Here is a 57,671-nt window from a genome sequence, read left to right as displayed (position 1 = left end):
GGCCGCGATCATCGCCTATGCTTGGGGCTGCTTCGAGGGGCTCAAGGCCCTCTTCGAGGCCATTCAGTCGTGCTGTGAAGGAGGGTTGGGAGTTATGCACTGCCCCTTCTGCAGGCACCCCGACAGCCGCGTCGTCGACAGTCGCACCACGGACGACGGCACGGCGATCCGCAGACGCCGCCAGTGCCCGGACTGCTCCCGTCGTTTCACGACCGTGGAGACCTGCTCGCTGATGGTGATCAAGCGCAGCGGGGTGACCGAACCTTTCAGCCGTACCAAGGTCATCAATGGCGTGCGCAAGGCGTGCCAGGGGCGACCGGTGACCGAGGACGCTCTCGCCCAGCTCGGCCAGCGGGTCGAGGAGGCGGTGCGCGCCACCGGCAGCGCCGAGCTGACCACCCACGACGTGGGCCTGGCCATACTCGGGCCGCTGCGTGAGCTCGACCTCGTCGCCTACCTGCGATTCGCGTCCGTGTACCGGGCGTTCGACTCGCTCGAGGACTTCGAGAGCGCCATCGCGGAACTCAGGGAGCAGCGTGGCTCCGCGAGCGGCGAGGACGACGGCCGAGAGGCCGAGAGCGGGACCGGGGGGACTGTCGAAGTCCCCGTGCCCGCCACCGCCGCCGACTGACGGCGGGCCGGTGCGGACCGCGTAGGGCCGTACCCCGCCGATCAGCGGCGACCGAGACCCGTCATGGGTGCCCTTCGTGGCGCCCACGACACCAGACACACACCGTGCCATGGGAAGAACGTGGCACTTCAGGGCGTTTTAGCCCGATACAGGGAGGCGGCATGACAGAGACGGCGAGCGGCCCGGCACGAGGTTCCCGTTCCAAGGGTTCCAAGAGCAAGGGTCTGCGCATCGAGCGCATCCACACCACCCCGGGCGTGCACCCGTACGACGAGGTGGAGTGGGAGCGTCGTGACGTCGTCATGACCAACTGGCGCGACGGCTCGGTCAACTTCGAGCAGCGTGGCGTCGAGTTCCCCGACTTCTGGTCGGTGAACGCGGTCAACATCGTCACCAGCAAGTACTTCCGCGGGGCGGTCGGCACTCCGCAGCGCGAGACCGGTCTGAAGCAGCTGATCGACCGGATCGTGAAGACGTACCGCAAGGCCGGCGAGGAGCACAGCTACTTCGCCTCCCCCGCGGACGCCGAGATCTTCGAGCACGAGCTGGCCTACGCCCTCCTGCACCAGATCTTCAGCTTCAACTCCCCGGTGTGGTTCAACGTCGGCACGCCGCAGCCGCAGCAGGTCTCCGCCTGCTTCATCCTCTCCGTCGACGACTCCATGGAGTCGATCCTGGAGTGGTACAAGGAAGAGGGAATGATCTTCAAGGGCGGCTCCGGCGCCGGCCTGAACCTCTCCCGTATCCGCTCCTCCAAGGAGCTGCTCTCCTCCGGCGGCAACGCCTCGGGCCCCGTCTCCTTCATGCGCGGCGCCGACGCCTCCGCAGGAACGATCAAGTCCGGTGGCGCCACGCGCCGCGCGGCCAAAATGGTCATCCTCGACGTCGACCACCCCGACATCGAGTCCTTCATCGAGACCAAGGTGAAGGAGGAGGAGAAGATCCGCGCCCTGCGCGACGCGGGCTTCGACATGGACCTGGGCGGCGACGACATCACGTCCGTCCAGTACCAGAACGCCAACAACTCGGTCCGCGTGAACGACGAGTTCATGAAGGCGGTGGAGGCCGGCGGCAACTTCGGCCTGCGCTCCCGCATGAGCGGCGACGTCATCGAAGAGGTCGAGGCCAAGTCCCTCTTCCGCAAGATGGCCGAGGCCGCCTGGGCCTGCGCCGACCCCGGCATCCAGTACGACGACACCATCAACGCCTGGCACACCTGCCCGGAGTCCGGCCGCATCAACGGCTCGAACCCGTGCAGTGAGTACATGCACCTGGACAACACCTCGTGCAACCTCGCCTCGCTGAACCTGATGAAGTTCCTCAAGGACGACGGCGAGGGCAACCAGTCCTTCGAGTCGGAGCGCTTCGCCAAGATCGTCGAGCTGGTCATCACCGCGATGGACATCTCCATCTGCTTCGCGGACTTCCCGACCCAGAAGATCGGCGAGAACACCCGCGCCTTCCGCCAGCTCGGCATCGGCTACGCCAACCTCGGCGCCCTGCTGATGGCGACCGGCCACGCCTACGACTCCGACGGCGGCCGTGCGCTCGCCGGCGCCATCACCTCCCTGATGACGGGCACGTCGTACAAGCGCTCCGCCGAACTCGCCGCCGTGGTCGGCCCGTACGACGGCTACGCGAAGAACGCGACGCCGCACAAGCGCGTCATGAAGCAGCACGCCGACGCCAACGCCAAGGCCGTCCGCATGGACGACCTGGACACCCCGGTCTGGGCCGCCGCCACGGAGGCCTGGCAGGACGTCGTCCGCCTCGGCGAGAAGAACGGTTTCCGTAACTCGCAGGCCTCGGTCATCGCCCCGACCGGCACCATCGGTCTCGCGATGTCCTGCGACACCACGGGACTTGAGCCCGACCTCGCCCTGGTCAAGTTCAAGAAGCTCGTCGGCGGCGGCTCCATGCAGATCGTCAACGGCACCGTGCCGCAGGCGCTGCGCCGCCTCGGCTACCAGCCGGAGCAGGTCGAGGCGATCGTCGCCCACATCGCCGAGCACGGCAACGTGATCGACGCCCCGGGCCTGAAGACCGAGCACTACGAGGTCTTCGACTGCGCCATGGGCGAGCGTTCCATCTCCGCGATGGGCCACGTCCGCATGATGGCCGCGATCCAGCCGTGGATCTCCGGCGCCCTCTCCAAGACGGTCAACCTCCCGGAGACCGCCACCGTCGAGGACGTCGAGGAGGTCTACTTCGAGGCGTGGAAGATGGGCGTCAAGGCGCTCGCCATCTACCGCGACAACTGCAAGGTCGGCCAGCCCCTCTCCGCGAAGAAGAAGGAGCAGGAGAAGGCCGAGGTGACCGAGAAGACCGAGGCGACGATCCGCGAGGCCGTCGAGAAGGTCGTCGAGTACCGCCCGGTGCGCAAGCGCCTCCCGAAGGGCCGTCCCGGCATCACCACCTCCTTCACGGTGGGCGGCGCCGAGGGCTACATGACCGCCAACTCCTACCCGGACGACGGTCTCGGCGAGGTCTTCCTGAAGATGTCCAAGCAGGGCTCCACCCTCGCGGGCATGATGGACGCCTTCTCCATCGCCGTCTCCGTCGGTCTGCAGTACGGCGTGCCGCTGGAGACGTACGTCTCGAAGTTCACCAACATGCGCTTCGAGCCGGCCGGTATGACGGACGACCCGGACGTGCGGATGGCGCAGTCGATCGTCGACTACATCTTCCGCCGCCTGGCGCTCGACTTCCTGCCCTTCGAGACCCGCTCCGCGCTCGGCATCCACTCCGCCGAGGAGCGCCAGCGCCACCTGGAGACCGGTTCGTACGAGCAGTCCGACGACGAGCTCGACGTCGAGTCCCTGGCCCAGTCCGCCCCGCGGGCCCAGGAGTTGCTGAAGTCGGTGACGGCGCAGCCCGAGGCGGTGGCCCCCAAGGAGGCGCACACCTCCGCGGAGCTGGTCGAGATGCAGCTGGGCATCCAGGCCGACGCCCCGCTCTGCTTCTCCTGCGGTACGAAGATGCAGCGGGCCGGCTCCTGCTACATCTGCGAGGGCTGCGGCTCGACCAGCGGCTGCAGCTGAGCGACTGACCGGCTGAGCGCCGACCGGCTGAGCGACGGACCAGCTCAGCAGCTGACGTCCCAGGGGGCGGTGGACCGGATTCCGGTTCGCCGCCCCTCGGCGTCGCGCCGCCACGAGTGGGATCAGGCGGATCAGGTCAGCGCGCTCAACTGGGCCGTGAACGACGTGGGATCGGCGTCGAAACCGCGGATCGTGCTGCGGAACTCCCAGGCGCCGGTCTCGTCCCGGGTGAACTCCGCCAGCGTGGAAGCCGTGCCGGCCGCGGCCTCGCCGAGGTCGCTCGTCGCCAACTCCGTGTACCCCTCGGCGATGCGCACGCCCGTGTTGGTGATGTCGCCGAAGGTCTTCCGGCCGTCGTTCTGCTGTATCACCACACCGACCACGACCCGGGTGTACGTCTCCGCCAGGCGGTCGAACTCCAGGGTCATGACCTCGTCGTAGCCGAAGCCCTGGCCCGTGCGGCTGTCGCGGTTGAGGGTGATCGTGCCGTCCGGGGAGCGGCTGCCGAAGTGCACCACGTACTCCGGATCGGCGTAGCCCGCGCCCGTCGTGTACGCCGCCGCGACGAGGTCCAGGTCGTGCTCCGGCTCTCCCATCGGGCTCGGGTCCCATCTCAGGGCCACCTCGACCTTGCCGAGGCCCTTCTTCACGCTGCTCACTGGACTCCCCCTCCTGGACGGCGAGTTGATGTTCCCTCACATGGTCACGTGCGATGAGACACGTTACGGCCTGCCACTGACAAGCGGGCGATCAGTTGTCCACAGGCAGTGACCGCCGGAACGCTCCGCGGCATAAGATGGCGCGGTGCTGGTCAAGTGGATTCGCTGCACCGTGGTGGACCGCCGGGGGTTCGAGCGGGGGCAGCGAAAGTGGGCGGGGCTTCTCGGAGAGCCGGGGTTTCGAGGACAGGGCGGTGGCTGGAGCCGTCGGCGGCCGGACACCGTGCACGTCATATCGTTCTGGGAGAGCCGCGCGTTCTACGACTCCTTCATGGCCCGCTCGCACAACCGGCTGCACGCCTCCCAGGCCGGTACGTACAAAGACCTCCAGGTCAAGCTCTTCGACCACCGCTTCGATGTGAAGACGGGCTTCGAACCGCACTTCACCGATGCCGACGTGGTGCGGCTCGCGCACTGCAAGGTGCGGGCGGACCGCGTCGACCACTTCGCGCTCGTACAGGAAAAGATCTGGAACCCGGCGATGGCCGGTTCTCCCGGCATGGTGCGGGGCCTCTTCGGTGAGGCGCCGGAGAACGAGTTCCTGGTGCTCTCCATGTGGCAGTCGACCGCCGAGTACGGCAAGTACCAGGTCGAGCGGGTGGAGCGGCTCACCCTGCGGGCGCAGACCGAGGCCGATGTGGCGGCGCTGAACGGGGACGTGGTGCAGCTCGAACCCTCGTGGATCGTCTAGACGACCTAGGGTTTCCGCATGGCACGTCCTCGGCGCATCGTCCTCGTCCGGCACGGAGAGTCGGAAGGCAATGCCGACGACACCGTTTACGAGCGCGAGCCCGACCACGCCCTGCGGCTCACCGACACTGGTCGGCGCCAGGCCGAGGCCACCGGCGCCCACCTGCGGGAACTCTTCGGCCAGGAGCGCGTCAGCGTGTACGTCTCGCCGTACCGCCGCACGCTGGAGACGCTGCGCGCCTTCGATCTCGACCCCGCCCTGATCCGCGTGCGGGAGGAGCCGCGGCTGCGTGAGCAGGACTGGGGCAACTGGCAGGACCGCGACGACGTACGCCGGCAGAAGGCCTACCGCGACGCCTACGGGCACTTCTTCTACCGCTTCGCGCAGGGCGAGTCCGGGGCCGATGTGTACGACCGGGTCGGCGCGTTCCTGGAGAGCCTGCACCGCAGCTTCGAGGCGCCGGACCACCCGCCGAACGTCCTCCTCGTCACCCACGGGCTGACCATGCGGCTGTTCTGCATGCGCTGGTTCCACTGGCCGGTCGCCGAGTTCGAGTGCCTGTCCAACCCCGGAAACGCCGAGGTCCGCTCGCTGATTCTGGGCGCGGACGGGCGCTACACCCTGGACCGGCCGTTCGTACGGTGGCGGGAGCCGGAGACGTACGACCAGATCCGGTAGCCGTCCGTTCCCCGCCGCGTCGGCGGGGGCTGGCTGGGGGGCCGGGGGGGTGTCACAGCTCGCGCGCAGCCGGTGTCTTGAGGTCGAACCCCCTGGGAACTGCGCCGGGGCCGGACCCCGGGAACGGAGGAGACGCCATGGCTCGGAACACCGGTACGGCGGCGACGACCGATGTGGTCGTGATCGGTGGCGGCTACGCGGGCGTGATGGCCGCCAACCGCCTCACCCAGCGCGGCGATGTGTCCGTGACGCTGATCAACCCGCGCCCGGACTTCGTCGACCGCATCCGCCTGCACCAGCTGGTCGGCGGAACCCACGACGCGGTCGTCAACTACCGCAGGATCCTGGCCGGGCGCGTACGCCTGGTCGTCGACACCGTCACGCGCATCGATGCGCCCGCGCGCGGCCTGACCCTGGCGAGCGGCGGCACCCTCGACTACGACCACCTGATCTACGCGGTGGGCAGCGGCAGCGCCGAGCCCGATGTGCCCGGCGCGGCTGCGTACGCGTACCCGATCGCCACGCTGGAGGAGGCGCAGCGGCTGCGCCCGGTCGTCAAGACCGCGTCGGCGGCGGCCCCGGTGACGGTGGTCGGCGCCGGCCCGACCGGCATCGAGACCGCCGCGGAGCTGGCCGAGGAGGGGCGGACGGTGGCGTTGGTCTGCGGCGGGGTGCTCGGGCCGTATCTGCATCCGCGGGGGCGGCGCTCGGTGGCCGGTCGCCTTGCCGCGCTCGGCGTGACGGTGGTCGACGGACCCGAGACGAACGTGACGGCCGTGACCGCCCATTCCGTCCGCCTCGCCGACGGCCGTGAACTGCCGAGCGAAGTGACCGTCTGGACCGCCGGGTTCGGCGTGCCGGAGCTGGCGCGCCGCAGCGGGCTGAGCACCGACGAACTGGGCCGCCTGCGCACGGACGAGACGCTGACCAGCGTGGATGACGTACGCATCGTCGCGACCGGGGACGCCGCGGCGCCCTCGGACCTGCCGTACCGGATGAGCTGCCAGGCCGCCGTCCAAATCGGCCCGCAGGCCGCCGAGACCGTGCTCCGCCGGATCGCGGGGGAGCGGCCGCGGGCGGTCGAGGTCGCGTTCGTCAGCCAGTGCGTGAGCCTGGGCCGGCGCGCCGGAATCTTCCAGACCGCGTCGAAGAACGACATCGCCAGGCCGTACTACTTCGCCGGCCGACCGGGCGCGAAGATCAAGGAGTTCATCTGCCGCGGCATCGTCTGGCAACTGCGCTTCGAGGCACGGCGTCCCGGCGCGGTCGACTGGTGGATGAAGGACCGCAATCGGGGAACGGCCGTGGCCGAAGCCGGCCGGCGGGGCGAGACCTCGGCCGTGCGGTGACGGGAGGGTACGGGAGGGAACGGGAGTGAACGGGAGGGAACGGGAGCGAACCGGAGGGGCGGATGAGGATGGGGACGCGTATGAGCACCTGGAGAGACATGCACGACGCCGTCGGCGACCGGACGGGCGAGCCCTTCGACGCGGCCACCGAGGCCTTCGGCGACGGTGCGGGCGCACCCTTCGGCGCGGCCACCGAGGCCTTCGTGGCGCACCGGAACCTGCTCTTCACCGTCGCCTACGAGATGCTCGGCTCGGCCGCCGACGCCGAGGACGTGCTCCAGGAGACCTGGCTGCGCTGGGTCAAGGTGGACCTGGGGCAGGTCCGCGACCAGCGCGCCTACCTGGTCCGTACGACCACCCGGCAGGCCCTCAACCGGCTGCGCACGCTCAAGCGCCGCAAGGAGTCGTACGTCGGACCCTGGCTGCCCGAGCCGATGCTCACCGCGCCCGACGTGGCCGAGGACGCGCTGCTTGCCGAGAGCGTGTCGATGGCCCTGATGCTCGTCCTCGAAACGCTCTCGCCGACCGAACGGGCCGTCTTCGTCCTGCGGGAGGCCTTCGCCCTCGGCTACGACGAGATCGCGGACGCCGTCGGCAAGAGCCCCGCCGCCGTACGACAGATCGCCCACCGGGCGCGCAAGCATGTGGACGCGCGCCGTCCGCGCCAGACGGTGTCGGCCGACGAGACGCGGGCTGCGCTGGCTTCCTTCCGGAGCGTGCTGGAGACCGGTGACCTGCACGGACTCATGGACGTGCTCGCGCCGGAAGTCGTCCTCGTCAGCGACGGGGGCGGCATCAGGCAGGCGGCGCCGCGGCCGATCAACGGCTCCGACAAGGTGGCCCGCTTCATGATCGGCGGACTCGGCAAGAACCAGCTCCCGATCACGCTGACCCCGACCGTGGTCAACGGAAACCCGACCCTCGTCGTCCGTCTCGACGGCGAGTTGGACGGCGTCATGGCGGTGGCTGTCGAAGGCGGGCGCATCAGCGGCCTGTACTACGTCCGCAACCCGGAGAAGCTGTCGCGAGTGGAGTCGGAGACGGTGCTCACGCGGGAGGGGCTGGGCGGCGGTCGTTGAGGGTCCGGTTCCGGTGGGCAGTGGCGCTGGTTGCCGCGGTGGGAATCCGGCGGCGTGGTGCTGGACCGGGGGTCGCCGCATTAGAGTGGCAGAGCCATGATCGCTGACTCCTCTTCCCAGCAGCGCCTGGAGCGCGCACTCGCCGCCCTGCGCGGACTCGCGGTGGGGGACGCCCTCGGCTCCCAGTTCTTCGTCCCCGCGAACTATCCGCTCCTCAAGCGTCGAGAAGTGCCGCAAGGAACCTGGCAGTGGACCGACGACACCGAGATGGCCTGCTCCGTACTCGCCGTCCTGGTGGCGCACGGGCGCATCGAGCAGGACGCGCTCGCCGAGTCCTTCGCCGAGCACCACGACTTCGACCGCGGCTACGGGCCCGCCGTGAACCGGCTGCTCCGCCTCATCCGCGAAGGCGGCGACTGGCGCGAGCTCGCGTCGGCACTGTTCAAGGGCCAGGGCTCGTGGGGCAACGGCGCGGCCATGCGGATCGCGCCCCTCGGTGCCTGGTACGCCGACGATCCCGAACAGGCCACGCACCAGGCGGAGATCTCCGCCTACCCGACGCACCAGCACCGGGAAGCCGTCGTCGGCGCGATGGCGGTCGCCGCGGCCGCGGCACTCGCCGCCGACCCCGCCGGGCCGCCCTCGCCCGCGGCCCTGCTCGACGGCGTCGTCGCGCTCGTCCCGCGCAGTGCGGTGGGCGCGGGCCTGCGGCGGGCCCGGGACATGCTCGACTACAGCGACGCCACCACCGTGGCCGCCGTCCTCGGCTGCGGCCGTCGCACCACCGCGCATGACACCGTGCCCTTCGCGCTCTGGTCGGCGGCCCGTGCCCTCGGCGACTTCGAGCGGGCCTTCTGGACCACGGCGCAGGTCGGCGGCGACATGGACACGACCTGCGCGATCGTCGGCGGGGTCGTGTCGTCCGGCGCCAAGACTGCCCCTCCGGAGTCTTGGCTTGAGCAAACTGAGGCGCTTCCTTCCTGGGTTCCTGTCTCTGGGTGAGGTTGGTTTCGGGGTGTGGGCGGTTTGTGGTCCGTGTGTGGCCTCGTCGCCTCGTCGCTCCGTTTTCTGGGGTATTTGCCCGCCGCGGAGGCGGTCTCGGTTGCCGGTGTGATCCGTCCCTTGTTGACTCCTCGGTGCCCGATGACGCCTCGCGGCATAGCATTTCTAATGCAATGTCTGGCGTCGGTTGGAGCCCCAAATTCCTCCGCCTCGAACGCTCGATCTCCTACTCGTACGAAATCGATCTCCCCGTTCCGGGAACCGGGGTGTCGCACCGCCCACCAGGCGGCGTAACCTGTCTGGCGCCATGCCGTACGAAGCACCCACCCACACCGTCGAGCGTTCCCTTCGGGCAACCACCGGAGCGAGGCTCGTCGCCGGGGTCGACGAAGTGGGACGGGGTGCTTGGGCCGGGCCCGTCACCGTTTGCGCGGCGGTCACCGGACTGCGGCGGCCGCCCGCCGGACTCACCGACTCCAAGCTCCTCACCGTCAAACGACGTGACGCGCTGGCAGAGGTGCTGCGGGACTGGGTCACCGCCTACGCGCTCGGCCACTCCTCTCCGGAGGAGATCGACGAGCTCGGTATGACCGCAGCGCTCCGCCTCGCCGCGGTGCGCGCCCTCGAGACTCTGCCGGTCCGCCCGGACGCGGTGATCCTCGACGGCAAGCACGACTACCTCGGCTCCCCCTGGAAGGTCCGTACGGTCATCAAGGGGGACCAGTCCTGCGTCGCCGTCGCCGCGGCCTCGGTCATCGCCAAGGTCAGCCGCGACGCCATGATGGCCGAACTGGACGCCGAACACGCAGACTTCGCCTTCGGCGCCAACGCGGGTTACCCCTCGCCGGTGCACAAGGCGGCGCTTGAGGTGCGGGGGCCGACCCCGTACCACCGGCTCTCGTGGTCCTATCTCGACGCGCTGCCCCAGTGGCGGCACCTCAAGAAGAACCGCGTGCCGGTACTCAGCGGCGGCACTCCGGAAATCGAGGGGCAACTCGGCTTCGATTTCTGACACCATGCCGGTCGCACTCATGTGCCACCCGCCGGTGCGGTGCGCACCGGCGTTTGATAGACAACCACTCATGCCTCTCATTCCCGAGGAGCCTCAGATTCACGAGAGCGCCCAGGGTCCCCGCGCAAGCTCGGCCAACGGCCGTATCGCGCCGACCCCCCGTCCTGTACCCGGCCCCCGCCCCGCGGCACCGCCGCGACCGGGACGCCCGGGTCCCCCCAGGCCCACGCCTCCCGCGCAGCGCACCCCGGCCAAGCCCGGCCCGGCTGCTTCGACTGCCACCCCCGCCGCCAAGCCCGCTCCAGCTGCGCCCGCTCCAGCTGCGCCCGCTCCCGCTTCGCCTGCTCCGGCTTCGGCCGCGGCGCGTGCTGCCGCGAGCGAGCCGGTCGGTACTCCGCAGGTCCAGCTGATCCCGGCCTCCGCCGAGGGTGCGCTGGACGCCGCGGAGGAAGCGGTCGACCTGCTGCTCGACACCGGTCGCGCGCCCGGCGAGATCCTGGTGATCACCACCGGCGACCCGCATCCGTGGGCGGCTCACGAGCTGTCCTTCGGCGCGGACGCCTACTGGGCCCAGCACGATGCCGGTGACGACGTGTTCTACGCCGCCGCCGCGGACATCTCCCGAGCGGGCAGCCGCCCCGTGGTCGTGGTCGCCGTGAACGGTGCCTCCGACAACGAAGCGGCCACCGCTCTGCCGCTCGCGCTCAGCCGTGCCGGTGCGCTGCTGATCGTCTGCGGCGACCCGCAGCGCATCAACTCGGCCCTGGGCGCCGGGGTCTGACACCCCGGCACCCGGATCTGTCGCCTCGGTCCGGGGCGGGGCGGGGCGCTGGCGGCCACCGGCCGTTCGGCACCCCGGCCCTGTCGGCCCTCCAGGCCGCCGGGGCTTGCCGGTCTCTTCGGGTACGTGAACGCCGGAACCTGACGGTCCGCGCCCACCGCGCGGCCTCAGGTCCGTTCGCGGTGCTGGTGCTGGTGCTGGTGCTGGTGCTGGTGCTGGTGCTGGTGCTGGTGCTGGTGCGCAGGCGTGGGTGGGCAGTTGGGGTCGAGGGTGGCTTGGCCGGTGGTGCGTGTTGCGCGTGGGGTGCGTGCGGTCGGTACGGTCGGGCTTCTTGAGGTCCGTCCCGACGTTCCCTCCCGGTCTACTCAGCGGGCCGCACCTCGTCGCTCGCTCGCCGGCCCTCCGCCTCCGGAGCTCACCCGTGGCTGTGGGCGGGGGTGTGGCTGTGGCTGTGGCATGGCTGGCGTGCCGTTGGCTCGCAGTCTCTCTTCCCTCGACGGCGGTCGCTCCTTCATCCGCCGCGGCTGTTCCTGCTCCTCCTTCCTCGCGGTATGTCCTTCGCCGCCGCCCCTCTTGGCGGCCTTCTCGTCGGCTTCCTCGGCGACCTTCTCGTCGGTCTCGTCGCCGGTCTCCTCAAGCTTCAAGCCGCCCTCCAAGTGCTCCGGCGAAGAGCCGATGTTCGGCCGTCTCCCGCTGCGCCCTTCGCCGAACACCTGCCAGCCGGCCCGCGTCAGCGTGATGTACGCCCCGCACCTCAGGCCGTGCAATGTGCAGGCGTCCCGCAGCCCCCACATCCACGCGCCGTCCTCCTGAGTCCACTGCGCGTCCCCTTCACGGCAGTACAGCAACACCGCTGTGCGGACCGGAGTGCGGCGCCGCAGGTCGTGCGGGATGACCCGGCGCAGCTGTGCCAGCAGGGCGTTGCGGTTCACCCAGCCGTCCGCGCCTGTCGCGCGCCGGGAGAACGAGGCGCTCGCCCGCAGGCGCTCCTCCTGGTCGAGCACCGCCACCACCGCGGTCTCCGGCGTGGGCAGATGCCGTAGGTGCAGGCCACTGACGACCTCACGCGGATCACGCAGCAGCGGAATTCCCGCCGCTGCCCATTCGGCCGGTTCCAGTACGCGGGCCAGTTCGTTGCTGGTGGAGTCGGACATCTCAGTGGGCTGTGATGCACCCGGCTTCGATGCACCCGGCTTCGATGCCGTTGCGGACGGAGCGAATCCGAAGGTCACGGTCCTCCCTTCGGCTACGCGCCCACACCTGCGGGCGGGGTCGGACGGTCGGGAGCGCACCGCGGCACAGCACTGCCGGACCACGGGCGAGCCGTGCGGGAGCGGGTTCCAATTCTCGCCCGCCCACCGGCGCCAGGCAACGAGCAGTTGGAGCCGTTGCCCGTAATCGGCGGGTGCGCCGTCTATATGCCTTCCCCCGTAGCACCGTTCGACGCGTGGCTCACGCCTGGATGGCCAGTACCAGCGGCAACACCCCCTCCGCCGAGGCCTGTCGGAGCATCCGGGCGGCCACCGCGAGCGTCCAGCCGGTCTCGGTGAAGTCGTCGACCAACAGCACCGGTCCGCCGCCGGCCTGCCTGAGCTGCTCGGCCAACTCCTCGGGAACGGTCAACGTGCCGTCCAGAGCGCGCAGTCGCTGCGCGCTGTTGCTGCGCGGCGGGCTCGACTGGTCGGCCCCCGGGACATAGGCGAGCGAACCGAGCAGCGGCATCCGGCCGACCGCGGCGATGTGGCCGGCCAGGGAGTGGATCAGCTGCGGCCGAATCCGGGACGGCATCGCCACGACCCCGACCGGTCTGCGCAGCGCGTCGGGCTCGCCGGACGCCCAACCGCCTGGCCCCTTCGCCCAGTCGGCCAGAACGTCGATCACCGCGCGCGCCACATCGTCCGGAATCGGGCCGTCCGGGGACTGTGGGGTGAGCATGGGGCGCAGCCGGTTGCCCCAGCCGATGTCGGAGAGTCTTCCCAGCGCGCGCCCGGTGGCGGCGAGTTGGCCGGCAGGGATCCGCCCCTTGAGGTCCATCCCCACCGCCGCGAGTCCGGTCGGCCACATCTTGCGTGGCTCCACCTCGACGCCCGCCCTGCCGAGTTCGCCCTTGGCCGCATCGAGCGCTGCGGCGGACACCTTGTTGTCGAATCGAGGGCCCGCGCAGTTGTCGCAGCGCCCGCACGGCGCCGCCTCCTCGTCGTCCAACTGGCGTCGCAGGAACTCCATACGGCACTCCGACGTCGAGGCGTAGTTCCGCATCGCCTGCTGCTCGGCCTCGCGTTGGTGGGCGACCCAGGCGTATCGCTCCGCGTCGTACACCCATGGTTGTCCCGTGGAGATCCATCCCCCCTTGACCCGGCGTACGGCCCCGTCCACGTCCAGGACTTTGAGCATTGTGTCGAGCCGGGTCCTGCGGAGTTCGACGAGCGGTTCGAGGGCGGGCAGGGATAGGGGCCTGTCCGCGTTCGCCAAGGTGTCCAGAGTGAGGCGCACTTGTGACTCAGGCGGGAAAGCCACCGAGGCGAAGTACCGCCAGATCGCCTCGTCCTCCTTGCCGGGCAGCAGCAGCACTTCCGCGTGCTCGACCCCACGACCGGCGCGGCCCACCTGCTGGTAGTAGGCGATGGGGGAGGAGGGGGATCCGAGGTGGACCACGAATCCGAGGTCCGGCTTGTCGAATCCCATGCCGAGCGCGGACGTGGCCACCAGAGCCTTCACACGGTTGGCGAGCAGATCCTCCTCGGCCTGCTGACGGTCCGCGTTCTCGGTCTTTCCCGTGTACGAGGAGACGGTGTGCCCGCACTGCCGGAGGAACGCGGTGACTTCCTCGGCTGCCGCCACCGTCAGGGTGTAGATGATCCCGGAGCCGGGCAGCTCGCTCAGGTGCTCGCCGAGCCAGGCCAACCGGCTGGGCGCATCGGGGAGTTCGAGCACTCCGAGGCTCAGACTCTCGCGGTCCAGCGGGCCGCGGAGCACCAGGGCGTCGGAACCTGACCCTCCGCCCGTTCCGAGCTGCTCGGCGACATCCGCGGTGACGCGTGAGTTGGCCGTGGCGGTGGTGGCGAGGACGGGCACTCCGGACGGCAGGTCCGCCAGCATGGTGCGGAGTCGGCGGTAGTCGGGCCGGAAGTCATGGCCCCAGTCGGAGATGCAGTGCGCCTCGTCGACCACGAGCAGGCCGGTGGCCGCGGCCAGGCGGGGGAGCACCTCGTCACGGAAGTCGGGGTTGTTGAGGCGCTCGGGGCTCACCAGGAGGACATCGACCTGGCCGGCCGCCACTTCGGCCTGGACCGTTTCCCATTCCTCGGTGTTGGAGGAGTTGATCGTGCGCGCGTGGATGCCCGCACGCGCGGCCGCCTCCACCTGGTTCCGCATCAGCGCGAGCAGCGGCGAGACGATCACGGTGGGGCCGCCGCCTCGGGCGCGCAGCAATGCGGTCGCGACGAAGTACACCGCGGACTTGCCCCAGCCCGTGCGCTGCACGACGAGAGCCCGGCGCTTGTCGGCGACGAGCGCCTCGATCGCCCGCCACTGGTCCTCGCGCAGCCGGGCACGGCCGGACTGATCGCCGACGAGACGGGCGAGTACGGCGTCGGCCTCCGTGCGGAGTTCTTCGTTGGTCATGCGTCCATGCAACCCGATGGCTCTGACATTCGGCGAATGCGTCCGCCGGCCTGTGGACAACTTCTGACGTGTCCACGGCCAGGGTTATCCACAGGAAAACCGGAATGCAGCAATCCGCGACATGGTCTCCGCATGACGAATCACTACGAAGCCGCAGACGGCTCGAACAAGCCGATGTCGACGATGTCCAGCCCGGCCGAACTCGCCGATGCCCTCCCCTACTTGATGGGCTTCCATCCCGACGACAGCGTGGTCCTGGTGGCGAAACACGGCATGGGAGTGGGCTTCGGAGGCCGGGTGCGCCTGGGCATCCCCGACGAGACGGAGGACTGGCCGCTCATCGCCGAACAGCTGGTCGCTTGCCTGGTGACCGGCAGCGAGCGGCACCTGGTCCGGCCGGCCGGCGTCGTGATCTACCTCTGCCAGGATCCGCGCGGGGACGAGGCGCCGCAGCAGGTCATGGAGCGACTGCGTCCGCTGGCCGAATCCCTCCTCGTAGCCTGCGGGAGCCAAGGAGTCACCGTCGAGGAAGCCCTCTGCCTCTCCGCGGGTCGCTACTGGTCGTACGTATGCGTCGACGACCGCTGCTGTCCGCCCGCAGGGACGCCCATGGCCTTGCCGGGCACGTCCGTCGTCGCCGCGGCCGCAACGTATGCCGGGCTTCACATGCACGGCAGCCTGCGTCAGATGGAGGCCCGCTTCGCGCCCCCGCGCGGGGCCGCCGCGGCGAGCTTGAAGGGCGCCCTGGACGCGGCGGCGTCGGCGCTCGTGCCGCGCATGGTGATGGACGACGAGGGCGATCAGGTCGCGGAAGAGACTCTGGCGGCCGCTGCCCGCGTCATGGAGAGGCTTCGTGAGGCGCCTCCCGCTGGCGGAGCGGTGGAGTCCGACCGACGGGACGACCAGCTGATCGGGGACCGTGAGGGCGCCGACCTCCTCCTCGGCCTGCAGGTGCGCGAGACCCGTGACAGGGCCGCCGAGTGGATGGAGGGCGAGGAGGCCGCCCTCGCGCTGCGGCTCTGGAGGGCATTGGCACGGCGTTGCGTCGCGCCGTACATGGAGTTCGCCACGGCGCCGCTGTCCCTCGCGGGGTGGGTCGCGTGGTCGCTGGACGACGAACCCGAGGCCAGGGTCGCCCTCGGCCTGGCACTGGACCTCGACCCCGTCTATACCTTCGCGCAGCTCCTGCACCGCGCGTGCAATCAAGGACTGGACGTCGAGGAGGTTCGCCGCTGCCTGCGCGACGAGTTGCACGGGGCCCACCGTCCGGCCGCGCACAAGGCCCGCTCGAAGGCCGCGGGCCAAGGTCCTGTATGTGGTCGGGGCACTCAACTCGCCCTTCCGCAGGATCAGTCGAGCCCTCGCGTGAGGAAGCAGGGCTGCGCACACCGGCGTTCGGCGCAGGAGTCCCCGGGAGCCGCGCCCGACTCGACGGGATCACCCGAAGACCCGACAGCTTCCGGCCAACCCCGGGACTTCTCGGCCGACCAGGCCTCGCCCAGGACCGAGAGCGCGGAGGCCGCCAATCCCTCCACCCGCAGGCCGCACCACCTGCCGCGCGTCGTGCCGGCACAGTCGCCGCGCCCTGCTGTCGGCTCGAGGGCCCGCCGCAGGGGGCGCTCCCGGACCGTGGACCGCATCAGCCCGCAGCTCCCCAGGCAGCTGCGCCGAAACCTCTGCATGCCGCCGACGGCTCAACCGGCGAAGGGCGCGGGTGGACCCCAGGGCCGCACCCGGCGCGACGGCGGGCGCCCGCAGCGCAGTCCGGTACGCGGATCGGACCGCTCCCGGGCCCCGAAGGGGCGAGGTCAGCAGAACAGGCGTCGGTGAGGCAAGCGAGCCAAGCTCGGCCGGATGATCTCTGTAGGGAGCGCGTGATCGTGAGCATGAGTTCCTGCAGAAGTGTTGGAATCCGCGTGTGATGAGCACTCTCGTGTCGGCTGATCACGGGCAGTGACCGCCGCTGGAATGCTGGTGGTGGTCACTGTGAGTGGCGGCGGTTCCGTTACGTACGTGAGTGCGACGACGTCGGCTCCGTGGCTGGGTGTTCGGTTTTGAGGAGTTCGGCCTGGATGTCAGGTCGGATGGGCCGCGTGCCAGGCGGTCCAGATGTCGGCGCGGAGGCGTCCTCGGTCTGGGACGGCGTGGCCGTTGTCGCGGGCCCAGGCGCGGACTTCGGCAACGGTCGGCTTCCCTGGATGAGGTTTCTGGATGGGCACGGGGCTGTCCTGCGGCGTCGAGCCCTGGGCGACGGAAGGTTCGGTGGAGGTGCGGGTGGTGAAGCCTCGGCGGGCCAGGACGCGGCGTCGATGGTGGTGCATGCTCTCCAGGCGGGAGACCTCCACGTCGACGTAGTCGTGGACCTCGACGTCCGTCTTGCCGGTTTCCAACTCGCGTATGACGCGTCCGACTTGTTGGATGCTTTTGCCTTTGAAGCGGAACGGACTGGTCAAGAAGAGGCAGTCGAGGCGGGCCGCATCGAAGCCTTCGCCTGCGACCTTGTCGATGGCCAGGAGCACGGTCGGGCTGGCGTCTTCCGAGTCGAGCGCGGCGCGGACCTCGGCGCGCTCGGCCGCGCTGAGCCGTCCGTGCAGGAGCATCGGACGGATGCCGTGTTGGTGGAGGGCCTCGGTGAGACGGTGGAGGTGTTCGATCCGGTTGCTGAGGGCGAGGCTATGGCGGCCCCGGCGGGCGGCGTTGGCGATGTCCGCGGCGATTTGGGCGTTGCGTTCCTCGTTGGCGGCGAGTTCTCCGTATAGGGCCTGGAAGGAGACGCCGTCGTCGCCGGTTTCCTCGGTGGTGAAAGCAGTGGGGTGGACGATCAGATGCTTGGTAAAGGTGGTCTGGTCGGCGATCTCGTGGCGGATGGGGCCGCACTGCATGGTGATGAGCGCGTCCATCTGGTCCGCGCGGTAGGGGGTGGCGGATAGGCCCGTCCAGCGGCGTACGGCGGCTTTGTTCACCGCTGCTACGGCGGCCGGTGCTCCGATGGCGTGGCACTCATCCACGATCACAAGGCCGTAGCCGTCCAGGAGTTGGTCGGGTGCGTCGCGGTGGGCAAGCGACTGAAGCATCACCAGGTCGACCACGCCGTTGCGGCGGTCCTTGCCGCCGCCCAGCGAGCCGACTTGACTCTCGCCCAGGTCGAGGAAGGTGGCCAGGCGCTCACGCCACTGAGAGAGGAGTTCGGCCTTGTTCACGAGGATCGCGGCCGGCTGCGCCGCCTTGGCGATGAGAGCACAGGCCATCACGGTCTTGCCGGTGCCTGGCGGGGCCACGAGCACGCCGGTGATGTGCTCGGCCATCGTGTCGACAGCCTTGGCCTGCACCGGGGTGAGTTCACCGGTGAAGCGTGCGGTGATCGCCTCGCGCTTGGGCAGGTCATGGTCGATGCGCAGGTCTCCGCCTGCCGAGGCGATGAGCTTGGCCGCTTGATCGGCCAGTCCCCTGGGGATGCGCAGCCAGTCGGTGTCGGTGGTGTCGAAGCACATCACGAACCGGGATGTCCCGAACGTGGAGTAGCGCATCTTCTGCTTCTTGTAGACATCCGGGTTGTGCAGGCTCGCCAGGTGCTTGAGCGCCGCCACGAGCGGGGCGGGAAGGCCCTGGGTGGCGATGGCCAGCATGGCCCCCAGCCGGGCCCGTACTACTTCGAGGGCCTTGCCGAGAGTGGTACGCCGCGGCTTCGGTGGCATCGCCTCGAGCGTGGCCGCCGGGCCGACCTCGACCGGCTGCAAGGTGTTGACCAGGGCCTCGAACTCGCCCCGGCTCAGCCGCTGGATCTGGGAGAGGTGGGCGAACTGGTCGGGGTAGGGCGTCCAGGTCGCCGGGTCGCAGAAGAGGGTGGTGCCTCGCTCGCGGCAGGCGCCGTTGAGCGGCAGAGCGATCAGGTTGCCGAAACTGCCGTTGCCGGATGTCTTGGTCGGCAGCAGGTCCTGGGCGGGGAAGAACCGGTCGAAGCTGGCCAGGGACATCCGCTCGCGTGTGGTCATGGCGTCGCGCAGCAGTGCGGCCCCCAGTTGCCGGGCGAGGCCAGCGGGGACGGGGTCGGTGAAGAACGTCCATACGTGGGCGCCCTCGCCGGACCGGGAGATCTCCGCATACGCCGGTACTCCGGCTACCCGGCACGCCTGATGGTAGGCGGCAGCATCGCCGCGCCAGTCCCGGTCGTCGAAATCGCAGACCAGCAGCCAGCAGGTGTCGTCGGTGAGCAGCGGATACAGCCCGACATGCAGGGCTTCCGAGCCAGGTTCGGGGCGGCTGAGGTGCTCGATGAGCACGCGGTCGGTGAGCGGCAGCAGTTCGCGTTCCTCCCCGGGGCGGCGCTCCCAGGGCCGTTTGGTCTCTGCCGGGCTCCATCCCGTCTTTCCGGACTTGGCGGCCCACCGGCGGGCGTACACGTCGCTGCGGCCCGCGAACAGCGCCTTGAACAGGGCGAGTTTCGCCTCCACCGTCGAGCGTGCATCGGCCCAGAGCAGGCCGGACGGGGGCACCGGCACCACAGCAGGATCCTGAACGGCCGACGGCACCTGCTGCGGGGGTGACGGCTCGTCCCAGCAGGGGACCGCCTGCGCGGCCGGTCCCAGCTGCAGGTCGCGTAGGCGCCGGTTCTCCTCGCGCAGCGCCGCGTTCTCCTCCACCGCCACGTCCAGCCGGATGCGCAGCTCGGCGGGGTCTTCCCAGACATCCACGTCCGCCATGATGTCCGATTCCCGCCCTGAGTATGCGTGTGCCGAGGCCAGCGCCAGTGTGCACGGCGACCGGCCCTTGCTCATGGACGTCGCGCCATGGGAAGTTGCGTCGTGGAACAGGCATGAACGTCGTTGGCACGCAGATCGTGCACTTCGTCGCAACCGTCAACTGGGCTCCGTCAGCGGCTGGATGACCGTAGCCGCCGTCCGTGTCCCGCTCAAGGGCGTACGGCTCAACGCAGCGGCACCGGGACACCGAGATCAGACTGGCCCGGCTGGTCACTGTCCTTGTCCTCGGTGAAGTCCGCCACCGGACCTTCAGCGGCCGGCTGGCGCCAGGCCCACGCGACGTATTCCGCCCCAGGGGGCTCTCCCGCAGCCGCGGTCATGTCCGCACCACCCTGCGAGCAATCGGGATGTCAAGGCCTTTCCGCCATCCGGGTGCGGGAACTTCCCGTAGCGCTAGGGTTTTCGGAACATCCGGAACGGCACGCCGCCGAGTAGAGGGACGAACGCTTCATGGGGCAAGGGGCACGGGAGCGACTGGCGGAGCTGTTGGACAGCTCGGAGCGGCGCGGGGACTTCAGCACCCGTATCGAGATGCCCGCCCGCGCGCTGCGCATCACGGTCGACGGCGTCGGTGACCTACCGCTCCCCGTACGCGCCCCAGTCACCAGGAAGCTGATCGCCCAGGCCCGGCAGGCCCGCTTCGGCCGCGGGGAGCAGACCCTGTCCGACACCGGCGTGCGCGACACCTGGGAGATCACTCCGGACCGGTTCACCCTGGGTGGCCCCGACTGGCAGCGCACGCTGAGCGGTGTCCTCGACGGGGTCCGCACCGCGCTGGGCCTTCCGCCCACCACCGTCCTGCGGGCCGAACCGCACGCGCTGCTCGTCTACGGCAAGGGCCAGTTCTTCCTGCCGCACCAGGACTCCGAGAAGGACGACTCCATGGTGGGCAGCCTCGTCGTCTCGGTGCCCTCGCACCACACCGGCGGCGAACTCGTCGTCGAACATGCCGGCCGCTCCGTCACGTACAAGGCGTCGAGGGAACGGCTGACCTTCACCGCCTTCTACGCGGACTGCCGCCACGAGGTCAAGCCCGTCACCTCCGGTTACCGCATCACCCTCACTATGAACCTGCTCGCCGAGCCCGTTCGTCCGGTCGGCGAACCTGGCGGCAGCCCGGTGGCGGACCTGGCCCAGTGCGTGACCGAGCATTTCACCCAGCCCACCGAGGACCGCTACGGCTACGGCCGCACCAAGCCCGAGCCGCCGGGCCGGCTCGTCTACCTCCTCGACCACGAGTACACCCAGCGAGGCCTGGACTGGGACCGTCTCAAGGGCGTCGACGCCACCCGCGCCGACCTGCTCCGCCAGGCCGCCGGACAGGCCGACTGCGAAGCGGTCCTCGCCCTCGCGGAGGTGAAGGAGACCTGGGACGCCCAACCGCCCTACGACCGTTACGACTACTACGGCGAGGTCGAGCATTTCGATGACTGCGAGGACGATGAGTGTGAAGGCGAGTGCCTTCTCGATCCCGACGGCGAGCCCGGCGCCGAGCGCCGCCGCAGCGGCGACTTCTCCGACTACGAGCTCACCGACCTGATCGACGACGAGATCACTCTGGGCTGGTGGACCCGCCCCGAGCACGCCGGCGGTGAGCAGATCTCGCTGCCCGTTCCGTACGCCGAGGTGTGCGCCACCACCGCGAACAAGGACCTCACGCCCTACCAGTCCGAGTACGAGGGCTACATGGGCAACTACGGCAACACCCTGGACCGCTGGTACCGGCGGGCCGCGGTGGTGCTCTGGCCCCGGCAGCGCTCGTTCGCGGCACGTGCCGAAGCAGGCTCCGCGCAAGCCGTGCGGGAACTCCAGGGCCGCCTGGACGCCGGGGAGCTGGAGTTGGCGCGTACGCTCGCCCGGTCGCTCGCGCCGATCTGGAACCACCACGGTTCGGGCCCGGCGGCAGCCCCGCTCTTCGCCGCGGCTCTGGGCGTCGCGGTGAGAGTGGAGGAAGCGGACACCGCCGCGATGCTCCTCGCGCCTTTCGGGGTGGAGACCCTGGACGAGCGGCACGCCCCCGATCTCGCGAAAGCGGCCGCACGGTACGGACGGACGTGGGCACGCGGAGTCGTCGACAGCTGGTTCGGCTCGGTCGGTGCCTACACCGGGGCCGACCGAGACGCCTGGCTCGAAACCCTGCCTGGCCTCGGCGCCGCGCTGCGGAGTGTGGACGGTGACGGAGACGGGGTGGCCACACCACTGGCCGAGGGGGTCTGGCGCGCGTTCGAGCAGCAGCTCACCGGCTGGCTCGGCATCGGCCGGGAGAAGGAGCGCCAGGCGGCCCTGGAGCGGCTCGGCACCCCGCTCGCCCACATCCTGCGGGCGGCCGGTCCCGAGACCGCCGAAATGATCACCACCGCTCTACGCAGCCGACCGGACACCGTACTGGAATGCCTGCTCCCGTCCCTGCGTACCGCGGCCCGCCGACAGGCCGGCGTCCGCGACGGCACCCCGCCGGCCCGCGCTTTCCAGTCCCTCGCCGACCACTGCGAGACCCGGCTGACCGCAGCCCTGGCCCGCCCCGTCCGGGCGGCGGACGACTGGTCCCTCACCCCGGACCGCGGCTGCCCCTCCGACTGCGACCTCTGCCCCGGCCTGGACAACTTCCTCACCTCCCGCACCCGCCGGACCATGGAGTGGCCGCTCGCCAAGGACAAGCGCCGCCACATCCACAGCCGCATCGACCTCGCCAGCCTGCCCGTCTCCCACACCACCCGGCGCCAGGGACGCCCCTACACCCTGGTCCTAGCCAAGACGGACGCGGTGTTCACCCGCGAGCGGGCGGCCCGCTCCCGCGCCGAGACCGACCTGACCTGGCTCCAGGAGAAGTGGCCCAGGCCACGCGGCTGAGGGCTGACCGGCGCCCGTGGGGCGAACCCGATCTCCTCACCGAGCCGATAAGGCACGGCGGAGGTGCATTTCGCTTCTGGGCGCGGTCTCGTTCTGGCCGCCCAGGCAAGCCCATATGGTGGTGGTGTCGAAGAGCCCGGTGGCGTCCGGTGCGGTGTCGTTGTGCCTGTCGCCCTCGCTCACCGCGGCGCGGGTGAGTTGTCCGAGAAGGCTCCGTTGCGCGTCGCCGCGTCGAGCATGGCCAGCAGCTGTCGGGTCTCATCGAGGAGGATTTGGCCGCGCTGGGTCGCGGTGACCGGACGCTCGCGGTGATCGAACAGAGCGAAGCCGGCGGCATCCTCCAGCATCCGGAGGTGCCCGGTGAGTGAGGTTCGGGGGAGGCCCAGGGCGAGGGCCGCCGCGCGAAGTGAGGGGTGTCCCGCCACCAACAGGGCCCTGCGGAGCGCCTGAAGGGAGTTCCGGCGGGTGCTGATGTGCTGCATAGCGGGTGAGAGCGGGATCGTGAGGCCGGCGAACGGGCTGGGAAAGACGCGAGGCGGAGGGACACGGCCTTCTGGAGAGCGGGGGATGTTCCACTTGTTGAGGAGCTTGCTGATGCTGGTGGCGTCAGTATGGAGTTCGCTGGCGATGGCAGTGACCCGCCGTCCTTTGTCCACGTATTCCGCCTGTAGCCATGCCCGTGAGATGGAGCGTTCGAGTTCGCCGGCGGCACGCCGGGGGCGGAATGGGATCCCCGCTTCGACCAAAGCGCCGTGTACGACCCCGGCGGTGCAGTCGACCATCTCGGCGATCTGCTTCTGGTGGAGACCGTGGCGCTGATAGAGGGCCCGCAACTGATCGAGTGCGAGGGGACCTTGCCGGGGATACAAGTATTCACCCGTGGGTTTTGGCGGTCGCTGAAGTTCCGGGACGCTCAGCGCGCGGCTTTCCATCAGGAGACGTAGCTGATGGATCGTCACGTTCAGTGTCTTCGAGGTCTTGGTCAGGGTGGGACCCTGCTGCAGGAGTGAGCGGAGCTGCTCCGTGGGGACGTCCAGTGGGGGGATGGGCAGGCCGAGGCCGTCGAGCCAGTGGGCGGGTGGTTCGAAGACGACCGGTTCGTCGATGCCGTGGCCGTCCAGGATGCGGGCCGCTTGGCCGAGTAGGAAGGCGTTGGTGCCCAGGGGCATCCGGTAGGCGGAGCGGTGGCTCCAGGTGGGTGCGTGGTTGCCGCTGCCGGGGTCGGCGCCCAGCAGCAGGCGTCCCAGATGCCAGCGGGCGCGCTCAAGATGGACGGCCTGGTACGTGCGGCTTCCGTGACGGCGGCACAGGTGACGGAAGGCGTCCTCGTCGAGCGGCAGTTCGCGAGTGTCGATCGTGAAAACGGCCCGGCGGCGGGCGTAGTCGATTGGCACGGCGTGTTGGTCCAGCACTTGGGCCAGGTGGGCAAGGTCACGGGCACTCAAGCGGTAGGCGTACGCCTCTAGCCAGCTGTCCAGGGCTTCGCCCGGCACCGGCGGCACCCAGATGGGGATGCGCTCATCGGTCCAGACCATCATGCCGACTTCCTGCGCTGCTGGGGGCGGGTGGTCTTGAGCCCCGCCTTGATCTCGGCCTCGAGCTCCTTACGGGCCGCCTCGGCCGCGGCGTCGTTCTTCACCCGGTTCATCAGCTCCTCGTCCAGTCGCTCGTGCCCGCTGCGGATCGCCCGCAGGCAGCCGCGGTTGATCAGTGCCATGAGCGAGGCGAAGTGGCCGGTGGAGCGGGCGAAGAGATAGTCCGACAGGTCCTCGGCGAGCATCCCCGGGTGCTTCTCCGCCAGGATCAGCTTCTTCTCGATCGTCTTGAGCAGTGTGCGCCACTGGAGGCGGCCCTCATCGTCGTCCACCTGGAAGGGCGGCAGGGTCAACGGGGTGGTGCGGCGTCCGAACTGGGCGAGTTCCGTCTCCTTGCCGGCGAACCCCTCGCGCAGGACACCGCGGTGCTGGACACCGACGCCGACGAAGATCAGGTGACCGGGAAGACGTTCGACAGGTACTTCAACTGATTCGCCATGCGGACCGAGTTGGACTTCGCCCCGGCGAGGAAGTGGATGTCATCGATGATGATGGCGACGGTCTTCATTGACAGCACGGCGTCCACGGCCCGCTCGGCCAGAGTGTCGGCGTCCCCGGAAACGGGCAGTCCGTAGAACCGGCAGATCGACGCGTTCAGGCCGCGGATCTGTGTGTTGCCGCTCAGCGCGATGTAGATGATCGGCACGCGCCGGGCGGCGTGGTCTCCCCGCGCACGTCGACCTGCCGTTTGAACAGATCGCAGCCGTACGCGCGCACCGCCGTGCTCTTGCCGAGCCCCGGGTAGGCGTCCACGAGTGCGGCCGGCTTGGTCTTGTTCCCGTCGTGCCGGTTTGACTCCACGATCTCGCCCAAGTCGGCTTGGAGCGCCAGTAGTTGTGGGGTGTCGATCGGGCCGATGTTGGCGTGCCACACCTCCCGGTGATCGTTGTGGACGAGCAGGGCCTGTCGCGAGAGTTTGGCCAGCTGGGCTCGGCTCAGCTGCTCGGGCTGGACGCGGTCCGGGCCGTAGACCTCCTGCAGCCATCCGGAAAGCCGGGTCGGGCTGTACTGGCGGTCGTCCCCCTCGAAGGGCTCTGGGTCCTCGACGGCGGTCGTTGCGCTCAACGGGTCTCCCAGACGTCGGCGTAGTAGTCGTCCTCGTCGATCACGGCAGGGTCCTCTTCGCCGGGGAACGCGGCTTCCAGCTCGTCGTCCTCGTCATCGTCCCCGCCCGGGACCGGCTCTCCGCCGTCGACGACGTGCAGGTCCGCAGGCTCAGGATCGTCCGTGCCCGGTCCGGGCCACCGGCGGCCGCCACGCGGCGCAGCGAGGGGAGCGAGGCCACCACGTCCGCCTCGTCGGGCACCTCGTCGTCCCCCACGATGCGCAGCCGCTCCTGCGACAGCCGCACCGTCATCCGCCGCTCGGTGCGGTCCCGGGTCAGCCCCGCACCCCAGCGCTCAAGGAGCTCGACCAGCGCGCGCTTGGTGTCCAGGAACCGGTGCGTCTGTTTGGCGAGCCGACGGGCGTACGCCACCGCCTCCCGGCTCACCGGGCCTCCCAGACCGGCCGCGTGCTCCCAGTCCAGGACGTGCCACTTCAGCGTTTTCGGGTCCTGGAAGTACGCCTTGGTGATGTCGCCGGAGTCCACCGCGATCGGCCACTTCCCGGCGTCCACGCCCCGATACGGGCTGGGCTGGTTGCGGTGACCGTTGAGCCCGTCCCCGTTGTAGCGCAGGCCGCCGACCTCCACGCCGTAGTGGTGGATGGGGACGCGGAACTCCTCCAGGAAGTCCAGGGCGAGTTGGGGCCGCAGTGGAATCCTGAGCGGGCCGGCGCGGGTGACGCCGTGCTCGAACATCTCCAGCGGGCTGAGCTTCAGTCCCGGCACCTCCGGCACGCACAGCCCGCGGCGATGGCGCCGGTGATACACGGTGGTGATCCAGTCCCGGATGACCGCTTCGAGTTCGTCGAGGAAGAAGAAGGCCTCGTCCTCGACCTTTTCGCCCCGGCTGTGCACGTCGGAGCCCTTGTACCCGGGCAGCGCGGCGAGCACACCCTTGTTCAGGGTGCCGAACCAGCGCTCCACCGGCTTGTCCGTCGGGGTCTTGGGCCGGGCCGGCTGCAGCGAGATCCGCAGCTTCGCGCAGACGCTACGGATGTGGTTCGACAGGTAGACCTTGCCGTGGTCGAAGATGACCGTCTCGGTGGTGACCGTCGGCAGCAGCGGCTGCCCGTCCCGGTCGACGAGCTTCTCCGCGTCGACCACCACGGCCGACGGCACCCCGCAGTACGGCAACGGCTCCCCGCCGTCCGTGCGTACTTCGCGCGGACGCACCGCCTCGTAAATACGCCCGCGACATCGACCGACTGCGTCGACACCGGGGTCAGCCGCAGCCCCACGATGCATCTGCTGTACAGATCCATCGCGACGGTGAGCTCGCACTGCACCCACCGGCAGGTCACCGGCTCCATCGCGAACACGTCCAGACGATTGGTGTCCAGGACCACGTACTCGCCCGGCCGGGTGGCACGCAACCTGCCGTACGTGCCCTGCGGAGCATCCGCGATCGATCGCTTCCCCTTCGTGCTGCCCTCGAACGCGTTGGTTCCCCTGGACAGCTGGCGCAGCAACTCGTAGCCCGTCGTACGCGCCGACAGCGGAACCGTGCCCTCCCCGTGCTCCTTGACCAGCCGCTCCTCGATCTCGGTCAGGGTTAGCCCCCGCACCGGGCGGCTCGCCGCCCTGACGTGTGCTTTCAGTACCGACTCGGCCATGTCCACCCAGCGGGGATCCGCCCGCTCCACCGCCGTGCGCACGGGCCGGTCCACGACGAGACCGGCCGGGCCCGACTTCTTCAGCGCCGCCGCCCACCTGCGGAGCGTGCTGACCCCGACGCCGATCTCGGCGGCCTTCACGGCGTAGCGGTGCCCCAGCGGCGTACCGGCGCGAAATCCGCACGCGGCTCTCCCTCCAGCGCCAGCGCGGCGTCACCGAGCTGATAGCCGGTGAGCACCTCCTGGAGGTGCCGCACCTTTCACCGTCAGCTCATCGTCCTCCTCGTCGGCCAGGCCGCTCAGCACGGCGGCTGCCGCCGTCTCCTCCCCCGGGACCGGCGCCAGGATCTCCGTGGTGGGATGCGCGAGCAACACCGAGATTTCCACCTGCCGAAGCCTGGGTGGTCCGGCCACCGCGGCTTGCCGCAGCAGAATCCGCCGCCCCTCGATCTCCGCCACCGTGAACTGCTCGCGTCAAACCGCACGGGCAGCCCCTGCCGCAGCGTCGCAGTCCACTCGGTCATCCACGCCTCCGCAGAACGCATTCGCCCGACAACGACCGGGCCGCCAAGTCCGTGGTCAGCCGCCCGGCCCACAACAGCGCCATCAGCGGCGGCCGGGCTTCTTCAGGCTTGCGGTCGCCGGCCAGACGACGCTCGGCGATGGCCATCTCCTCGCCGTCGATGACCTCCCGCCAGGCCCGCTCGACCTCGTCTTCAGGTACGACTCCGGAATGCCGGTACCCGGCTAGGAACCGGATGTTCTCCAGGAGCGTCCGCTCCGCCCCGGACCAGATCTCGTACTCCCAGCCGTGCCGCTCGATCAGCTGCCCCGGCCAGGCCAGCGCCTGCACGACCTTGGGGTCATCCAGCCGCGAGGCCGGTTTGACGTTGACGACTCGCACCGTTCCCGAACGCATCTCCAGGAGGAAGTCCGGGACGTGACTGCGCACCCTGCCGTCGACCCGCGCCACCATGCGGCAGGGTTGGGCATAGATCCCGCACACCGTCGGATCGGAGTCGGCGAGCCGCAGACGGGCCAGCTCCAGACGGCTCTCGTAGAGACCTGACCGCCCGTCGTCGCACAGGCGTAGTCGCCCGAGTAGTGCGCCATGCCATGGACCGAACGCACCCGACGCCACGGCTCGGACTCGGTGAAATGCTTCAGCCGGAGTTGAGAGACGGGGACCTCACGTGTCGTTCCGTCCACGTACCGGATTGATGCCATCGGGATCGCGTGCTTGCTGCGGGCCCTGCCCGGGCGTTTCGTCGCCATACTTGAACGGTGCGAAGCGCTCACTCCACGCAAACAGCAAGATCGTAAGTGATCGACACCGAGAACTACTGAACGTAATCAGCGCTCATGATCACGAGGAAATGCTCGGACGGTGCTCATGATCACGCGGAATTGCTCACGAAACCGTGGATCCTGGAATCTCTGCGGTAGTGGCGAAGGGAGTGTTTATCGTCAGGCAGACGACTATGATCGCGTCATGTCGCCCTACGACCCGTCGGCCTTCCCGCCCTTTGCTGTCACCGTGGACCTGGTGGTGCTGACCGTGCGTCGGCATTCCCTCTGTGCGTTGGCGGTCCGGCGAGGTGAAGCGCCGTTCCAGGGACGCTGGGCACTGCCCGGAGGATTCGTGCGGGACGACGAGGACCTGGCGACGGCTGCCGCTCGGGAGCTGGAGGAGGAGACCGGCCTGTGCGCGCACGACCCCGGAACGCCTGCTGCTGCTCCGGGCAACGGCGCGCACCTCGAACAGCTCGCCACGTACGGAGACCCGAAGCGTGACCCTCGCATGAGGGTCGTGAGCGTCGCGCATCTCGCCCTCGCGCCCGACCTGCCCGCCCCCAAGGCGGGCGGGGACGCGCACAGTGCGCGGTGGGCGCCGGTCGAGACGTTCCTCGAGCCGGAGGACGAGGAGACCGGGGCGCTCGCCTTCGACCACGCGCAGATCCTCGCGGACGGCGTGGAACGGGCCCGGTCGAAGATCGAGTACTCGTCGCTGGCCACGGCGTTCTGCCCGACCGAGTTCACCGTGGGTGAGCTGCGCAGGGTGTACGAGGCGGTGTGGGGCGTGGCTCTCGATCCGCGGAACTTCCACCGCAAGGTGACCGGTACGCCTGGCTTCCTGGTGCCCACGGGTGGGACCACCACGCGGCAGGGCGGTCGCCCCGCCCAGCTGTTCAGGGCGGGCGGAGCAACGCTCCTCAACCCGCCGATGCTGCGACCCGAGGTCTGATGCCGCGTCCCGAGCTCTGACCTTGGGCCCGAGCTCGTCGCGTACGGATCCAGCTCCCCCTCCATCCACCACTCCTGCGTTCTCAACTCCCCAGGATCAGCGGCTGGGGATGTCTTCATCGCGCCCGCCCGCGAGCCGCTGTGCCATGCGCTCATGAGATGTCGCGCCATGCGCCCGCGCGCTGTGCGAATTGAGCCGTACACATGGGCGAACTGCTGGGCGTGCAGCACCAGCTGAGGGTGGGTGATGGGCACACCCGGGACTTCGCATCTGACCGAAAAGCCGGAAATGGAGGGTTATCTTGCTGACGTACTCACGGGGTCTGTCCGTCCCCGAACAGGCGGACTGCCCACCGGCCGCCGAGCGGTCGCCACTTTCCGCGAGAGAAGCGATGATCCAGGCAACCGGACTGACCAGCAATCGCCGTCGAGGCCTGCCACCCGCCGTCGACGACGTGTCCTTCGAGGCGCGGGCCGGCCGAGTCACGGCCCTGCTCGGCCGCACAGACGCCGGCACGAGTGTGGTCGTACGACTGATGCTTGAACTGCAACCCGGCCGCGGTGTCACGTACTTCAGGGGGCGACCTCTGCACCGCATCGCGCATCCCGCACGCGAAGTCGGCGTGCTGCTCGGCGAGGTGCCGGGGCACCCCGGGCGCTCGGTGCGCGGTCAACTGCGCATGCTGTGCGCGGCCGCAGGCGTGCCCGTGTCCAGGGCGGACGAAGTGCTGGAGGTCGTCGGCCTCGTCAGCCTGCGCCATGAACGTCTCGGCAGGCTGTCGCGCGGGATGGACCGCCGACTCGGCCTGGCATGCGCGCTCCTCGCCGATCCGCACACTCTGGTGCTCGACTCGCCTGCCGATGCCGTCTCCGCTCGCGAAGGCGGCTGGATGCACGCCATGCTCCGAGCCCACGCCGAGCAGGGCGGCACCGTGTTGTTCACGACCGGCGACGCGAAGGAGGCCGCCCGAGTCGCCGACCACGTCGTCACGATCGAGCAGGGCAAGCTGGTGGCGGACCAGGAGACCGCGGACTTCGCCCGTACCCGGCTCCGCCCCCGCGTCGCCGTCCGTTCCCCGCACGCCGCGAGGCTCGGTGTGCTGCTCACCAAGGAGGCGAGGGCGGGCAAGCGTTCACTGGAAGTCGTTCGCGAGGACGGCAACAGGCTTTCGGTGTACGGGAGCAACTGCGCCGACGTGGGGGAGACGGCCTTCCGGCACGGTGTGCTGCTTCACCAACTCGCTGATGAAAGCGGCGACTCGGGCCCGCCGAAACCCTCCACTGGCAGGGCCCTGAGCTCGGGATTGAGCTCGGGATCGGGATCGGCCGAACTCGCGAGCCGCCCCGAGCCCTCCACTCGACCCAGCCCGGCCAGCCCACCCAGCCCACCCAGCCCGGCCAGCCCACCCAGCCCGGCCAGCCCGTCCGGCACGGCCAGTCCGCAGGAGACCCACCTCGAGCGAAGCGCGGACGTGTCACGCGGTGGCGACGCCGTCGAGGCCATCAACCAGCCGCCCACACCAGGCCCCACGTCGACATCCGCTCTCGGAAGAGTCAGAAGGCTCGTGGGAGTCACAACTCAAGCCCCCAGAAAGGAACTTCCGCTTCTCCCGCCGCCCATCACCGCCCGCCCTGCCCGCAGCCCTCTGCGGCCCCTGCGCTACGAGGTACGGAGGGCCGCCGGGATCCGTACGGGTTATGTGACGGCCCTCCTGGTGGTCGCCGTCTCGACCGTGATGGCCCTCTACCTCGCCCGCGCCGGCCACGCCCCGCTGCCTCGCCTGCTCGCGGCCTGGCCCTACGAACTCCCGCTGGCCCCGGCCGCAATGGGGGCAGGGCTGCTCGGTGCGCTGTCTTTCGGGGACGAGTTCCGGCACCCCGCCCTCGCCGCCGACCGCGGCTCGGTGCCGCGAAGACTCGGCCTGCTCGTCGCCAAGCTCGTGGTCTGCGCGGGCACCGCCGTGCTGCTCGCCGTGGCCACGGTCCTGATCGACGGTCTTGTGCTGCACGTCGTGTACGGCGAAGAAGTGACACGGCTGCCGGTGGACTGGCCTGATATGGCGGCGAGTTGGCTCGCTCTCAGCGTCGCCTGCTCCTGGGCCGGGCTGCTCGCGGCGGGCGTCTTCCGGTCCACTACGGCGGGGCTGGCGGCGCTGCTCGCCGTACCCGTCGTGCTCGTACCCGTCGTGGAGAAGCTGCTTGCGGAGCCTTCGGCGCGGTCGGCGGCCGGACTGCCGGGGCGGTTGCGTGACGTGACGCTCGTGCAATGGCCCGCGAAGGGTGATCGGTTCATCGCCGGGCTGGTGCACATGATCGCCCAACCCGTAGGCGGCGCACTGGTGTTGAGCCTGGCCGCACTGCTGTGCGCCTATCTGCTGACAGGGCTGCGAAGCAGAGCGAGATAGTGCCGTGCCGCGCCGTCCCTTGCAGGGCTTGAGCGCAACTGCCCGCAGGATTACGGGAGGAGAGTCGTTTCTGTCGGATAAGGCGTCAATTGCGGCGGGGTAGGCGATCACCCTTTCGTGTGCTTTTCACCAAAGACCTCAAGGGGGTTGAGCGCTGAGCCGACAAAAGATCCGTGAGTACCCTTGCGCACACCATGATGACCGCCGCCCGCTCCGCCGACACCGGCCTCGCAGGACCGGGCGAACTCGACCGCTACCCCTACGCGGAGGCCCCCTCGACCGGCCGCGTCGGCGTTCCCTCCTGGGAAAGTTCGGATCCCGATCTGAACCGCGCCGGCCGGCGCGCGGCGGGCAGCCGAGGCCGCGGACTGCACGGCCAACTCGTCCAGCAGCTCGGCCAGATGATCGTTTCCGGCGACCTGGGGGCGGACCGCCCGCTGGTTCCCGAGGAGATCGGTCAGCGATTCGAGGTCTCCCGCACCGTCGTCCGCGAATCGCTCCGCGTGCTAGAGGCCAAGGGGCTGGTCAGTGCCCGCCCCAACGTCGGCACGCGCGTGCGACCGGTCAGCGACTGGAACCTGCTCGACCCGGACATCATCGAGTGGCGCGCCTTCGGCCCGCAGCGGGACGACCAGCGTCGCGAACTGAGTGAGCTGCGCTGGACGATCGAGCCGCTGGCCGCCCGGCTCGCGGCCGGTCACGGTCGTGAGGACGTCCAGCAGCGCCTGGTCGACATGGTCGAGATCATGGGCCACGCCCTCGGGCAGGGAGACTCCGTCACGTTCTCCCGCGCCGACGCCGAGTTCCACTCGCTGCTCATCCAGGTCGCGGGCAACCGCATGCTGGAGCACCTCTCCGGGATCGTCTCGGCCGCGCTGCAGGTGTCCGGAGGCCCGGTGACCGGCTGCGACCGCCCCACCGAATCGGCCGTCGCGCACCACGCGCGCATCGTCGAGGCGCTCGGTGCCGCGGACGGCGCCGGCGCCGAGACCGCGATGCGCCAACTGCTCACCGTCCACCCGGACGTGGAGCGTGTGGTCCCGGCCCCCCGCGAGCACTGAGCTGCACGCGCTCCGCCCGCGCCAAGTGCGTACGGCGGACTGGAGGGCGACCGCGTACGCCTTCTTCGCTCACGGCCCGTGCGTCGTCGTGCGTGCCAGGTCAGGCGCCTGGGGCGAGGATCGCGCGGCCGCCAGGTGCGTCGGCCGCGCCGGCCGCGCCGGCGGACCGTTCGTGGCGGCGGTCGGTAGTGGCGGAGTCGCCGGGACCCGGCCGGGCCCGGCGACCCGCGTGCGTGAAGCCGTCCTCCACTCGGCTTCGGGGTGAAACAGGAGTGCGGCGCTCGGCTTTGGGCACACGTAACTGAGGGCGTATGTCCCATAGCCACCGTTATCGACGGTTACGGGGTGTGACTCGGGCCACGCAGATTGGGCGTAACGCTCCACCGGGTAGCGCGATGACCTAAGAGGTGACAGCCGAGGAGGGAATACAGCCGCCGCTTGCGGCGCTGTGCAGCTCTGACGCCCCGCCCGCGCCGTCGGCCAATTCCCAGCCGTCGGCAGTCGGCTCCGGTCCACAGTGGACGGGGCCGGAAGCCGTTTCCATCGTTCCGAGAGGTTGTTCGTGTCGGCCAGCACATCCCGTACGCTCCCGCCGGAGATCGCCGAGTCCGAGTCTGTGATGGCGCTCATCGAGCGGGGAAAGGCTGAGGGGCAGATCGCCGGCGATGACGTGCGTCGGGCCTTCGAAGCTGACCAGATTCCGGCCACTCAGTGGAAGAACGTTCTGCGCAGCCTCAACCAGATCCTCGAGGAAGAGGGTGTGACGCTGATGGTCAGTGCCGCGGAGTCGCCGAAGCGCCCCCGCAAGAGCGTCGCAGCGAAGAGTCCGGCCAAGCGCACCGCCACCAAGACCGTGGCGGCCAAGACGGCGACCGCGAAGAAGGCCACGGCCACCACCGCCGCGACCGTCTCCGCAGCCGTAGAGACGACGGCCGACGAGGCCGCCCCCGCGAAGAAGGCCGCCGCCAAGAAGACGGTGGCCAAGAAGACCGCGGCGAAGAAGACCACCGCCAAGAAGACGGCGGCGAAGAAGACCGCGGCGAAGAAGGACGACGACCTGCTCGTCGCCGACGAGCCGATCGAGGAGACCCCGGCCGCGGCCAAGCCCGGTGAGGAAGAGGAGGAGACCGGCGGCGAGGCCAAGGGCTTCGTCCTCTCCGACGACGACGAGGACGACGCTCCTGCCCAGCAGGTCGCCGTCGCCGGCGCCACCGCCGACCCGGTCAAGGACTACCTCAAGCAGATCGGTAAGGTCCCGCTGCTCAACGCCGAGCAGGAGGTGGAGCTCGCCAAGCGCATCGAGGCCGGTCTGTTCGCCGAGGACAAGCTGGCCAACGCCGACAAGCTCGCCCCCAAGCTCAAGCGCGAGCTGGAGATCATCGCCGAGGACGGCCGCCGCGCCAAGAACCACCTCCTGGAGGCCAACCTCCGTCTGGTGGTCTCCCTGGCGAAGCGCTACACCGGCCGCGGCATGCTCTTCCTGGACCTGATCCAGGAGGGCAACCTCGGTCTGATCCGCGCGGTCGAGAAGTTCGACTACACCAAGGGCTACAAGTTCTCCACGTACGCGACGTGGTGGATCCGTCAGGCCATCACCCGCGCCATGGCCGACCAGGCACGCACCATCCGTATCCCGGTGCACATGGTCGAGGTCATCAACAAGCTCGCGCGTGTGCAGCGCCAGATGCTCCAGGACCTGGGCCGCGAGCCCACCCCGGAGGAGCTGGCCAAGGAACTCGACATGACCCCCGAGAAGGTCATCGAGGTTCAGAAGTACGGCCGCGAGCCCATCTCCCTGCACACCCCGCTGGGCGAGGACGGCGACAGCGAGTTCGGTGACCTCATCGAGGACTCCGAGGCCGTCGTCCCGGCCGACGCGGTCAGCTTCACGCTCCTCCAGGAGCAGCTGCACTCCGTGCTCGACACCCTGTCCGAGCGCGAAGCGGGCGTCGTCTCCATGCGGTTCGGTCTCACCGACGGTCAGCCGAAGACCCTCGACGAGATCGGCAAGGTGTACGGCGTGACGCGTGAGCGCATCCGCCAGATCGAGTCCAAGACCATGTCGAAGCTCCGTCACCCGTCGCGCTCCCAGGTGCTGCGCGACTACCTCGACTAGGTCGCAAGCAGTTCGTACGAGGCAAGGGCCCGGATTCCAGGAGGAGTCCGGGCCCTTCTTCGTGCGCCTTCGCGCCGTATGTGCACCCGTGCGCGGGTGCGCCGCGCGCGTCGGTGGTCGACGCTGAGCGAGTAACGAGCAACTCAGCGTCAGGAGAGCGTATGCGCCGTGGTCCCTTCGTCAGAGCGCTGCCGGGTTTACTCGCCCCGCTGGCGGCGGCAGTTGTGCTGCCTCTGACGGTGCCCGCTCCGGCGGTTGCCGACTCGGTGGTCGTCGGCGGTCAGCCGGTCCAGGTGGCCGAGCATCCCTGGGTGGTGGCGATCGCCAGTCGTGACCGGTTCGGAGGTACGCGGTCGGGGCAGTTCTGCGGCGGTGCCGTCGTGGACCGGCGCACCGTGCTGACGGCCGCACACTGCATGAGCGAGGACGTGCTCGGGGTCCCGCCGAGCGAAGTGCCCGACCTGAAAGCCATCGCGGGCCGCGGCGATCTGCGGACGAACGAGGGCCGCGAAGTCACCGTGCGTCGCGTGTGGGTGAACAAGGAGTACGACAGCCTCACCAACTCCGGGGACGTCGCGGTGCTCACCCTCGCCAAGTCACTGCCCGAGTCGTCCGTGGTCCCGATGGCGCGCGAAGGGAACGCCGCGTACGAACCGGGCACGGCGGCCTCGGTGTACGGCTGGGGTGACACGACCGGTGCCGGTGACTACGCGCGCACGCTGCGTGCCGCCCGCGTACAGGTGTTGTCCGACAGCGTCTGTGAACGGGCCTACCCGGGCAGTGTCGACGGAAAGTACATGGCCAACTCCATGCTGTGCGCCGGGGAGCCGAAAGGCGGCCGGGATGCCTGTCAGGGCGACAGCGGTGGGCCCTTGGTGGCCCGAGGACGGCTGATCGGCCTGGTCTCGTGGGGTGACGGCTGTGGCGAGCCGGGCAATCCGGGTGTCTATACGCGGATCTCCGAGGTGCTGCCGTTGGTGTCGAAGGCGCAGCGCGCAGCAGAAGCTCGCGCCGCTGAATAGCCGTCAGAGGTGCTCCGGGGGCCTCAGGGGCTCTCGGGGTGCTCTGGGCGGTGCCGCAGTGCGGTAGTTGTGCGCGAAGCCGTGAGAGGCACGAGAGCGGGCGGTCACCCTGTCGGGGTGGCCGCCCGCTGTGCCGGCCCTGGGCCGGTGCTGGCTCGTCGTGATGCGAAGTGTCAGCGTTCCTCGTCAGTGACGTTTGCCGGGACGGCGGTCAGCCGTTCCGTCTCGTCCTGTATCTCAGCGGCGATCTTCTTGAGTTCCGGCTCGAACTTGCGACCGTGGTGGGCGCAGAAGAGCAGTTCACCGCCGCTCATCAGGACGACGCGCAGGTATGCCTGGGCGCCGCAGCGGTCGCAGCGATCAGCGGCCGTCAGGGGGCTCGCGGGGGTCAGAACAGTAGTCACGTCGCCTCTTCTCTAGCTCGACGAGCTGTCGTACCAGGGTCAACATCCAACCAGGCCGAAAACGTTCCCGCTCTTGGCTTTTCCTCGAAGTTTTTCTTCCGAGGCGGCTGTCTGCTGCCGGTTGGCGGCGAATGTGCCGTATTACGTCTTCTACGGTTTTCGCGTGGGTTTGCAGAGTCTTGCTTGCGGTCTTCGGTTGTGTCCAGCTCTGTCCTCCCCGGCCCACGGTGCGGCCGGTTGTTCATGAGGACGTGCCCGGAGCCTAAATGGTTCATGCCTGCTTGGGAACGTGATGTGAGCATCACCCCATCGAGGGATCGAACATCCTTACGACCCTGGACTAGGGTGGCGTCAGTCGAGGGTGGCGTTACATCGGCTCTACCAGGCCTCGGTACCCTCTGAGCGGCGACCGATGCCGACCCCCTCTCCAAGGGGTCCCAACAGAAATTCAGCGAGGAGCGAAACGCGTGACCGCCGAGACGTCCGTGTCGTCCACAGAGCTGCTTTCCGGGGCAGACCGGGACGGTTCCAACTACACCGCGCGGCACCTGCTCGTCCTCGAGGGGCTCGAAGCGGTTCGCAAGCGTCCGGGTATGTACATCGGCTCGACCGACAGCCGCGGTCTGATGCACTGCCTCTGGGAGATCATCGACAACTCCGTGGACGAGGCCCTGGGCGGGCACTGCGACCACATCGACGTGACCCTCCACGCGGACGGTTCGGTGGAGGTGCGGGACAACGGCCGCGGCATCCCCGTGGACGTCGAGCCCAAGACCGGCATCTCCGGTGTCGAGGTCGTCATGACCAAGCTGCACGCCGGCGGCAAGTTCGGCGGCGGTTCCTACGCGGCCTCCGGCGGTCTGCACGGTGTGGGTGCCTCCGTGGTGAACGCCCTGTCGGCCCGCCTGGACGTCGAGGTCGACCGCAGCACCGTGCACTCCATCAGCTTCCGCCGTGGTGTCCCCGGCTCCTTTAAGGGCGAGGGACCCGATGCCGAGTTCACCCCGGGCAGCGGCCTGACCAAGGGCAAGCGCGTCCCCAAGGGGCGCACCGGCACCCGCGTCCGCTACTGGTCGGACGCGCAGATCTTCCTCAAGGACGCCAAGCTCTCCCTGGAGAACCTGCACCAGCGCGCCCGTCAGACCGCGTTCCTCGTGCCGGGCCTGACCATCGTCGTCAGCGACGAGCGGGACCTGGACGGGATCGGCAAGAGCGAGGAGACCTTCCGCTTCGACGGCGGCATCAGCGAGTTCTGCGAGTTCCTCGCCACGGACAAGCCGATCTGCGACGTCGTGCGCCTCTCCGGTCAGGGCACCTTCAAGGAGACCGTGCCGGTCCTCGACGACCGCGGGCACATGACACCCACCGAAGTCACCCGGGAACTCGGCGTGGACATCGCGCTGCGCTGGGGCACGGGGTACGACACCACGATCAAGTCGTTCGTGAACATCATCGCGACGCCCAAGGGCGGCACTCACGTCACCGGCTTCGAACGCTCCGTGACCAAGACGGTCAACGAAGTCCTGCGTACGCAGAAGCTGCTGCGCGTCGCCGAGGACGACATCGTCAAGGACGACGCCCTGGAGGGCCTCACCGCGGTCGTCACCGTGCGCCTCGCCGAGCCGCAGTTCGAGGGGCAGACCAAGGAGGTGCTCGGCACCTCGGCGGCCAACCGGATCGTGGCCAACGTCGTGGCCAAGGAGCTCAAGACCTTCCTGGCGTCCACCAAGCGGGACGCGAAGGCGCAGGCGCGGGCCGTCCTGGAGAAGACGGTCGCCGCCGCGCGTACACGGATCGCGGCCCGTCAGCACAAGGAGGCGCAGCGCCGGAAGACCGCTCTCGAGTCCTCCACGCTGCCCGCGAAGCTCGCGGACTGCCGCAGCGACGACGTGGACCGCAGCGAGCTGTTCATCGTCGAGGGTGACTCCGCGCTCGGCACGGCCAAGCTCGCCCGCAACTCCGAGTTCCAGGCGCTGCTTCCGATCCGCGGCAAGATCCTCAACGTTCAGAAGGCGTCCGTGTCGGACATGCTGAAGAACGCCGAGTGCGGCGCGATCATCCAGGTCATAGGAGCCGGGTCCGGGCGGACCTTCGACATCGACGCCGCGCGCTACGGCAAGATCATCCTGCTGGTCGACGCCGATGTGGACGGCGCCCACATCCGCGTCCTGCTGCTCACGCTCCTCCAGCGGTACATGCGGCCGATGGTGGAGGCCGGCCGGGTCTTCGCCGCCGTGCCGCCGCTGCACCGCATCGAGCTGGTCCAGCCCAAGAAGGGCCAGGACAAGTACGTCTACACCTACTCGGACAACGAACTGCGGTCCACGCTCCTGGAGTTCGAGCGCAAGGGTGTGCGCTACAAGGACTCGATCCAGCGGTACAAGGGCCTCGGCGAGATGGACGCGGACCAGCTCGCGGAGACCACCATGGACCCGCGGTACCGCACGCTGCGCCGGATCAACATCAGCGACCTGGAGTCCTCGGAGAAGGTCTTCGACCTCCTCATGGGCAACGAGGTGGCGCCGCGCAAGGAGTTCATCACCAGCTCGGCCGCCACGCTTGACCGCTCGCGTATCGACGCCTGAGCGCGCGCCGCTTGGACCTACCTCGGGTCCGCCCCTGTTTGCCGGAGGGGCGGGCCCGACTGTCCCCTCGCCAGGGCTTCGCCTCACCCTTACGCAGCCTTCGCCAAGCCTTCGCCACACCCTTGCGCAGCCCTCGCCAATCCCTCGCCAAGCATTCGCCAAGCCCTCAGTCACCTGATGGGGTGAAGCGGTGGGATTGAAGTGCCGGGATCTTCACGTTCTGCCCATCCTTGGGCACGCGGCCGAAGTGCGCCGCGGACGAGGAGAGTTCGGTGGACAAGCACGAAGATCGCGACGCCGGGAAGGTCCGGCTCAGCGATCCCGGTGAGCTCGACGACCCCTGGCAGGACGCGCTCGCCTCGGGCTGGGGAGAGCTGGAGAGCGCCGGGGCGCCCGCCGCCCCCGTACCGCAGGCGCGGGGGGCGGCGCAGGACGGGCCGGGCACGCCCACCGAGAGCGCGGCCGACATCTACCTCGAAGTGCAGCGGAGCCCCGCGTTCCAGGAAGTCCGGCGAAGGTACCGGCGGTTCGTCGTGCCGGCCTGTGTCGCGTTCTTCGTCTGGTACGTGGCGTACGTGGTCGCGGCGACCGCCGCGCCCGAGCTGATGGCGCGGCCGGTGGCGGGCTCGGTGAACGTGGCCATGGTCGCGGGGCTCGGACAGTTCCTGTCCACGTTCCTGCTGACCTGGGCGTACGCCAGGCACGCGCGGCTGCGCCGGGACCGGCTCGCGCTCGAACTGCGCTGGGAAACCCAGGAGTTGACCAGGGGGGTCGAGCGGTGAGCGGAGACCACCAGACCCTGGCCCTCGTCCTGTTCAGCGTGTTCGTCGCCGTGACGCTGGCGATCACCACCTGGGCGAGCCGCAAACGGCACGGTACGGCCGAGGAGTTCTACGCGGGCGGACGGCTCTTCACGCCGATGGAGAACGGTTTCGCCATCGCCGGTGACTACATGTCGGCGGCCTCCTTCCTCGGCATCGCCGGACTGATCGCGCTCTACGGCTACGACGGGCTGCTGTACTCCGTGGGCTTCCTCGTCGCCTGGCTCGTCGTGCTGTTCCTGGTGGCCGAACTCGTACGCAACTGCGGCCGGTTCACGCTCGCCGATGTCGTGGCGGCGCGGATGAAAGAACGTCCCGTGCGGATCGCGGCGGGAACTTCTTCCGTGACCGTGTCCGTTCTCTATCTGGTGGCGCAGATGGTGGGGGCGGGCAGCCTGGTCGCGCTGCTGCTCGGCGGGACGAGCGGGGCGGCACAGAACTGGACGGTCGTCGGTGTCGGCGCGCTCATGGTCGTCTATGTGTCGTTGGGAGGGATGCGGGCCACCACGTGGATCCAGATCGTCAAGGCAGTGCTGCTGATGGGCGGGGCGATCGCGCTCACCGTGCTCGTCCTGCTGCGCTTCCACGGCGACTTCAACCAGCTGCTCAGTACGGCGGCGGAACGCAGCGGCCACGGGGAGCGGTTCCTCGGCCCCGGCCTGAAGTACGGCGGGAGTTGGACGGCCCGGCTCGACTTCATCAGCCTGGGTCTCGCGCTCGTGCTCGGCACGGCGGGACTGCCGCACATCCTGTCGCGGTTCTACACCGTGCCCACGGCGCGTGCCGCGCGGCGTTCGGTGGTCTGGTCGATCGGGCTGATCGGCGGCTTCTACCTGATGACGGTGGTGCTCGGGTTCGGGGCGGCCGCGATCGTCGGATCCGAGGAGGTGCGGCGCTCCAACCCGGCCGGAAACACGGCGGTTTCGCTGCTCTCGCTCGACCTCGGCGGGGGCGCGGACTCCACCGGAGGGACGATCCTGTTCGCGATCGTCGCCGCCGTCGCGTTCGCCACGATCCTGGCCGTGGTCGCGGGCATCACGCTCGCCTCGTCGGCGTCCGTCGCGCACGACCTGTACGCATCGCTGCGCAGCCGCCGAAAGCCCGTCAAACCGCGCAGCGAGGTCGCCGTGGCACGGGTCGCGGCCGTGGGCATCGGGGCGGTCGCGATCGCGCTCGGACTGCTCGCCCGCGATCTGAACGTCGCGTTCCTCGTCGGCCTCGCCTTCGCCGTCGCGGCCTCCGCCAACCTGCCGGTGCTGCTGTACTCGCTGTTCTGGCGCGGCTTCACGACGTGCGGCGCGGTCTGGTCGGTGTACGGCGGTCTGGTGCCCGCCCTGGCACTGGTCGTGCTGTCGCCGGTGGTCTCCGGCAGCCCCGAATCGATTTTCCCCGGCGTCGACTTCCAGCTGTTCCCGCTGCAGAACCCCGGCCTCGTCTCGATCCCGCTCGGCTTCCTCGCGGGCTGGATCGGCACCCTGACGTCGAAGGAATCGCCGGACGAGGCCAAGCACGCGGAGACCGAGGTGCGCTCCCTCACCGGAGCCGGGGCGGTGTGAGGCGCTCGCCGGGGCAGGGGCGGTGTGAGGCGCTCACCGGAGCCGGGGCGGTGTGAAGCGCTCACCGGGGCCGGGGCGGTGTGAAGCGCTCGCCGGGGCCGGGCGTGTGAGACGCGGAGGGGGTCAGTCCGCCGCGCCGCCCGACTTCGCCCACGCATACCGGTGTTCGGGCCGGCCCGTGTCCCCGTACCTGAGCGAGAGGCGGACCCGGCCGGAGCGTTCGAGGAGCTTGAGGTAGCGCTGGGCGGTCTGGCGGCTGAGGCCGGTGCGGTCCGCGAGTTCCTGGGCGGAGAGCGGGCCGTCGGCGGCCATCATCGCGCGCCGGACCAGTTCGGCGGTGCTCGGCGAGTGGCCCTTGGGGAGTGCGGGCTCGGGGGTGGCCGAGAGGGCGCCGAAGATCCGGTCCACCTCGGCCTGTTCGGCCTCGCCGCCGCTGTCGAGGGTGCGCCGCAGATTCGCGTACGCCTCCAGCTTCGCGCGCAGGCCGCCGAAGGTGAACGGCTTGACCAGGTACTGCAGCGCGCCGTGCCGCATCGCGGCCTGGACGGTGGCCACGTCGCGCGCCGCGGTCACCATGATCACGTCGGTCTGGTGGCCGCGCTCGCGCAGCAGCCGTACGACGTCGAGGCCGGTGCGGTCCGGCAGGTAGTGGTCGAGCAGCACCAGGTCGATCGCCGTGTCGCCGGACGCCGACTCCTCGACCAGGCGCAGCGCTTCGGCACCGGTGTGCGCCTGGCCCGCGACGTGGAAGCCGGGGACCTTCGCGACGTAGGCGGCGTTGACCCCGGCCACGCGCACGTCGTCGTCGACCACCAGCACATTGATCTCGCTCAAGAGTGCTCCTCCGCGTGCGCGAGGTCCGGTTCGGTGAGGGCCTCCGGCAGGACGACGGTGAACTCCGCGCCGCCGCCCGGGGCTTCGTCCACCTGGGCGCTGCCGCCCTGGCGCTCGGCGAGCCTGCGCACCAGGGCGAGGCCGATGCCGCGCTTGCCGTGGGCGGGCGGCTCCTTCGTCGACCAGCCCTCCGTGAAGATCAACTGCCGCTGTTCGGGGGCCACTCCGGACCCCGAGTCCCGTACCCGCAGCTCCACCGCGCGGCCCTCGGCGCGCAGCGAGACCTCCACCCGCGGGTCCGGGCTGCCGACCGCGGCGTCCAGGGCGTTGTCGACGAGGTTGCCCGCGATCGTCACCAGGCCCTGCGGGTCGATCAGCCGGTCCGGCAGCCGCGTGTCGTCCGAGAGCCCCAGCGAGACCCCGCGCTCCGCGGCGACCGCGACCTTGCCGACCATGAGCGCCGCGAGCAGCGGGTCGTGCACCTTCTCCGTGACCTGCTCGGCGGTGGCCCGGTGGGAGCCGACCGTCTCGCCCACGAACTCCACGGCGTCCTCGTACATCTCCAGTTCGAGCAGGCCGAGCAGCGTGTGCAGATGGTTGGCGTGCTCGTGGTCCTTGGCGCGCAGGGCGTCGATCAGGCCGCGCGTGGAGTCCAGCTCGCGGCCGAGGCGCTCCAGCTCGGTGCGGTCGCGGAGGGTGGCGACGGCGCCGCCGTCGTCGGTGGGCATGCGGTTGGCGACCAGGACGCGCTGGCCGCGCACCGTCAGCAGGTCGGTGCCGGTGGCACGGCCCGCGAGCACATCGGTCGTACGGCCATCGCCGAGCGCCTCGTCCAGGGGCTTGCCGATGGCCTCGGGGCCGAGCGTGAGCAGCCGTTGCGCCTCGTCGTTGAGCAGCCGGATGCGGCCGTTCCGGTCGAGTGCGACGACGCCCTCACGGATGCCGTGGAGCATCGCCTCGCGCTCCGCGAGCAGCGCCGAGATATCGGAGAAGGCCAGGTCACGGGTCTGCTTCTGGACCCGCCGAGAGATCAGATAGGCGGCAAGGGCGCCTACGGCCAGGGCCCCGCCCGCGTACGCGAAGAGCCCGGGGATGGAGTGGATCAGGCGGTCGCGGACGCTGTCGTACTCGATGCCGACCGAGACCGCGCCGACGATGTCCCCGTCCGCCTCGCGCAGCGGCACCTTGCCGCGGGCGGAGCGGCCGAGGGTGCCGTCGTCGATCTCCATGACGTCGCGGCCGGCGAGCGCCTCGCTGGGGTCGGTGGAGACCACCTTGCCGACCTCGGCCGGGTTGGAGTGCGACCAGCGCACTCCGCGCTCGTTCATGATCACGATGTACTCGGCGCCGGTCGCCTTCCGGATCCGCTCGGCCTCGGCCTGGACGGGGCCGTCCGGCCTTGGCCTGCTCCCGGTCAGGTCCTCGACGACCTGCGGCTGCGCCGCCGTGGTCTGCGCGATGGCGAGGGCGCGGCGCATCGCCTGGTCGTCGAGCTGATCGCTCAGCGGCGCCAGGAACAGGCCGGTGGCGAGCACCGCGACGCCCGCGGCGATCGCCAGCTGCATCATCAGCACCTGCGAGAAGACCCGCCGCGGCAGGCCGATGCGCATCCTGCGCCCACCGCTCACGGCGACGGCGCCTTCCGGCCGGGACCCCGGGGGAGTACTGCGTTCATGCAGAAACGGTACGGCGTCGAGCGGGTCAGCGGTCAAAGCCCGTCCAGGTCACGGACAGGGGTGCCGTGCGCTGAGCCTGCCGGGTCCCGGTCGAGGCGGCGGCCTGCGGGGCGGTGCCGCCGGTCAGCGAAGGGCCCGGTCCGGCCGGTACGGGATCCGGTCGCACGGCGATCACGTCCATGCGGCCTGGTGTACCGAGTGCGGCGCCGCAGCTCTCCGGGCGCGGGGGCAGCGAGGCGCCCTGGGCGACCGTGACCCGCCAGCGGCGCCCGTCCACATGTGCCACGACCACATCCCAGCGCGGCGCGGCCCCCGGCGTACGGGCGCCGCCACCGGCGTCCGTGGTACGTACCACAGACAGCACCCCCGCCCGGTCCTCGCCGCTCGCCCTGCGCACCGCGAGCTCCGCCGCCTGCCCCGGCCGCTCCCAGGCGGAGCCGCCCCGGCACCCGTCCACGACGACGCGTCCTTCACGGGCCGCCGCGAGCACCCGGCGCACCTCGTCGGTGCCGACCCGCCCGTACGCGTATCCGTACGGGAGCACCAGCAGCGTGGGGGAGAAACGGTGGCCGCCGAGGTGGGTGACCTCCCAGACGCCGGGCTCGCCGACGGCGGTCAGCTCGGCGGCGAGCGGGCGGCCGAGCAGGGCGCAGCAGCGGTCCCGCTTGCCGTTGGTGCAGACGAGGGCGAGGGGTGCGCCGGTGTGCGGAGCGGCGTCGAGGGCCCGGTCGAAGCTGCGGTGGTCGCCCTTGCCGAGGGCGGTGAAGTCCAGCCGGAGCAGCCGCGCCGGGTCGTCGATGACCGCGCTGTGCAGCCAGGTGCTCGCGGAACGGGGGTCGACGTGGGCCGCGAACACCTGCCGACGGGCCGCGGTGTGGCAGTCCGCGTGGCGGCCGGGGCGGCGGATCAGGGCGACGCGTACGCCGGTGCCCTCGGCGGCGGCTTCCAGGGCGCGGCCCAGGTCCGGGTCCAGGTGGCTGGAGGTGAGGGCCTTGGCGCCCCAGGGGCCGGACTGTTCGAGGAGGAGCCAGGTCCTCGCGGTGGCGGCGGTGCCGGCGACGGGTTCGTCCAGGTCCCGGGAGGCGGTGGCGCACGTACTCACACAGGTGAGCCTAGCCTGAGGTGGGGAGTGGGGAGTGGGGAGTGGGGAGTGGGGAGTGGGGAGTCGGAGTCTAAGGGCCTGAGTTCGCACAATCCTGCAAAATGAACGCAAGACTTTCGCTAATCTTGCGTTCATGACGCGACGACTTGCTCAGGTGGCCAAGAAGGTCGGGGTCAGCGAGGCCACGGTCAGCCGGGTGCTCAACAACAAGCCCGGCGTCTCCGAGGCCACCCGCGAGGCCGTGCTCTCCGCGCTGGACGTGCTGGGGTACGAGCGTCCGACGCAGTTGCGGGGGGAGCGCGCCCGGCTCGTCGGCCTGGTCCTTCCGGAGTTGCAGAACCCGATCTTCCCGGCGTTCGCCGAGGTCATCGGCGGTGCCCTCGCGCAGCAGGGCCTCACCCCGGTCCTGTGCACGCAGACCAAGGGGGGTGTGTCCGAGGCGGACTATGTGCAGCTGCTGCTCCAACAGCAGGTGTCCGGCGTGGTGTTCGCGGGCGGGCTCTACGCGCAGGCGGACGCTCCGCACGACCACTACCGCCTGCTCGCGGACCGCAAGATTCCGGTGGTCCTGGTCAACGCGGCCATCGAGCACCTCGGGTTTCCCGGCGTCTCCTGCGACGACGCGGTCGCGGTCGAGCAGTCCTGGCGGCATCTGTCCTCGCTCGGCCATGAGCGCATCGGCCTCGTCCTCGGCCCGGCCGACCATCAGCCGTCCCAGCGCAAGCTCGCGGCCGCGCGGGCGGCGGCCGATGCGGGCGGCGGGCGGCTGCCGGACGAGTACGTGGCGCGGGCGATGTTCTCCCTGGAGGGCGGACAGGCCGCGGCCGCAAGGCTGTTGGAGCGCGGCGTCACCGGGATCATCTGCGCCAGCGACCCGATCGCGCTCGGTGCCGTGCGCGCGGCGCGACGGCGCGGCCTCGACGTACCCGGCGAGGTGTCCGTGGTCGGCTTCGACGACTCGGCGTTCATGAACTGCACCGAGCCCCCGCTGACGACGGTCCGCCAGCCGATCGAGGCGATGGGCCGCGCGGCGGTCGAGCTGCTCGCCCTGCAGATCGGCGGCAGCTCGGTGCCGACCGAAGAGCTGCTCTTCGAGCCGGAGTTGGTGGTACGAGGGTCGACCGGCCAAGCGCCGCGCGGGTGAGCGGGCGGCGCCTCGGGGTGAGGAGTACGGAGTACCCGTAGGGCATGAGCCCGACCAGTTGTGTTCCTGACGCTTACTTGTCGAGAAATTGCACGATATGGGTGCCGGAGTGATGCGTTATGGGTGCCGGAGTGATGCGTTCCGGCAGCTCGCTTCCCGACCTCAGGCCTCGGGGATGTCCGCCTTCGCCCGCACCAGCGTCTCCCGGCTGATCACCACGATCCGCTCGTGGTCGGCGCGGGCGGCGTCGGCGGGAAGTTCGGCGTCGAGCGTCGCTGTGGCCTCCGTACCGATGACGGCGAAGTTCCCGTCGCTCAGCTCGAAAATGTCCGGACAGGTCTCGCCGGAGAGACTGCCGCGCTCACGAGGAGACGCGCCGATGCGACGCACGATCTTCAAGGGGACCCCGGTCCTTGGAGTTGAGGTAAGGGCGGGGCAAGGGTAGCCCCTCGGGGCATGTGCCATCGACGCGCTGTAGTCCATGTGGGGGGCGCGGGCCAGGGCCTCAACTCCCGCTATTCCACCGGCGGTTCCCCCACCACCCACCACTCGTCCGTCTCCGCCTCCTCCAGGTCGTGGATGAGGTCGTCCACCATGCGTCCCACCTTCGCCTCGTCCGACGAGGCCTTGAGGCTGGCGCGCTGCTCGCGGGTGGCCGCCCAGTAGTCCCGGAAGATGCTGTTCTGGCAGGTCACCCGCAGATGGCCGTGGAGCCCTTCGAGGCTGACGTTGCCGACGCGGTACGCGTGCAGGGCGTTCGTGTAGATCGCGTTGGCGAAGAGGTACTGGCGGCGGGTCGTCGGCGGCGCGTCGATCGTGCTGAGGACGGCGGCGAGATCCGGATCGCTCATGGCGGTGGTGAGCAGTTCGAGCTGGAGCCGGTGCTGGTTCGTGAGGTCGGTGTGGTGCTGGCGGAGCTCCGCCTGCTCCAGCCGTTCGAGCCGCTGCCGCAGTTCGGCGTACTGCCGCTCCGCGTACCGCAATTCGGCGTTGCGCAGCTCGGTGTGCCGCAGTTCGGCGGTGCGCAGCTCCGCGTACCGCAGTTCGGCGGTGCGCAGCTCCGTGTGCCGTCGTTTCGCGAGGCGCAGCTCTCTGACGGTGAGGACTACGAACGCGCCCACGGCGAGGGCGCGGGCGGCCGTGGAGCCGATACCGCGCGTTCCGGAGTTCTGTGTGGCCATGTCAACCCCCGAGTCGGGCGACCGTCCGCCGGGCGTCGGGTGTGCGGGTCGACGGGGAGCGGGACCGGCGAGCGGTGGGCGGCGCGCTTGCCGCCTCCCAGGATGCCGAGCGGCGTTGATCGGCTGGAGGCGGAGCAGAGAGGTGGTGGCGCACGGAGGCATGCGAATGTCTTTACAACCGGCGCCGTTCCCCATGTGTGCCCGCGTACGCCGCAAACAATCGTTCACATCGCGCCCCCGGGGGCCTACGGGCCGTGGCTTCGGTGCCACTCGGGAGCGCGTCGAGGGGCGCACTTATCCTGGCGAGGGCCTGACCGGTGCGCGGCCGGTGAGGTCAAGGGCAGTTCCGTACGAAAGGCGCAGTGTGAGCAAGCGGCAGATCCCCGTCGTCGTCCTCGCGGGGTTTCTGGGGTCCGGCAAGACGACCCTCCTCAACCAGCTCCTGAAGCACAGCGGCGGCAACCGCATCGGCGTCGTCGTCAATGACTTCGGCGCCATCGAGATCGACGCCATGTCGGTCGCCGGGCAGGTGGGTTCCACCGTCTCGCTCGGCAACGGCTGCCTGTGCTGTGCCGTCGACGGCAGTGAACTCGACGCGTACCTGGAGAAGTTGACCCGCCCCTCCGTCGGCCTCGACGTGATCGTCATCGAGGCGAGCGGCCTGGCCGAGCCGCAGGAACTGGTGCGCATGCTGCTCGCCAGCGACAACCCGAACATCGTGTACGGCGGGCTCGTCGAGGTCGTCGACGCCGCCGAGTTCGACGCCACCCGGGAGAGGCACCCCGAGATCGAGCGGCATCTCGCCCTCGCCGACCTCGTCGTCCTCAACAAGACCGACCGGGTCGACGTGGGCGCCCTGCCGGGGTTGCGCGCGAGCGTGGAGGGGTTCGCGGACGGGGCAGCGGTCGTCGAGTCGACGTACGGACGGATCGACCCGGAGCTGCTCTTCGACGGCAAGCCCAAGGGGGAGCGCTTCGGGCAGCTGTCCTTCGACGACCTGCCCGAAGGGGACCTGCCCGACGGCGACCTGCCCGACGAGCTGTCCGACGACCTGACCGACGAGCTGACCGGCGATTTGCCCGGCGACGACGCGCCCGACGAGGGCGGCCTCCGCGGGGAGCACCGCCACGTCCACCTGCACGCCGCCTACGACAGCGTCTCCTTCGCCTCTGGCGTCGCCCTGCACCCCCGCCGTCTCCTCGACTTCCTCGACGGGCGGCCCGAAGGGCTCTACCGCATCAAGGGATTTGTCGACTTCGGCCCGTACGACCCGCGCAACCGCTACACCCTGCACGCCGTCGGCCGCGTCCTGCGCTTCTACCCGGAGCCGTGGCCCCGCGACGCCGAGCACGGCACGCAGCTCGTGCTCATCGGCTCCGGCGTCGACGGCCCCGCCCTGCGCACCGCCCTGGAGCACTGCCGCGACGACCAACCGCAGGACGCCGGCCTCGAAGAGGTCATGTGGGGCATCCTGCGGTACGTGGACGAACGCGAGCCCGAGCCCGAGCCCCAGGCCGAGAGCCTGGAGCCCGAATCGGCGGATTAGGGCTACACCGGGCTACACCGGGCTACACCGGGCTACACCGGGCTCGCGACCGCGGCGACCGGCTTGGCGAGCGAGACGCCAGAGCCGTCCCGGCGCGGGTCGACCTCCGGAAGCTCCGCCGGAGAGCCGTTGCGCTGCGCCGCCAGTGCGGGCACCGGCCCAGCCCACCCGAACGACAGGCAGTCCTCGCCCTTCAGGAACCGCTGGCAGCGCACACCGCCCGTTGCCCGGCCCTTGCGCGGATACTGGTCGAACGGCGTGATCTTCGCCGTGGTCTGCACCGAGTCGTCCAGCGTGCCGCGCGAGCCCGCGACCGTGAACACCATCGCGTCCGCCGCCGGGTCCACCGCGGAGAACGAGATCACCTTCGCGCCCTGCGCCAGCTTGACGCCCGCCATGCCGCCCGCGGGCCGGCCCTGCGGGCGGACCTGAGACGCCTGGTACCGCAGCAGCTGGGCGTCGTCCGTGATGAAGACCAGGTCCTCCTCGCCGGTGCGCAGCTCGACCGCGCCGACGATGCGGTCCCCGTCCCTCAGGGTGATGACCTCCAACTCGTCCTTGTGGGACGGGTAGTCGGGCACGACTCTCTTCACCACGCCCTGTTCCGTACCGAGCGCGAGGCCCGGCGAGGACTCGTCGAGCGTCATCAGGCAGACCAGCTCCTCACCCGCCTCCAGGCTCAGGAACTCCGCCACCGGCGCCCCGCCCGAGAGGTTCGGCGCGGCGGCCGTCTCCGGGAGCTGCGGCAGGTCGATGACGTTCAGCCGGAGCAGCCGGCCGGAGGAGAGGACCGCGCCGACCTCGCCGCGCTGGGTGGCCGGCACCGCCGAGACGATGACGTCGTGCTTGACGCGCTTGGCCTCGGTGTCGAAGGCGACCTCGCCCGTGGCCGTACGCGCGAGGAGTCCCGTCGACGACAGGAGTACGCGGCACGGGTCGTCGGCTACCTCGAGGGGCACCGCCGTGGCCGGAGCGCCCGAGGACTCCAGGAGGACCGTGCGCCGGTCGGTGCCGAACTTCTTCGCCACCGAGGCCAGTTCGGACGAGACCAGCTTGCGCAGCTCCGTGTCCGATTCGAGGATGCGGGTCAGCTCCTCGATCTCGGCCTTCAGCTTGTCCCGCTCCGACTCCAGCTCGATGCGGTCGTACTTGGTGAGGCGGCGCAGCGGGGTGTCCAGGATGTACTGCGTCTGGATCTCGCTCAGCGAGAAGTGCTCCATCAGGCGCTCCTTGGCCTGCGCGGAGTTCTCGCTGGAGCGGATGAGGCGGATCACCTCGTCGATGTCGAGCAGCGCGACGAGCAGGCCCTCGACCAGGTGGAGGCGGTCGCGCTTCTTGCCGCGGCGGAACTCGCTGCGGCGGCGCACCACGTCGAACCGGTGGTCGAGGTAGACCTCCAGGAGCTCCTTCAGGCCGAGCGTGAGCGGCTGGCCGTCCACCAGGGCCACGTTGTTGATGCCGAAGGACTCCTCCATCGGCGTCAGTTTGTAGAGCTGCTCCAGGACGGCCTCCGGGACGAAGCCGTTCTTGATCTCGATGACCAGGCGCAGGCCGTGGTTGCGGTCGGTGAGGTCCTTGACGTCGGCGATGCCCTGCAGCTTCTTGTTGCCGACCAGGTCCTTGATCTTGGAGATGACCTTCTCGGGGCCGACGGTGAAGGGGAGTTCGGTGACGACGAGGCCCTTGCGGCGCGGCGTCACGTTCTCCACCGTGGCCGTCGCGCGGATCTTGAAGGTGCCGCGGCCCGATTCGTACGCGTCCCGGATGCCGGAGAGGCCGACGATGCGGCCGCCCGTGGGCAGGTCGGGCCCCGGGATGTACTTCATCAGCGTGTCGAGGTCGGCGCCCGGGTGCTTGATGAGGTGGCGGGCGGCCGCGACGACCTCGCCGAGGTTGTGCGGCGGCATGTTCGTGGCCATGCCTACGGCGATCCCCGACGAGCCGTTGACCAGCAGGTTCGGGTACGCCGCGGGGAGTGCGACCGGCTCGTGCTCCTGGCCGTCGTAGTTCGGCGTGAAGTCGACCGTGTCCTCGTCGATCGACTCCGTCATCAGCGAGGTGGCCGTGGCCATCCGCGCCTCGGTGTACCGCATCGCGGCGGGCGGGTCGTCGTTGCCGAGCGAGCCGAAGTTGCCGTGGCCGTCGACCAGCGGGACGCGCATGGAGAAGGGCTGTGCCATGCGGACCATCGCGTCGTAGATCGACGCGTCGCCGTGCGGGTGCAACTTACCCATGACCTCGCCGACGACGCGGGCGCACTTCACGAAGCCGCGGTCGGGGCGCAGGCCCATCTCGTTCATCTGGTAGACGATGCGGCGCTGCACCGGCTTCAGTCCGTCCCGGGCGTCGGGCAGGGCCCGGGAGTAGATGACCGAATACGCGTACTCGAGGAAGGAGCCCTGCATCTCGTCGACGACGTCGATGTCGAGGATCTTCTCCTCGTACGCGTCGTCGGGCGGCGGGGTCTTCGTGCTGCGGCGGGCCATCGCTGCTGCGGCTCCTTCACGTTCCTGTGCGGGGCAATCTCCAGTTCTGACGCCGACCATTGTGGACCGCGCCACTGACAACGCGGACCGCGACCCGTCCAATCCCTGTTCCCGGCACGTTCATCAGACCGCCGGACCAACGCCGACGATCGCTGAGAGCGGAGCCGGAACGGGAACTTCGCCAGATGTCCGCACGCTTGCATACAGTGACAGCACTTGCCCCGGCGACCGCGTGCACCGACCCTCATCCGGCACGTCACCGCCCGCCGTCGACAGGTCAGTCAAGGACGACATCTCGCGATCGAAGGGATCTACATGCCCATGGGTCACACGGCCACGGCCGAGGCCGGCTCCGGCGGCCTGACAGCGACCGAGCACCGCCTCGCCAACGGCCTGCGCGTGGTGCTCTCCGAGGACCACCTGACCCCGGTCGCCGCGGTCTGCCTGTGGTACGACGTCGGCTCGCGCCACGAGGTCAAGGGCCGTACGGGCCTGGCCCACCTCTTCGAGCACCTGATGTTCCAGGGCTCCCAGCAGGTCAAGGACAACGGCCACTTCGAGCTGGTGCAGGGCGCCGGCGGCTCGCTCAACGGCACGACCAGCTTCGAGCGGACCAACTACTTCGAGACGATGCCCGCCCACCAGCTGGAGCTCGCCCTCTGGCTGGAGGCCGACCGCATGGGCTCGCTCCTGACGGTCCTCGACGACGAGTCGATGGAAAACCAGCGCAGTGTGGTGAAGAACGAGCGCCGCCAGCGGTACGACAACGTCCCTTACGGCACGGCTTTCGAGAAGCTCTTCGCGCTCGCGTACCCGGAGGGCCACCCGTACCACCACACGCCGATCGGCTCCATGGCGGACCTCGACGCGGCCACGCTCGAGGACGCCCGCGAGTTCTTCCGTACGTACTACGCGCCGAACAACGCCGTCCTGTCCGTCGTCGGTGACATCGACCCGGAGCAGACACTCGCCTGGATCGAGAAGTACTTCGGCACCATCGCGGCGCACGACGGAAAGCGGCTCCCGCGCGACGGCTCGCTGCCCGAGATCATCGGGGAGGAGAAGCGCATGCTCGTGGAGGCCGAGGTGCCCTCGCGCGCGCTGATGGCGGCCTACCGCCTGCCGCACGACGGCACGCGCGCGTGCGACGCGGCCGACGTCGCCCTGACCGTCCTCGGCGGCGGCGAGTCCTCGCGGCTCTACAACCGCCTGGTGCGCCGCGACCGTACGGCGGTGACGGCCGGGTTCGGCATGCTGCGCCTGTCCGGCGCCCCGTCGGTCGGCTGGCTGGACGTGAAGACGTCGCACGAGGCCGAGGTGCCCGACATCGAGGCCGCCGTCGACGAGGAGCTCGCCCGGTTCGCCGAGGAGGGCCCCACGGACGAGGAAATGGAGCGCGCCCAGGCCCAGTTGGAGCGCGAGTGGCTGGACCGCCTCGGCACGGTCGCGGGCCGCGCGGACGAACTCTGCAGGTACGCGGTCCTGTTCGGCGACCCGCAGCTCGCCCTGACCGCCGTCGGCCGGGTCCTGTCGATCACCGCGGACGAGGTCAAGGAGGTCGCCCAGGCGCGGCTGCGCCCCGACAACCGCGCGGTGCTCGTCTACGAGCCGATCGCGCCGGAACAGGCCCCCGACGCCCCGGACACCGATGTGAACGACGCCGCCGAGATCGAGGTTCAGGAAGAGGAGGCGGCGAAGTGACCGAGCAGCTCGCCACCATGGAGTTCCACCCGCAGCCGCAGCCGGGCACCGCGAAGCCCTGGGCGTTCCCCGCCCCGGAGCGCGGCACTCTGCCCAACGGCCTCACCGTGCTGCGTTGCCACCGCCCCGGCCAGCAGATCGTCGCCGTGGACGTCGTCCTGGAGGCCCCGCTCGACACCGAGCCGGAGGGGCTCGACGGCGTCTCCACGATCATGGCGCGGGCCTTCACCGAGGGCACCGACAAGCACTCCGCCGAGGAGTTCGCCGCAGAGCTGGAGCGCTGCGGCGCCACCCTCGACGCGCACGCGGACCACCCCGGTCTGCGCATCTCCCTCGAAGTGCCGGTCTCCCGGCTCCCGAAGGGCCTCGCGCTGCTCGCCGACGCGCTGCGCGCCCCCGCCTTCGAGGACAGCGAGATCAAGCGCCTCGTACGCAACCGCCTGGACGAGATCCCGCACGAGACGGCCAACCCGGCGCGGCGTGCGGCCAAGGAGCTCTACAAGCAGCTGTTCCCGGCCGAGGCGCGCATGTCGCGGCCGCGGCAGGGCTCGGAGGAGACCGTCGCGAACATCGACGCGGCGGCGGTCCGCGCGTTCTACGACGCGCATGTCCGCCCGGCCACCGCGACCGCCGTCGTCGTGGGTGACCTGGAGGGCGCCGACCTGGACGCGATGCTCGGCGAGACCCTGGGGGAGTGGACCGGCAACACCGCGCAGCCGCGTTCCGCGGCGCCGGTCACCGCCGACGACACCGGCCGTGTCTTCATCGTGGACCGGCCGGGAGCGGTGCAGACGCAGCTCCTCATCGGCCGTATCGGTGCGGACCGGCACGATCAGGTGTGGCCGGCGCAGGTCCTCGGCACGTACTGCCTGGGTGGCACCCTGACGTCCCGTCTGGACCGGGTGCTGCGCGAGGAGAAGGGCTACACCTACGGTGTGCGCGCCTTCGGGCAGGTGCTGCGGTCGGCGTCGGACGGCAGCGGTGCGGCGATGCTCGCGATCAGCGGTTCGGTGGACACTCCCAACACCGGTCCGGCACTTGACGACCTGTGGAAGGTGCTGCGGACCCTCGCCGCCGAGGGGCTTGACGACGCCGAGCGGGACGTCGCCGTGCAGAACCTCGTGGGTGTGGCGCCGCTGCGGTACGAGACGGCGGCGGCGGTCTCGTCCACCCTCGCCGACCAGGTCGAGCAGGAGCTGCCGGACGACTTCCAGGCGCAGCTGTACCGCCGCCTCTCGGAGACCGGCACGGTCGAGGCGACGGCGGCCGTCGTGAACGCCTTCCCCGAGGATCGTCTCGTCACGGTCCTGGTGGGGGACGCGGAGCAGATCGAGGAGCCCGTGAAGGCGCTCGGCATCGGCGAAGTGACCGTCGTCACCGGCTAGTCGGGCCGAAACGGACGACCGGAACGGACGACCGGAACCGACACAGGGCCCCGGTGGCGCACTCGCGCCGCCGGGGCCTCTGCCGTCCGCCCAGCACGACCGCGGAATGTCTGGTTAATGGTGAAATTTCGGAGTGGTTGGGGATCTGCCCTGTGGCGTGCACTACAAAAGCCCTGATCCGTTTGTTGATTGAAAGATGTCCCGTTTAGCGTCGGTCCGGCTGTTCGCCAGCTACGCCGCGCCCGCGGCACCGGACAGCCATCGCCGAGTCCCCGTACGGCGCGAGCCAGGGGAGCCGGGGACCCACACGCAGTCCCTGGGGTGAATCGGACTCCCTCCGCGCGGAGGGGGGCCGTAGGAGACCTTCCTGCTCCGAACCCGTCAGCTAACCCGGTAGGCGAGAAGGAAGGAAAGGACACCGCCACTCCATGGCCTTCGCCCGTGCCACCGGGAAGCATCGCCGCCCCAGCCGTCTGACGCGCAAGGGCGCCACCATCGCGGGCGTCGCCGCCCTCACCACCTCGGGCGTCGTCGGCACCCTGTCCGCCCCCGCGATGGCCGCCGAGAGCACCGCCGCCGACGACACCGGCATCAACCAGGCCGTCTCCGTGGGCGACACCCTCGCCGACCGCATCGACGCCCAGGCCGCCGCCCAGCAGGAGGCCGCCGAGGAGGCCGCCGCCAAGAAGAAGGCCGAGGAGCGCGCCGAGGCCGCTCGCAAGGCCGAGGCCAAGCGCAAGGCCGAGGCCAAGGCCAAGAAGGAGCGCGAGGCCAAGGAGCGCGCCGCCCGCGAGGCCGAGCGCAAGCGCCTCAACAGCTACACCGCCCCGGTCGAGGGCTCGTACGTCTCCACCGGCTACCAGACCGGCGGCGCCCTCTGGTCCTCCGGCAGCCACAGCGGCGTCGACTTCCACGCGGCCTCCGGCACCGCCGTGCACGCGGTCGGCTCCGGCACCGTCGTCGAGGCCGGCTGGGGCGGCGCGTACGGCAACAACATCGTGATCAAGATGAACGACGGCACGTACACCCAGTACGGCCACCTCTCGTCGCTCGGCGTCACGGTCGGCCAGTCCGTCACCCCCGGCGAGCAGATAGGCCTCTCCGGCTCGACCGGCAACTCCACGGGCCCGCACCTGCACTTCGAGGCCCGTACGTCCCCCGAGTACGGCTCGGACATCGACCCGGTCGCGTACCTGCGCTCGCACGGCGTGAACGTCTGACGCGACCGACAGCGTCGCGCACCGCTTCCCGAAGGCCCCGGCACCCGCCGGGGCCTTCGGCGTTTCCCAAGAGACGTCCATGAATTCCAGCGGACCATCGGAAATTCACGCGTGCTGGATTAGAGTCGGTGAACGCGTATTTCACAGGTGGAGGTCCGGTCATGCGCATTCCGGCGCACTCGGTATGCACGGCGATTCGTGACGACATCGTCGCGGGCGTCTTCGAACGCGGAAGCCGGCTCACCGAAGAGGTCCTCGCCCGGCGGTACGGCGTCTCCCGCGTCCCGGTCCGCGAGGCGATGCGCACCTTGGAGGCGGAGGGGTTCGTGAGCACCCGCAGGCACGCGGGCGCGTGCGTCGCGGAGCCCACCGCGCAGGAGGCCGCCGACCTGCTCGAGGTCCGGCTGCTGCTCGAACCGCTGGGCGCCGCGCGTGCCGCACAGCGCCGCACCGAGGCCCATCTCAAGGTGCTGCGCGGCCTCGTGCGGCTCGGCCAGGAGCGCGCCCGCGCAGGCCACAGCGGCGATCTGCGCTCACTGGACGGCTGGTTCCACGAGACGCTCGCCCAGGCCTCCGGCAGTGCGGGCCTGACTGCCCTGCTCACCCAGCTGCGCCAGAAGATCGCCTGGATGTACGCGGTCGAGCCGGCCGCCGAGCCCGTCGAGTCCTGGGCGGAGCACGGCGCGATCGTCGACGCGGTGGCGCGCGGCGACGCCGAACGCGCCCGCGCGCTCACCGCTCAGCACACCGAGCGCTCCACGTCCGCCCACCGGCTCCGCTTCCCCGGGGACGGCGGCAGGGCCGGCCGAGTCGTCGCGGTGAGGACTTCGCAACATTCCGTAAACACGGCGAGCGGTCGCAATTAACGAACGCCGTATACGAATGAGGCGGGCGGGTCGTTTTAATTGGTCGGTCTGTTCAAGGCTGCCCAATTTCTCGGGGTCGCCTATTTCGCGCTGCTTTTGTTCTTGCTTCGCTCTTGCTTTGTTCTTGCCGATAAACACGGAAGCCCCGCAGACCTCATCGGGCCTGCGGGGCTTCCGTGGCAGTGGTGCGCCTGATCGGGTCAGGCCGGGGCCGGAACCCCGTAAGTCGGAGCCGGGGCTCAGACGGTCTCCGGGAGCTCCTCGAGACCCTCGGAGACGAGCTTCGCCAGACGGTCCAGGGCGACGTCCGCACCCTCGGCGTCGGACGCGAGCACGATCTCCTCGCCGCCCTGAGCGCCCAGGCCGAGCACCGCGAGCATGGAGGCGGCGTTGACCGGGTTGCCGTCGGCCTTGGCGATCGTCACGGGGACGCCGGCGGCCGTGGCCGCGCGGACGAAGATGGAAGCGGGACGGGCGTGGAGACCCTCGGCCCAACCGACGTTGACGCGGCGCTCAGCCATGTGATGCTGCCCTTCAGGTTTCGCTCAAGCACTTGTCTAGACCACTGTCTCATACCGCGGCGGGTGCTCCGAAAGGTCGTACGTCCTGAGGCCGGCCGCCGTACGGCCCTCCTACCTTGCCTCGCACGGGGCGGCCCCGCGACCCGTACTCGGTGGGTGAGATGGCCCCGGACAACAGGCTCCGAGGGTTGTCCACAGGGCCCGCGCACACTGCCCGAGCGCGTTGTCCACAGGCCCTGTCCGAAGGGCCACTTCGCCGTACTCTGGGCCGCATGCAGACGCCTGCCGAAGACGCGGAACCCACCCAGGACACCGCCGCCTACCCCGCCCACTGGGAGGCGGACGTGGTGCTGCGTGACGGCGGCACCGCACGGATCAGGCCCATCACCACCGAGGACGCGGACCGCCTGACCAACTTCTACGAACAGGTCTCCGACGAGTCGAAGTACTACCGCTTCTTCGCCCCGTACCCCCGTCTGTCCGACAAGGACGTGCACCGCTTCACCCACCACGACTACGTGGACCGGGTCGGCCTCGCGGTCACGGTCGGCGGCGAGTTCATTGCCACCGTGCGGTACGACAGGATCGACGAGCAGGGCCGCCCCGCCTCCGCCCCCGCGGACGAGGCCGAGGTCGCCTTCCTGGTGCAGGACGCCCACCAGGGCCGCGGCGTCGCCTCCACGCTGCTTGAACACATCGCGGCGGTCGCCCGTGAGCGCCGCATCCGCCGCTTCGCCGCCGAGGTGCTGCCCGCCAACAACAAGATGATCAAGGTCTTCCGGGACGCGGGGTACGAACAGAAGCGCAGCTTCGAGGACGGCGTCGTCCGCCTGGAGTTCGACCTCGAACCCACCGAGGCCTCCCTCGCCGTGCAGCGCGCCCGCGAGCAGCGCGCCGAGGCCCGCTCCGTGCAGCGCCTCCTCACCCCCGGCTCGGTCGCCGTCATCGGCACCGGCCGCCGCCCCGGCGGCATCGGCCGCACCGTCCTGCACAGCCTCGTCCACTCCGGCTACACCGGCCGGGCGTACGCGGTGAACAGCGCCTTCGACCCGGAGTGGAAGGAGGTCGACGGCGTGCCCGCGCACCGCTCGGTGCGGGACATCGAGGAGCCGGTCGACCTCGCCGTCGTCGCCGTCCCCGCCGAGCGCGTCCCCGAGGTGGTGGCCGAATGCGGCGAGCGCGGCGTGCAGGGCCTGGTCGTGCTCTCCGCGGGGTACGCCGAGTCGGGGCCCGAAGGGCTCGCCCGGCAGCGGGAGTTGGTCCGC

45 protein-coding genes, 1 pseudogene and 1 riboswitch (1 of these 47 cut by a window edge) are annotated in these 57,671 nt (G+C 70.1%); of the genes and pseudogenes, 27 read left to right on the top strand and 19 right to left on the bottom strand.

Annotated features, from left to right (window positions below; genetic code table 11):
• Positions 1 to 94: 94 nt before the first annotated feature.
• Together nrdR and QIT00_RS09630 are read left to right on the top strand one after the other, a co-directional pair.
• On the top strand, positions 95 to 631 hold the full coding sequence (gene nrdR, locus QIT00_RS09635; protein ID WP_282534727.1) for a transcriptional regulator NrdR: 537 nt from the start codon (positions 95 to 97) through the stop codon (positions 629 to 631).
• A gap of 161 nt (positions 632 to 792) precedes the next feature.
• On the top strand, positions 793 to 3,672 hold the full coding sequence (locus QIT00_RS09630) for a vitamin B12-dependent ribonucleotide reductase (RefSeq protein WP_282534726.1): 2,880 nt from the start codon (positions 793 to 795) through the stop codon (positions 3,670 to 3,672).
• A gap of 131 nt (positions 3,673 to 3,803) precedes the next feature.
• Here QIT00_RS09630 and QIT00_RS09625 read toward each other — a convergent pair whose 3' ends face one another.
• The gene (locus QIT00_RS09625; RefSeq protein WP_282534725.1) at positions 3,804 to 4,331 is read right to left on the bottom strand and encodes a TerD family protein; all 528 of its coding nucleotides are present in this window, start codon (positions 4,329 to 4,331) and stop codon (positions 3,804 to 3,806) included.
• A 145-nt stretch (positions 4,332 to 4,476) separates the two neighbouring features.
• Here QIT00_RS09625 and QIT00_RS09620 point away from each other — a divergent pair, with 145 nt between their 5' ends.
• From QIT00_RS09620 to QIT00_RS09590, 7 genes are all read left to right on the top strand, one after another.
• Complete coding sequence (locus QIT00_RS09620) at positions 4,477 to 5,082, top strand: YdbC family protein (protein ID WP_282534724.1); 606 nt, start codon at positions 4,477 to 4,479, stop codon at positions 5,080 to 5,082.
• An 18-nt stretch (positions 5,083 to 5,100) separates the two neighbouring features.
• Positions 5,101 to 5,760 (top strand): histidine phosphatase family protein, encoded by a 660-nt coding sequence (locus QIT00_RS09615; protein ID WP_282534723.1) that lies wholly within the window; start codon positions 5,101 to 5,103, stop codon positions 5,758 to 5,760.
• 137 nt (positions 5,761 to 5,897) lie between these two features.
• The gene (locus QIT00_RS09610) at positions 5,898 to 7,109 is read left to right on the top strand and encodes an NAD(P)/FAD-dependent oxidoreductase (RefSeq protein WP_282534722.1); all 1,212 of its coding nucleotides are present in this window, start codon (positions 5,898 to 5,900) and stop codon (positions 7,107 to 7,109) included.
• Between the two features lie 80 nt (positions 7,110 to 7,189).
• Positions 7,190 to 8,188, top strand: coding sequence for an RNA polymerase sigma-70 factor (locus tag QIT00_RS09605; protein ID WP_282534721.1), 999 nt, complete (start codon positions 7,190 to 7,192; stop codon positions 8,186 to 8,188).
• A 96-nt stretch (positions 8,189 to 8,284) separates the two neighbouring features.
• Positions 8,285 to 9,190 carry an ADP-ribosylglycohydrolase family protein gene (locus tag QIT00_RS09600; RefSeq protein ID WP_282534720.1) on the top strand — a complete coding sequence of 302 codons (906 nt, stop codon included), beginning with the start codon at positions 8,285 to 8,287 and terminating at the stop codon, positions 9,188 to 9,190.
• 307 nt (positions 9,191 to 9,497) lie between these two features.
• Positions 9,498 to 10,202 (top strand): ribonuclease HII, encoded by a 705-nt coding sequence (locus QIT00_RS09595; protein WP_282534719.1) that lies wholly within the window; start codon positions 9,498 to 9,500, stop codon positions 10,200 to 10,202.
• 70 nt (positions 10,203 to 10,272) lie between these two features.
• Positions 10,273 to 10,983, top strand: a complete 711-nt coding sequence (locus QIT00_RS09590; protein ID WP_282534718.1) for a hypothetical protein — start codon at positions 10,273 to 10,275, stop codon at positions 10,981 to 10,983.
• Positions 10,984 to 11,641: 658 nt separating this feature from the next.
• Here QIT00_RS09590 and QIT00_RS09585 read toward each other — a convergent pair.
• Both QIT00_RS09585 and QIT00_RS09580 read right to left on the bottom strand, forming a co-directional pair.
• Positions 11,642 to 12,215, bottom strand: a pseudogene (locus QIT00_RS09585) (hypothetical protein); the annotation flags it as partial.
• A 220-nt stretch (positions 12,216 to 12,435) separates the two neighbouring features.
• Positions 12,436 to 14,607 (bottom strand): RecQ family ATP-dependent DNA helicase, encoded by a 2,172-nt coding sequence (locus tag QIT00_RS09580; RefSeq protein ID WP_282534717.1) that lies wholly within the window; start codon positions 14,605 to 14,607, stop codon positions 12,436 to 12,438.
• Positions 14,608 to 14,739: 132 nt separating this feature from the next.
• Here QIT00_RS09580 and QIT00_RS09575 point away from each other — a divergent pair, with 132 nt between their 5' ends.
• On the top strand, positions 14,740 to 16,437 hold the full coding sequence (locus tag QIT00_RS09575) for a DUF4192 domain-containing protein (RefSeq protein WP_282534716.1): 1,698 nt from the start codon (positions 14,740 to 14,742) through the stop codon (positions 16,435 to 16,437).
• 245 nt (positions 16,438 to 16,682) lie between these two features.
• On the opposite strand, the gene QIT00_RS09570 is transcribed toward QIT00_RS09575, so the two are convergent.
• On the bottom strand, positions 16,683 to 19,298 hold the full coding sequence (locus QIT00_RS09570) for a TOTE conflict system archaeo-eukaryotic primase domain-containing protein (RefSeq protein ID WP_282534715.1): 2,616 nt from the start codon (positions 19,296 to 19,298) through the stop codon (positions 16,683 to 16,685).
• A gap of 519 nt (positions 19,299 to 19,817) precedes the next feature.
• On the opposite strand from QIT00_RS09570, the gene QIT00_RS09565 reads away from it, so the two are divergent.
• Positions 19,818 to 22,217, top strand: coding sequence for a 2OG-Fe(II) oxygenase (locus QIT00_RS09565; RefSeq protein WP_282534714.1), 2,400 nt, complete (start codon positions 19,818 to 19,820; stop codon positions 22,215 to 22,217).
• 179 nt (positions 22,218 to 22,396) lie between these two features.
• On the opposite strand, the gene QIT00_RS09560 is transcribed toward QIT00_RS09565, so the two are convergent.
• The 5 genes from QIT00_RS09560 to QIT00_RS09540 form a co-directional block, all read right to left on the bottom strand.
• Complete coding sequence (locus QIT00_RS09560; RefSeq protein WP_282534713.1) at positions 22,397 to 23,755, bottom strand: LysR family transcriptional regulator; 1,359 nt, start codon at positions 23,753 to 23,755, stop codon at positions 22,397 to 22,399.
• On the bottom strand, positions 23,752 to 24,084 hold the full coding sequence (locus QIT00_RS09555; protein ID WP_282534712.1) for a hypothetical protein: 333 nt from the start codon (positions 24,082 to 24,084) through the stop codon (positions 23,752 to 23,754). The genes QIT00_RS09560 and QIT00_RS09555 overlap by 4 nt, the downstream gene beginning before the upstream one ends.
• Positions 24,085 to 24,203: 119 nt before the next feature.
• On the bottom strand, positions 24,204 to 24,458 hold the full coding sequence (locus QIT00_RS09550) for an AAA family ATPase (protein ID WP_282534711.1): 255 nt from the start codon (positions 24,456 to 24,458) through the stop codon (positions 24,204 to 24,206).
• A complete protein-coding gene (locus tag QIT00_RS09545) occupies positions 24,434 to 24,877 on the bottom strand; it encodes a hypothetical protein (RefSeq protein WP_282534710.1) in 444 nt (147 codons plus the stop codon). Before QIT00_RS09545 ends, QIT00_RS09550 begins: the two co-directional genes overlap by 25 nt.
• 40 nt (positions 24,878 to 24,917) lie before the next feature.
• Positions 24,918 to 26,090 carry a hypothetical protein gene (locus tag QIT00_RS09540; RefSeq protein ID WP_282534709.1) on the bottom strand — a complete coding sequence of 391 codons (1,173 nt, stop codon included), beginning with the start codon at positions 26,088 to 26,090 and terminating at the stop codon, positions 24,918 to 24,920.
• Between the two features lie 438 nt (positions 26,091 to 26,528).
• Here QIT00_RS09540 and QIT00_RS09535 point away from each other — a divergent pair, with 438 nt between their 5' ends.
• Entirely contained in the window at positions 26,529 to 26,678 is a 150-nt protein-coding gene (locus QIT00_RS09535) for a hypothetical protein (protein ID WP_282534708.1), read from the top strand.
• Positions 26,679 to 26,743: 65 nt separating this feature from the next.
• On the opposite strand, the gene QIT00_RS09530 is transcribed toward QIT00_RS09535, so the two are convergent.
• Positions 26,744 to 26,989 carry a hypothetical protein gene (locus QIT00_RS09530; RefSeq protein WP_282534707.1) on the bottom strand — a complete coding sequence of 82 codons (246 nt, stop codon included), beginning with the start codon at positions 26,987 to 26,989 and terminating at the stop codon, positions 26,744 to 26,746.
• Between the two features lie 61 nt (positions 26,990 to 27,050).
• Positions 27,051 to 27,536 (bottom strand): TnsA-like heteromeric transposase endonuclease subunit, encoded by a 486-nt coding sequence (locus tag QIT00_RS09525; RefSeq protein ID WP_282534706.1) that lies wholly within the window; start codon positions 27,534 to 27,536, stop codon positions 27,051 to 27,053.
• Between the two features lie 486 nt (positions 27,537 to 28,022).
• Between QIT00_RS09525 and QIT00_RS09520 the strand changes: the two genes are divergently transcribed.
• The 5 genes from QIT00_RS09520 (at position 28,023) to QIT00_RS09500 (ending at position 35,378) form a co-directional block, all read left to right on the top strand.
• Entirely contained in the window at positions 28,023 to 28,775 is a 753-nt protein-coding gene (locus QIT00_RS09520) for an NUDIX hydrolase (protein WP_282534705.1), read from the top strand.
• A gap of 391 nt (positions 28,776 to 29,166) precedes the next feature.
• Complete coding sequence (locus QIT00_RS09515) at positions 29,167 to 31,179, top strand: ATP-binding cassette domain-containing protein (protein ID WP_282534704.1); 2,013 nt, start codon at positions 29,167 to 29,169, stop codon at positions 31,177 to 31,179.
• A gap of 173 nt (positions 31,180 to 31,352) precedes the next feature.
• Positions 31,353 to 32,240 carry a FadR/GntR family transcriptional regulator gene (locus QIT00_RS09510; RefSeq protein ID WP_282534703.1) on the top strand — a complete coding sequence of 296 codons (888 nt, stop codon included), beginning with the start codon at positions 31,353 to 31,355 and terminating at the stop codon, positions 32,238 to 32,240.
• A gap of 556 nt (positions 32,241 to 32,796) precedes the next feature.
• Positions 32,797 to 34,356, top strand: a complete 1,560-nt coding sequence (locus tag QIT00_RS09505) for an RNA polymerase sigma factor (protein WP_282534702.1) — start codon at positions 32,797 to 32,799, stop codon at positions 34,354 to 34,356.
• Positions 34,357 to 34,517: 161 nt separating this feature from the next.
• Positions 34,518 to 35,378 (top strand): S1 family peptidase, encoded by an 861-nt coding sequence (locus tag QIT00_RS09500; RefSeq protein ID WP_282534701.1) that lies wholly within the window; start codon positions 34,518 to 34,520, stop codon positions 35,376 to 35,378.
• 173 nt (positions 35,379 to 35,551) lie between these two features.
• On the opposite strand, the gene QIT00_RS09495 is transcribed toward QIT00_RS09500, so the two are convergent.
• The gene (locus QIT00_RS09495; protein ID WP_282534700.1) at positions 35,552 to 35,782 is read right to left on the bottom strand and encodes a DUF7455 domain-containing protein; all 231 of its coding nucleotides are present in this window, start codon (positions 35,780 to 35,782) and stop codon (positions 35,552 to 35,554) included.
• Positions 35,783 to 36,249: 467 nt separating this feature from the next.
• On the opposite strand from QIT00_RS09495, the gene QIT00_RS09490 reads away from it, so the two are divergent.
• The 3 genes from QIT00_RS09490 to QIT00_RS09480 all read left to right on the top strand — a co-directional run bounded on the left by QIT00_RS09490 (position 36,250) and on the right by QIT00_RS09480 (position 40,744).
• Entirely contained in the window at positions 36,250 to 38,367 is a 2,118-nt protein-coding gene (locus QIT00_RS09490; protein ID WP_282534699.1) for a DNA gyrase/topoisomerase IV subunit B, read from the top strand.
• 272 nt (positions 38,368 to 38,639) lie between these two features.
• Positions 38,640 to 39,149 carry a DUF485 domain-containing protein gene (locus QIT00_RS09485; protein WP_282534698.1) on the top strand — a complete coding sequence of 170 codons (510 nt, stop codon included), beginning with the start codon at positions 38,640 to 38,642 and terminating at the stop codon, positions 39,147 to 39,149.
• Positions 39,146 to 40,744, top strand: coding sequence for a solute symporter family protein (locus QIT00_RS09480; RefSeq protein ID WP_282534697.1), 1,599 nt, complete (start codon positions 39,146 to 39,148; stop codon positions 40,742 to 40,744). The genes QIT00_RS09485 and QIT00_RS09480 overlap by 4 nt, the downstream gene beginning before the upstream one ends.
• Positions 40,745 to 40,867: 123 nt before the next feature.
• Here the strand turns inward: QIT00_RS09480 and QIT00_RS09475 are convergent, their stop codons facing one another.
• From QIT00_RS09475 to QIT00_RS09465, 3 genes are all read right to left on the bottom strand, one after another.
• Positions 40,868 to 41,569, bottom strand: a complete 702-nt coding sequence (locus QIT00_RS09475) for a response regulator (RefSeq protein ID WP_408909747.1) — start codon at positions 41,567 to 41,569, stop codon at positions 40,868 to 40,870.
• A 5-nt stretch (positions 41,570 to 41,574) separates the two neighbouring features.
• A complete protein-coding gene (locus QIT00_RS09470; RefSeq protein WP_282534745.1) occupies positions 41,575 to 43,188 on the bottom strand; it encodes an ATP-binding protein in 1,614 nt (537 codons plus the stop codon).
• A gap of 91 nt (positions 43,189 to 43,279) precedes the next feature.
• A complete protein-coding gene (locus tag QIT00_RS09465; RefSeq protein WP_282534695.1) occupies positions 43,280 to 44,356 on the bottom strand; it encodes a sucrase ferredoxin in 1,077 nt (358 codons plus the stop codon).
• A gap of 133 nt (positions 44,357 to 44,489) precedes the next feature.
• Here QIT00_RS09465 and QIT00_RS09460 point away from each other — a divergent pair, with 133 nt between their 5' ends.
• Positions 44,490 to 45,500 carry a LacI family DNA-binding transcriptional regulator gene (locus QIT00_RS09460; protein ID WP_282534694.1) on the top strand — a complete coding sequence of 337 codons (1,011 nt, stop codon included), beginning with the start codon at positions 44,490 to 44,492 and terminating at the stop codon, positions 45,498 to 45,500.
• 162 nt (positions 45,501 to 45,662) lie between these two features.
• Here QIT00_RS09460 and QIT00_RS09455 read toward each other — a convergent pair whose 3' ends face one another.
• Complete coding sequence (locus QIT00_RS09455; RefSeq protein WP_282534693.1) at positions 45,663 to 45,899, bottom strand: hypothetical protein; 237 nt, start codon at positions 45,897 to 45,899, stop codon at positions 45,663 to 45,665.
• A 116-nt stretch (positions 45,900 to 46,015) separates the two neighbouring features.
• On the bottom strand, positions 46,016 to 46,681 hold the full coding sequence (locus tag QIT00_RS09450; protein WP_282534692.1) for a DUF6082 family protein: 666 nt from the start codon (positions 46,679 to 46,681) through the stop codon (positions 46,016 to 46,018).
• Positions 46,682 to 47,045: 364 nt separating this feature from the next.
• On the opposite strand from QIT00_RS09450, the gene QIT00_RS09445 reads away from it, so the two are divergent.
• Complete coding sequence (locus tag QIT00_RS09445; protein WP_282534691.1) at positions 47,046 to 48,227, top strand: CobW family GTP-binding protein; 1,182 nt, start codon at positions 47,046 to 47,048, stop codon at positions 48,225 to 48,227.
• Between the two features lie 32 nt (positions 48,228 to 48,259).
• Here QIT00_RS09445 and QIT00_RS09440 read toward each other — a convergent pair whose 3' ends face one another.
• The gene (locus tag QIT00_RS09440) at positions 48,260 to 50,713 is read right to left on the bottom strand and encodes a DNA gyrase/topoisomerase IV subunit A (RefSeq protein ID WP_282534690.1); all 2,454 of its coding nucleotides are present in this window, start codon (positions 50,711 to 50,713) and stop codon (positions 48,260 to 48,262) included.
• 315 nt (positions 50,714 to 51,028) lie between these two features.
• Here QIT00_RS09440 and QIT00_RS09435 point away from each other — a divergent pair, with 315 nt between their 5' ends.
• From QIT00_RS09435 to QIT00_RS09420, 4 genes are all read left to right on the top strand, one after another.
• A complete protein-coding gene (locus tag QIT00_RS09435; RefSeq protein WP_282534689.1) occupies positions 51,029 to 52,414 on the top strand; it encodes a M16 family metallopeptidase in 1,386 nt (461 codons plus the stop codon).
• A 17-nt stretch (positions 52,415 to 52,431) separates the two neighbouring features.
• Positions 52,432 to 53,799, top strand: coding sequence for a M16 family metallopeptidase (locus QIT00_RS09430; RefSeq protein ID WP_282534744.1), 1,368 nt, complete (start codon positions 52,432 to 52,434; stop codon positions 53,797 to 53,799).
• A gap of 252 nt (positions 53,800 to 54,051) precedes the next feature.
• Positions 54,052 to 54,213: riboswitch (cyclic di-AMP (ydaO/yuaA leader) on the top strand.
• Positions 54,214 to 54,227: 14 nt separating this feature from the next.
• Positions 54,228 to 55,019 (top strand): M23 family metallopeptidase, encoded by a 792-nt coding sequence (locus QIT00_RS09425; protein WP_282534688.1) that lies wholly within the window; start codon positions 54,228 to 54,230, stop codon positions 55,017 to 55,019.
• Between the two features lie 161 nt (positions 55,020 to 55,180).
• The gene (locus QIT00_RS09420; protein ID WP_282534687.1) at positions 55,181 to 55,885 is read left to right on the top strand and encodes a GntR family transcriptional regulator; all 705 of its coding nucleotides are present in this window, start codon (positions 55,181 to 55,183) and stop codon (positions 55,883 to 55,885) included.
• A 239-nt stretch (positions 55,886 to 56,124) separates the two neighbouring features.
• On the opposite strand, the gene QIT00_RS09415 is transcribed toward QIT00_RS09420, so the two are convergent.
• Positions 56,125 to 56,406: an HPr family phosphocarrier protein gene (locus QIT00_RS09415; RefSeq protein ID WP_184565564.1), complete on the bottom strand. Its 282-nt coding sequence runs from the start codon at positions 56,404 to 56,406 to the stop codon at positions 56,125 to 56,127.
• 272 nt (positions 56,407 to 56,678) lie between these two features.
• Between QIT00_RS09415 and QIT00_RS09410 the strand changes: the two genes are divergently transcribed.
• Positions 56,679 to 57,671: the start of a GNAT family N-acetyltransferase gene (locus QIT00_RS09410; protein WP_282534686.1), read on the top strand. It continues 2,235 nt past the right edge of the window; 993 of the gene's 3,228 nt are visible here — the first part of the coding sequence; its start codon is at positions 56,679 to 56,681; the stop codon falls past the right edge of the window.

Origin of the sequence: Streptomyces luteolus, assembly GCF_029968015.1 — a bacterium.
GTDB lineage: Bacteria > Actinomycetota > Actinomycetes > Streptomycetales > Streptomycetaceae > Streptomyces > Streptomyces luteolus.
Note: the sequence above shows the minus strand (reverse complement) of the source record. Positions and strands in the feature narration are given on the sequence as shown.

Coding starts and splice junctions, on each gene's coding strand:
- QIT00_RS09605 (WP_282534721.1), top strand. CDS start 7,190: ATGAGCACCTGGAGAGACATGCACGACGCCGTCGGCGACCGGACGGGC.
- QIT00_RS09520 (WP_282534705.1), top strand. CDS start 28,023: ATGTCGCCCTACGACCCGTCGGCCTTCCCGCCCTTTGCTGTCACCGTG.
- QIT00_RS09600 (WP_282534720.1), top strand. CDS start 8,285: ATGATCGCTGACTCCTCTTCCCAGCAGCGCCTGGAGCGCGCACTCGCC.
- QIT00_RS09535 (WP_282534708.1), top strand. CDS start 26,529: ATGTCCACCCAGCGGGGATCCGCCCGCTCCACCGCCGTGCGCACGGGC.
- QIT00_RS09420 (WP_282534687.1), top strand. CDS start 55,181: ATGCGCATTCCGGCGCACTCGGTATGCACGGCGATTCGTGACGACATC.
- QIT00_RS09430 (WP_282534744.1), top strand. CDS start 52,432: ATGGAGTTCCACCCGCAGCCGCAGCCGGGCACCGCGAAGCCCTGGGCG.
- QIT00_RS09470 (WP_282534745.1), bottom strand. CDS start 43,188: ATGCGCATCGGCCTGCCGCGGCGGGTCTTCTCGCAGGTGCTGATGATG.
- QIT00_RS09575 (WP_282534716.1), top strand. CDS start 14,740: ATGACGAATCACTACGAAGCCGCAGACGGCTCGAACAAGCCGATGTCG.
- QIT00_RS09580 (WP_282534717.1), bottom strand. CDS start 14,607: ATGACCAACGAAGAACTCCGCACGGAGGCCGACGCCGTACTCGCCCGT.
- QIT00_RS09560 (WP_282534713.1), bottom strand. CDS start 23,755: ATGATGGTCTGGACCGATGAGCGCATCCCCATCTGGGTGCCGCCGGTG.
- QIT00_RS09595 (WP_282534719.1), top strand. CDS start 9,498: ATGCCGTACGAAGCACCCACCCACACCGTCGAGCGTTCCCTTCGGGCA.
- QIT00_RS09565 (WP_282534714.1), top strand. CDS start 19,818: ATGGGGCAAGGGGCACGGGAGCGACTGGCGGAGCTGTTGGACAGCTCG.
- QIT00_RS09460 (WP_282534694.1), top strand. CDS start 44,490: ATGACGCGACGACTTGCTCAGGTGGCCAAGAAGGTCGGGGTCAGCGAG.
- QIT00_RS09450 (WP_282534692.1), bottom strand. CDS start 46,681: ATGGCCACACAGAACTCCGGAACGCGCGGTATCGGCTCCACGGCCGCC.
- QIT00_RS09415 (WP_184565564.1), bottom strand. CDS start 56,406: ATGGCTGAGCGCCGCGTCAACGTCGGTTGGGCCGAGGGTCTCCACGCC.
- QIT00_RS09435 (WP_282534689.1), top strand. CDS start 51,029: ATGCCCATGGGTCACACGGCCACGGCCGAGGCCGGCTCCGGCGGCCTG.
- QIT00_RS09590 (WP_282534718.1), top strand. CDS start 10,273: ATGCCTCTCATTCCCGAGGAGCCTCAGATTCACGAGAGCGCCCAGGGT.
- QIT00_RS09425 (WP_282534688.1), top strand. CDS start 54,228: ATGGCCTTCGCCCGTGCCACCGGGAAGCATCGCCGCCCCAGCCGTCTG.
- QIT00_RS09440 (WP_282534690.1), bottom strand. CDS start 50,713: ATGGCCCGCCGCAGCACGAAGACCCCGCCGCCCGACGACGCGTACGAG.
- QIT00_RS09610 (WP_282534722.1), top strand. CDS start 5,898: ATGGCTCGGAACACCGGTACGGCGGCGACGACCGATGTGGTCGTGATC.
- QIT00_RS09615 (WP_282534723.1), top strand. CDS start 5,101: ATGGCACGTCCTCGGCGCATCGTCCTCGTCCGGCACGGAGAGTCGGAA.
- QIT00_RS09515 (WP_282534704.1), top strand. CDS start 29,167: ATGATCCAGGCAACCGGACTGACCAGCAATCGCCGTCGAGGCCTGCCA.
- QIT00_RS09630 (WP_282534726.1), top strand. CDS start 793: ATGACAGAGACGGCGAGCGGCCCGGCACGAGGTTCCCGTTCCAAGGGT.
- nrdR (WP_282534727.1), top strand. CDS start 95: ATGCACTGCCCCTTCTGCAGGCACCCCGACAGCCGCGTCGTCGACAGT.
- QIT00_RS09500 (WP_282534701.1), top strand. CDS start 34,518: ATGCGCCGTGGTCCCTTCGTCAGAGCGCTGCCGGGTTTACTCGCCCCG.